General features: G+C 39.2%; 61 protein-coding genes and 4 pseudogenes (1 of these 65 running past the window's edge). 54 read left to right on the forward strand and 11 right to left on the reverse strand.

Annotated features, from left to right (window positions below; genetic code table 11):
• From P7J58_RS05040 to P7J58_RS05165, 26 genes and pseudogenes are all read left to right on the forward strand, one after another.
• Window positions 1-1,068: DNA primase (locus P7J58_RS05040; RefSeq protein ID WP_408555856.1), on the forward strand; the 1,068-nt coding region annotated here is incomplete at its 5' end.
• 53 nt (window positions 1,069-1,121) lie between these two features.
• Window positions 1,122-1,349: a DUF5965 family protein gene (locus P7J58_RS05045; RefSeq protein ID WP_011922441.1), complete on the forward strand. Its 228-nt coding sequence runs from the start codon at window positions 1,122-1,124 to the stop codon at window positions 1,347-1,349.
• Window positions 1,346-1,735, forward strand: coding sequence for a DUF5945 family protein (locus P7J58_RS05050; RefSeq protein WP_029176738.1), 390 nt, complete (start codon window positions 1,346-1,348; stop codon window positions 1,733-1,735). Before P7J58_RS05045 ends, P7J58_RS05050 begins: the two co-directional genes overlap by 4 nt.
• A 49-nt stretch (window positions 1,736-1,784) precedes the next feature.
• Window positions 1,785-2,075, forward strand: a complete 291-nt coding sequence (locus P7J58_RS05055; protein ID WP_029180369.1) for a hypothetical protein — start codon at window positions 1,785-1,787, stop codon at window positions 2,073-2,075.
• A gap of 69 nt (window positions 2,076-2,144) precedes the next feature.
• Window positions 2,145-2,621 carry a type II toxin-antitoxin system antitoxin PezA gene (pezA, locus tag P7J58_RS05060; RefSeq protein ID WP_024418311.1) on the forward strand — a complete coding sequence of 159 codons (477 nt, stop codon included), beginning with the start codon at window positions 2,145-2,147 and terminating at the stop codon, window positions 2,619-2,621.
• On the forward strand, window positions 2,621-3,391 hold the full coding sequence (gene pezT / locus P7J58_RS05065) for a type II toxin-antitoxin system toxin PezT (protein ID WP_408555855.1): 771 nt from the start codon (window positions 2,621-2,623) through the stop codon (window positions 3,389-3,391). The genes pezA and pezT overlap by 1 nt, the downstream gene beginning before the upstream one ends.
• Window positions 3,392-3,404: 13 nt before the next feature.
• Window positions 3,405-5,651: an AAA family ATPase gene (locus P7J58_RS05070; protein WP_105146467.1), complete on the forward strand. Its 2,247-nt coding sequence runs from the start codon at window positions 3,405-3,407 to the stop codon at window positions 5,649-5,651.
• A gap of 3 nt (window positions 5,652-5,654) precedes the next feature.
• Window positions 5,655-7,670, forward strand: coding sequence for a UvrD-helicase domain-containing protein (locus tag P7J58_RS05075; protein ID WP_408555854.1), 2,016 nt, complete (start codon window positions 5,655-5,657; stop codon window positions 7,668-7,670).
• Window positions 7,671-8,001: 331 nt separating this feature from the next.
• On the forward strand, window positions 8,002-8,364 hold the full coding sequence (locus tag P7J58_RS05080; protein ID WP_408555853.1) for an SAG1252 family conjugative relaxosome accessory protein: 363 nt from the start codon (window positions 8,002-8,004) through the stop codon (window positions 8,362-8,364).
• Between the two features lie 6 nt (window positions 8,365-8,370).
• Window positions 8,371-8,735: pseudogene (locus tag P7J58_RS05085) on the forward strand (MobC family plasmid mobilization relaxosome protein).
• The gene (locus P7J58_RS05090) at window positions 8,722-10,587 is read left to right on the forward strand and encodes an SAG1250 family conjugative relaxase (protein ID WP_408555852.1); all 1,866 of its coding nucleotides are present in this window, start codon (window positions 8,722-8,724) and stop codon (window positions 10,585-10,587) included. The pseudogene P7J58_RS05085 and the gene P7J58_RS05090 overlap by 14 nt, the downstream one beginning before the upstream one ends.
• Window positions 10,588-10,697: 110 nt before the next feature.
• Window positions 10,698-11,801, forward strand: a complete 1,104-nt coding sequence (locus P7J58_RS05095; RefSeq protein ID WP_105146708.1) for an alpha/beta hydrolase — start codon at window positions 10,698-10,700, stop codon at window positions 11,799-11,801.
• Between the two features lie 67 nt (window positions 11,802-11,868).
• A complete protein-coding gene (locus P7J58_RS05100) occupies window positions 11,869-12,024 on the forward strand; it encodes a TMEM175 family protein (RefSeq protein ID WP_321538201.1) in 156 nt (51 codons plus the stop codon).
• Between the two features lie 170 nt (window positions 12,025-12,194).
• Window positions 12,195-12,437 (forward strand): hypothetical protein, encoded by a 243-nt coding sequence (locus P7J58_RS05105; protein ID WP_321538200.1) that lies wholly within the window; start codon window positions 12,195-12,197, stop codon window positions 12,435-12,437.
• A gap of 109 nt (window positions 12,438-12,546) precedes the next feature.
• Window positions 12,547-13,410 (forward strand): aldo/keto reductase, encoded by an 864-nt coding sequence (locus P7J58_RS05110; RefSeq protein ID WP_193438581.1) that lies wholly within the window; start codon window positions 12,547-12,549, stop codon window positions 13,408-13,410.
• A 2-nt stretch (window positions 13,411-13,412) separates the two neighbouring features.
• Window positions 13,413-13,612, forward strand: a pseudogene (locus P7J58_RS05115) (aldo/keto reductase); the annotation flags it as partial.
• A 168-nt stretch (window positions 13,613-13,780) separates the two neighbouring features.
• Window positions 13,781-14,110: a carboxymuconolactone decarboxylase family protein gene (locus P7J58_RS05120; protein WP_105146706.1), complete on the forward strand. Its 330-nt coding sequence runs from the start codon at window positions 13,781-13,783 to the stop codon at window positions 14,108-14,110.
• Between the two features lie 3 nt (window positions 14,111-14,113).
• Window positions 14,114-14,542: a cupin domain-containing protein gene (locus P7J58_RS05125; protein WP_105146705.1), complete on the forward strand. Its 429-nt coding sequence runs from the start codon at window positions 14,114-14,116 to the stop codon at window positions 14,540-14,542.
• A 166-nt stretch (window positions 14,543-14,708) separates the two neighbouring features.
• A complete protein-coding gene (locus P7J58_RS05130) occupies window positions 14,709-15,464 on the forward strand; it encodes an SDR family NAD(P)-dependent oxidoreductase (RefSeq protein WP_105146704.1) in 756 nt (251 codons plus the stop codon).
• Window positions 15,465-15,481: 17 nt separating this feature from the next.
• On the forward strand, window positions 15,482-16,477 hold the full coding sequence (locus P7J58_RS05135) for an alpha/beta hydrolase (protein ID WP_161944779.1): 996 nt from the start codon (window positions 15,482-15,484) through the stop codon (window positions 16,475-16,477).
• Window positions 16,478-16,603: 126 nt separating this feature from the next.
• Entirely contained in the window at window positions 16,604-17,464 is an 861-nt protein-coding gene (locus P7J58_RS05140) for an aldo/keto reductase (protein WP_105146702.1), read from the forward strand.
• A gap of 22 nt (window positions 17,465-17,486) precedes the next feature.
• Window positions 17,487-18,125, forward strand: a complete 639-nt coding sequence (locus tag P7J58_RS05145) for an NAD(P)H-binding protein (protein ID WP_105146701.1) — start codon at window positions 17,487-17,489, stop codon at window positions 18,123-18,125.
• A gap of 34 nt (window positions 18,126-18,159) precedes the next feature.
• Window positions 18,160-18,309 (forward strand): hypothetical protein, encoded by a 150-nt coding sequence (locus P7J58_RS05150; protein ID WP_321538198.1) that lies wholly within the window; start codon window positions 18,160-18,162, stop codon window positions 18,307-18,309.
• 200 nt (window positions 18,310-18,509) lie between these two features.
• Complete coding sequence (locus tag P7J58_RS05155; RefSeq protein WP_321538197.1) at window positions 18,510-19,019, forward strand: alpha/beta hydrolase; 510 nt, start codon at window positions 18,510-18,512, stop codon at window positions 19,017-19,019.
• A gap of 133 nt (window positions 19,020-19,152) precedes the next feature.
• Window positions 19,153-19,566, forward strand: a complete 414-nt coding sequence (locus P7J58_RS05160) for a flavodoxin family protein (RefSeq protein WP_105146700.1) — start codon at window positions 19,153-19,155, stop codon at window positions 19,564-19,566.
• A gap of 125 nt (window positions 19,567-19,691) precedes the next feature.
• The gene (locus P7J58_RS05165) at window positions 19,692-20,255 is read left to right on the forward strand and encodes a TMEM175 family protein (protein WP_105146699.1); all 564 of its coding nucleotides are present in this window, start codon (window positions 19,692-19,694) and stop codon (window positions 20,253-20,255) included.
• A gap of 56 nt (window positions 20,256-20,311) precedes the next feature.
• On the opposite strand, the gene P7J58_RS05170 is transcribed toward P7J58_RS05165, so the two are convergent.
• Window positions 20,312-21,139, reverse strand: coding sequence for a LysR family transcriptional regulator (locus P7J58_RS05170; RefSeq protein ID WP_105146698.1), 828 nt, complete (start codon window positions 21,137-21,139; stop codon window positions 20,312-20,314).
• 108 nt (window positions 21,140-21,247) lie between these two features.
• On the opposite strand from P7J58_RS05170, the gene P7J58_RS05175 reads away from it, so the two are divergent.
• From P7J58_RS05175 to P7J58_RS05230, 12 genes are all read left to right on the forward strand, one after another.
• Window positions 21,248-22,108: an aldo/keto reductase gene (locus tag P7J58_RS05175; protein WP_105146697.1), complete on the forward strand. Its 861-nt coding sequence runs from the start codon at window positions 21,248-21,250 to the stop codon at window positions 22,106-22,108.
• 10 nt (window positions 22,109-22,118) lie between these two features.
• Entirely contained in the window at window positions 22,119-23,000 is an 882-nt protein-coding gene (locus P7J58_RS05180) for an alpha/beta hydrolase (protein ID WP_408555851.1), read from the forward strand.
• A 16-nt stretch (window positions 23,001-23,016) separates the two neighbouring features.
• Window positions 23,017-23,655 carry an NAD(P)H-binding protein gene (locus P7J58_RS05185; RefSeq protein ID WP_105146695.1) on the forward strand — a complete coding sequence of 213 codons (639 nt, stop codon included), beginning with the start codon at window positions 23,017-23,019 and terminating at the stop codon, window positions 23,653-23,655.
• Window positions 23,656-23,669: 14 nt separating this feature from the next.
• The gene (locus P7J58_RS05190; RefSeq protein ID WP_408555850.1) at window positions 23,670-24,983 is read left to right on the forward strand and encodes an MFS transporter; all 1,314 of its coding nucleotides are present in this window, start codon (window positions 23,670-23,672) and stop codon (window positions 24,981-24,983) included.
• 9 nt (window positions 24,984-24,992) lie between these two features.
• On the forward strand, window positions 24,993-25,739 hold the full coding sequence (locus P7J58_RS05195; RefSeq protein ID WP_105146693.1) for a flavodoxin family protein: 747 nt from the start codon (window positions 24,993-24,995) through the stop codon (window positions 25,737-25,739).
• Between the two features lie 15 nt (window positions 25,740-25,754).
• Complete coding sequence (locus P7J58_RS05200; RefSeq protein ID WP_105146692.1) at window positions 25,755-26,456, forward strand: flavodoxin; 702 nt, start codon at window positions 25,755-25,757, stop codon at window positions 26,454-26,456.
• Window positions 26,456-27,751 carry an FAD-binding oxidoreductase gene (locus P7J58_RS05205; RefSeq protein ID WP_105146691.1) on the forward strand — a complete coding sequence of 432 codons (1,296 nt, stop codon included), beginning with the start codon at window positions 26,456-26,458 and terminating at the stop codon, window positions 27,749-27,751. Before P7J58_RS05200 ends, P7J58_RS05205 begins: the two co-directional genes overlap by 1 nt.
• 17 nt (window positions 27,752-27,768) lie before the next feature.
• Window positions 27,769-28,728 (forward strand): alpha/beta hydrolase, encoded by a 960-nt coding sequence (locus P7J58_RS05210; protein WP_105146690.1) that lies wholly within the window; start codon window positions 27,769-27,771, stop codon window positions 28,726-28,728.
• 17 nt (window positions 28,729-28,745) lie between these two features.
• Window positions 28,746-29,594, forward strand: coding sequence for an alpha/beta hydrolase (locus P7J58_RS05215; RefSeq protein ID WP_105146689.1), 849 nt, complete (start codon window positions 28,746-28,748; stop codon window positions 29,592-29,594).
• Window positions 29,595-29,728: 134 nt separating this feature from the next.
• The gene (locus P7J58_RS05220) at window positions 29,729-29,929 is read left to right on the forward strand and encodes a helix-turn-helix domain-containing protein (RefSeq protein ID WP_105146688.1); all 201 of its coding nucleotides are present in this window, start codon (window positions 29,729-29,731) and stop codon (window positions 29,927-29,929) included.
• 292 nt (window positions 29,930-30,221) lie between these two features.
• Window positions 30,222-30,488, forward strand: coding sequence for a DUF3173 family protein (locus P7J58_RS05225; RefSeq protein ID WP_408555849.1), 267 nt, complete (start codon window positions 30,222-30,224; stop codon window positions 30,486-30,488).
• Window positions 30,472-31,671 carry a tyrosine-type recombinase/integrase gene (locus tag P7J58_RS05230; protein WP_105146711.1) on the forward strand — a complete coding sequence of 400 codons (1,200 nt, stop codon included), beginning with the start codon at window positions 30,472-30,474 and terminating at the stop codon, window positions 31,669-31,671. Before P7J58_RS05225 ends, P7J58_RS05230 begins: the two co-directional genes overlap by 17 nt.
• 213 nt (window positions 31,672-31,884) lie before the next feature.
• Here the strand turns inward: P7J58_RS05230 and tnpA are convergent.
• Window positions 31,885-32,419 (reverse strand): annotated as a pseudogene (tnpA, locus tag P7J58_RS05235) (IS200/IS605 family transposase).
• A 307-nt stretch (window positions 32,420-32,726) separates the two neighbouring features.
• Here tnpA and P7J58_RS05240 point away from each other — a divergent pair.
• The 14 genes from P7J58_RS05240 to P7J58_RS05305 all read left to right on the forward strand — a co-directional run bounded on the left by P7J58_RS05240 (window position 32,727) and on the right by P7J58_RS05305 (window position 45,356).
• Complete coding sequence (locus P7J58_RS05240; RefSeq protein WP_029179891.1) at window positions 32,727-33,476, forward strand: HAD family hydrolase; 750 nt, start codon at window positions 32,727-32,729, stop codon at window positions 33,474-33,476.
• Between the two features lie 195 nt (window positions 33,477-33,671).
• A complete protein-coding gene (gene trmFO, locus P7J58_RS05245) occupies window positions 33,672-35,006 on the forward strand; it encodes a methylenetetrahydrofolate--tRNA-(uracil(54)-C(5))-methyltransferase (FADH(2)-oxidizing) TrmFO (RefSeq protein WP_408555848.1) in 1,335 nt (444 codons plus the stop codon).
• A gap of 182 nt (window positions 35,007-35,188) precedes the next feature.
• Window positions 35,189-36,013: an alpha/beta hydrolase gene (locus tag P7J58_RS05250; RefSeq protein ID WP_408555847.1), complete on the forward strand. Its 825-nt coding sequence runs from the start codon at window positions 35,189-35,191 to the stop codon at window positions 36,011-36,013.
• A 27-nt stretch (window positions 36,014-36,040) separates the two neighbouring features.
• Window positions 36,041-36,787, forward strand: coding sequence for an esterase family protein (locus P7J58_RS05255; RefSeq protein WP_408555846.1), 747 nt, complete (start codon window positions 36,041-36,043; stop codon window positions 36,785-36,787).
• 17 nt (window positions 36,788-36,804) lie between these two features.
• Window positions 36,805-37,971 (forward strand): acetyl-CoA carboxylase biotin carboxylase subunit family protein, encoded by a 1,167-nt coding sequence (locus P7J58_RS05260; RefSeq protein WP_408555845.1) that lies wholly within the window; start codon window positions 36,805-36,807, stop codon window positions 37,969-37,971.
• A gap of 134 nt (window positions 37,972-38,105) precedes the next feature.
• On the forward strand, window positions 38,106-38,246 hold the full coding sequence (locus tag P7J58_RS05265) for a hypothetical protein (RefSeq protein WP_044759724.1): 141 nt from the start codon (window positions 38,106-38,108) through the stop codon (window positions 38,244-38,246).
• Between the two features lie 12 nt (window positions 38,247-38,258).
• Window positions 38,259-38,648: a NisI/SpaI family lantibiotic immunity lipoprotein gene (locus P7J58_RS05270; RefSeq protein ID WP_408555844.1), complete on the forward strand. Its 390-nt coding sequence runs from the start codon at window positions 38,259-38,261 to the stop codon at window positions 38,646-38,648.
• Between the two features lie 8 nt (window positions 38,649-38,656).
• Window positions 38,657-39,409, forward strand: coding sequence for an ABC transporter ATP-binding protein (locus P7J58_RS05275; RefSeq protein WP_029173099.1), 753 nt, complete (start codon window positions 38,657-38,659; stop codon window positions 39,407-39,409).
• A complete protein-coding gene (locus P7J58_RS05280; protein WP_408555843.1) occupies window positions 39,410-41,380 on the forward strand; it encodes an ABC transporter permease in 1,971 nt (656 codons plus the stop codon). It abuts the gene before it with no gap.
• A 234-nt stretch (window positions 41,381-41,614) separates the two neighbouring features.
• Entirely contained in the window at window positions 41,615-41,866 is a 252-nt protein-coding gene (gene relB, locus P7J58_RS05285) for a type II toxin-antitoxin system RelB family antitoxin (protein WP_044673968.1), read from the forward strand.
• Window positions 41,850-42,116: a type II toxin-antitoxin system RelE family toxin gene (locus P7J58_RS05290; RefSeq protein WP_408555842.1), complete on the forward strand. Its 267-nt coding sequence runs from the start codon at window positions 41,850-41,852 to the stop codon at window positions 42,114-42,116. The genes relB and P7J58_RS05290 overlap by 17 nt, the downstream gene beginning before the upstream one ends.
• 41 nt (window positions 42,117-42,157) lie before the next feature.
• Complete coding sequence (locus tag P7J58_RS05295) at window positions 42,158-42,823, forward strand: response regulator transcription factor (RefSeq protein WP_408555841.1); 666 nt, start codon at window positions 42,158-42,160, stop codon at window positions 42,821-42,823.
• Window positions 42,820-43,761, forward strand: coding sequence for a sensor histidine kinase (locus P7J58_RS05300; protein WP_408555840.1), 942 nt, complete (start codon window positions 42,820-42,822; stop codon window positions 43,759-43,761). The genes P7J58_RS05295 and P7J58_RS05300 overlap by 4 nt, the downstream gene beginning before the upstream one ends.
• 86 nt (window positions 43,762-43,847) lie before the next feature.
• Entirely contained in the window at window positions 43,848-45,356 is a 1,509-nt protein-coding gene (locus P7J58_RS05305; protein WP_408555839.1) for a phosphomannomutase/phosphoglucomutase, read from the forward strand.
• Window positions 45,357-45,418: 62 nt separating this feature from the next.
• Here P7J58_RS05305 and xerS read toward each other — a convergent pair whose 3' ends face one another.
• The 7 genes from xerS to P7J58_RS05340 all read right to left on the reverse strand — a co-directional run bounded on the left by xerS (window position 45,419) and on the right by P7J58_RS05340 (window position 51,570).
• Window positions 45,419-46,489 (reverse strand): tyrosine recombinase XerS, encoded by a 1,071-nt coding sequence (gene xerS, locus P7J58_RS05310; protein WP_408555838.1) that lies wholly within the window; start codon window positions 46,487-46,489, stop codon window positions 45,419-45,421.
• Between the two features lie 167 nt (window positions 46,490-46,656).
• Window positions 46,657-47,178 (reverse strand): AAA family ATPase, encoded by a 522-nt coding sequence (locus tag P7J58_RS05315; protein WP_408551769.1) that lies wholly within the window; start codon window positions 47,176-47,178, stop codon window positions 46,657-46,659.
• Window positions 47,179-47,241: 63 nt separating this feature from the next.
• Complete coding sequence (locus P7J58_RS05320; protein ID WP_408555837.1) at window positions 47,242-47,982, reverse strand: DUF3307 domain-containing protein; 741 nt, start codon at window positions 47,980-47,982, stop codon at window positions 47,242-47,244.
• Between the two features lie 3 nt (window positions 47,983-47,985).
• Window positions 47,986-48,654, reverse strand: a complete 669-nt coding sequence (locus P7J58_RS05325; protein ID WP_332440581.1) for a SatD family protein — start codon at window positions 48,652-48,654, stop codon at window positions 47,986-47,988.
• A 194-nt stretch (window positions 48,655-48,848) separates the two neighbouring features.
• Entirely contained in the window at window positions 48,849-50,423 is a 1,575-nt protein-coding gene (gene ffh / locus P7J58_RS05330; protein WP_408555836.1) for a signal recognition particle protein, read from the reverse strand.
• Between the two features lie 12 nt (window positions 50,424-50,435).
• Complete coding sequence (locus P7J58_RS05335; protein ID WP_002935001.1) at window positions 50,436-50,768, reverse strand: putative DNA-binding protein; 333 nt, start codon at window positions 50,766-50,768, stop codon at window positions 50,436-50,438.
• Window positions 50,769-50,871: 103 nt separating this feature from the next.
• Window positions 50,872-51,570, reverse strand: coding sequence for a GntR family transcriptional regulator (locus tag P7J58_RS05340; protein WP_002943214.1), 699 nt, complete (start codon window positions 51,568-51,570; stop codon window positions 50,872-50,874).
• A gap of 275 nt (window positions 51,571-51,845) precedes the next feature.
• Between P7J58_RS05340 and guaA the strand changes: the two genes are divergently transcribed.
• Window positions 51,846-53,396 carry a glutamine-hydrolyzing GMP synthase gene (guaA, locus tag P7J58_RS05345; protein ID WP_408555835.1) on the forward strand — a complete coding sequence of 517 codons (1,551 nt, stop codon included), beginning with the start codon at window positions 51,846-51,848 and terminating at the stop codon, window positions 53,394-53,396.
• 201 nt (window positions 53,397-53,597) lie between these two features.
• Here guaA and mcrC read toward each other — a convergent pair whose 3' ends face one another.
• Window positions 53,598-54,647, reverse strand: coding sequence for a 5-methylcytosine-specific restriction endonuclease system specificity protein McrC (gene mcrC, locus P7J58_RS05350; RefSeq protein WP_408555834.1), 1,050 nt, complete (start codon window positions 54,645-54,647; stop codon window positions 53,598-53,600).
• Entirely contained in the window at window positions 54,644-56,329 is a 1,686-nt protein-coding gene (locus P7J58_RS05355) for an AAA family ATPase (RefSeq protein ID WP_408555833.1), read from the reverse strand. The genes mcrC and P7J58_RS05355 overlap by 4 nt, the downstream gene beginning before the upstream one ends.
• A gap of 195 nt (window positions 56,330-56,524) precedes the next feature.
• Here P7J58_RS05355 and P7J58_RS05360 point away from each other — a divergent pair.
• Window positions 56,525-57,008: pseudogene (locus P7J58_RS05360) on the forward strand (hypothetical protein); it runs 304 nt beyond the window's last position.

The following is a 57,008-nucleotide window of genomic DNA, read 5'->3' on the forward strand; positions in this document are numbered from 1 at the left end:
ATTAAAGCAGTAAAACAAAAGGCCATTTTAGATGTGGCTGAAAGTCTGGGTTATTCCTTCAGACGTTTATCAGGACAAATTTTTGAACATCCAGACCATGATTCCTTTCGGATTTTTGCCGATACCAATACTTTCAAATGGTTTTCAAGAGATATACAGGGGGATGTGATTGACTTTGTTCAATTAGTGGCAGGTGTTTCTTTCAAAGAGGCTGTATCTTATCTTGAAACTGGAGATTTTGAACAAGCTAAGTTGATAGAAGAAACTTATCAACCGTTTCACTATCATTTGCGTGAAGAACCCTTTCAGCAAGCACGTATTTACTTAAAAGACATCCGTGGCCTAAGTGATCAGACTATTAATACCTTTGGCAGACAAGGATTGCTTGCTCAAGCTACTTATCAATCGGAGTCGGTTTTAGTGTTTAAAAGTTATGCCCATAATGGTGTCTTACAGGCCGCAAGTCTTCAAGGTCTCGTCAAAAATGAAGAAAGACACAAACGTGGTTATTTGAAGAAAATCATGAAAGGCTCTCATGGCTATGTCGGTATTAGTTTCGATATTGGTAATCCCAAGCGACTCATTTTTTGTGAATCAGTTATCGATATGATGAGTTATTATCAGCTTCATCACAAGCAGCTATCAGATGTTCGCCTGATTTCAATGGAAGGCTTAAAACTTTCAGTGATTGCTTACCAAGTCTTGCGTCTAGCAGCAGAGGAACAGGGAAAATTGGCATTTCTAAATACAGTAAAACCAAGCAGACTTAGCCATTATCTTCAGGCAATACAAGAGACGACAAACTTTTTCCAAACCCATTCAAACGCATTAACATTGGCTGTTGATTACGATGAGGCAGGAAGAGAATTTTGTAAAAAATTGTTAGACAAAGGACTTCCAATCGTTCAAGATTTACCACCATTACAGGGACTTGAAGCAAAGTCAGATTGGAATGATATTGTGAAGCAACAGAAGGAAATATCCTTAAGCAATCTTATTCAGTCAGCCCAGATACAAGCCATTAAGAATCATCCTCCACCAAAACGAGAGCGTGCTATGGAATTGTGATAACAAAATCAAGTCCGCTATCATAATCTAGAATGTGACAAGGAGGACGCCCTATGAGTGTGATTGAACGTCTAGCTGAAAAAGTAGCTAGGCAAGAAGAAAAGGTCTCACGTGAGACTGAGAAATTAGAAAACTATCGTGACCAACTACAAACTGCAATGTATAGCACCTTTATCAAACGGCAACAATCAAGTCAGTTGTCATTTCATGAAGCACTAGAGCAAGCCTTTGGTAAAGAATCTACACCGCCCCCAGATTACAGAAATGAGGATACAGAATGAGTAAAACATGGAATTTTGATCAGCCATTAGATGATGTGAAAACAACATCATCCCATGAAGAACGAGCTAAAATCGCAGCACTCTTCCATAAACAGGAAGAAAAACCAATTGAAGAAGTAGACTATGTGGCTGCTTTTGAACAGCAACAAAAGGAGTCAGAATCTAAAGATGTACAAACGCTCGCATCAACCGTTAAACAAAGTCAGCCGAAGAAGGTAAATATTACAAGTGACTATAAACAACACTTGGCTGATACCATTGCACAAAATAACAAGGATATTTCCGCCTGTCAGAAGCAAATTGAAGAACTTCATCAATTGATTGATGAAAAGAAAATCCAAAATAAAAAGTTGCAGGCTATTTCAGTAGCCATTGATGATTTATAAGTCAGGTAGTCCTATGCGGGCTACCTTTTTACAATTGAAGGAGAAGATAATGAAATTTTTTCAAAAGAAAAAACAGAACCAGGATCAATTTAAACGACTGATTCATCGACTATCTGAGATGTCAGATACTGAACTAACCAAAGTAGAACAACTCCTAGATGTGGTTTTTGATACAAATTTTAAGCCTGATAGGAACGTTGAATTATCTCAAAGCGTTATAAACGATGAGGAACAAAGTCTTGATAAGTCGATCCAAGAAGCGAAAAATAAACTGAATACTGAGCAGTTGGAGAAGCGAATAGAGCAGTTTAAGCAATCGAAGAAACCTAAAAACGGATAGCGCACCAAATATGGTGCACTATCCGTTTTTTATGGTATAATGAAAGCAAATATGAGGAGGTCTTTATCTATGATTGGAGACAATATTAAATCACTACGTCGGACACACGAATTAACACAGCCAGAATTTGCGAAAATGATTGGTATTTCACGCAATAGCTTAAGTCGTTATGAGAATGGAACTAGTAAAGTTTCAACAGAACTTATCGACCGTATTTGTCAGAAATTTAACGTTTCTTATGTCGATATTGTAGGAGAGGACAAGATGCTAACACCTGTTGAAGATTACCAACTGACTTTAAAAATAGAAGTGATAAAAGAACGTGGAGCAGCCATTTTATCACAGCTTTATAGATACCAAGATAGTCAAGACATCGCCTTTGATGATGAATCGAATCCGTGGATTCTCATGAGTGATGACTTGGCCGAATTGATTAACACGAAAATTTACCTTGTCGATACTTTCGATGAAATAGAGCGTTACAATGGCTATTTAGACGGTATCGAGCGGATGTTAGACATGGTGCATCATCGGGTGGTGGCTTAATGAGATTGGAAGAATTTAGTGAAACTGAGTTTCAGATGGCTTTACAGCGAACCATTCGGGCTTTAACCCGAGGAAAGACGATTCCAGATCAACCGAAAGCTATCTTACTTGGTGGACAAAGCGGAGCAGGTAAGACGACTATTCATCGTATCAAGCAAAAGGAATTTCAAGGCAATATCATTATCATCGATGGTGACAGCTACCGTTCTCAGCATCCCAATTACTTAGCCCTGCAAGAAAAGTATGGCAAGGACAGCGTGGACTATACCAAGGGATTTGCAGGAAAAATGGTAGAGCATCTGGTTGACGAACTCAGCACGCAGGGTCATCACTTGCTGATTGAGGGAACCTTGCGAACTACTCAAGTTCCTCGTCAAACTGCTCAATTATTAGCATCAAAAGGCTACCAAGTTTCCTTAGCTATTATTGGTACCAAACCAGAACTGTCCTATCTCAGCACCTTGATTCGTTACGAGGAGCTTTATGCCATATGTCCCAATCAGGCTAGAGCAACACCAAAGGAACACCATGATGGGATTGTAGAGAACTTGGTGGATAACCTAAGGGAGTTAGAAAGCGATAAGATCTTTGACCGCATTCAGATTTATCAAAGAGACAGGACTTGCATTTATGATTCTGAAACTGATGATGGTTCAGCAGCAGAAGTTCTTCAAAACTGCCTTTTCGGAGATTGGAGTAAAGTAGAGGAAGAAATGATGAAGGTTGGACGGGAACGGTTGAGAGAGTTTTCAGTAATGAAAGAAAATTAGGAGGAGATATGGTATGTATTTAAAAAGTTTGTCGATAAAAAATTATAGAAAATATGGCGAAGAAGTTCAGACTATTAACTTTGCTCATAGTAAATGGCCAGAAATGTTAGGTGTTGATGATGAATCGAAAAAGATAAATATAACAGAAGAGTATATATCAAAAAGTTCATCGTTAATTGTAGGAAAAAATAATTCTGGTAAAAGTACAATTGTCAAATTATTAAATACACTGCAAAATACCAAGTCAGGTAGTAGAAATATTTTCAAGCATACAGATTTTAACTTAAAAATGTTATCAGATTGGTACCAAGAGAATATTGAAAGTAAATCTGAAGAGGAAATAAAAAGTATTGATAAGTTTCCTAGTATGGAGTTTCTGTTGGTATTAGGAATTGATGATGAAAATGATATAATTTCAAGTTTCGAAGATATACTAATTTTAGGTGGAATAGATTCAGATGAAGTTCAAGAAAATGCGGAGGTGGCAGAAGTCTCAATTAATATTAAGTATGAAGTAGCAGATGTGGTGGCTTTTTTAGAAGAGCTAGTTAAAATTAAGACTAGCTATTTTGATGATAGAGAACAGCGTGATGGACAATACTTAGTATATAAAAAAGAGATTCGGTATCGAAAATTTTTAGGTTTGTTTAGCAGTAATTACTTTATATTAAATTGTTATCCGCTGGGAAGAGAGGAGCCTGCTAAAGAATTTTCTCTATCTTCATTACTAAAGGTAGAGACAATAGAAGCAAATACAGTTAAAAATGACAAGACGCTTTCACAAGCTTATAATAAAATAGTTTCAACTTATATAAAAAATAATGATATTGCAGCAATTGATAGTTTAGTTGGTGATATTAATTATCGAGTAAAGGATATGGTTGATGCCAATATAAAGGATATTCTTCAAAGTGCAGTATCTAGTATTGAGTCAACTAAGAATTTACAGATGAATTTACATCCAGATGTAACTTTAGAAAAGATTTTTGCAAACAGCATTATTTATGAGTACCAAGAGGGAAATAATAATATACCTGAAAGCCAGTTTGGTATGGGATATACTAATTTGATGGTTATTATCGCAAAGATTGTTGACTATATTGAGTTATATAGCGAGAAGGATATTAATGGTTCAGTAAACATTCTCTGTATTGAAGAACCAGAGTCATTTATGCATCCTCAGATGCAAGAATTATTTATAAAGAATATTTCAAAAGCAATTGCTACCTTACTAGGTAAAAAACAACAACTAGATACATTTCAAATTCTCATCACAACTCACTCAACACATATTTTAAACAGTAAGATTCAATCAGGAAATACGCTTAATAATATTAGTTATCTAGGTCAAACAGGTGTAAATAATTTTATAAAAAACATAAGTGATGACGCAATAGTATCCGGTATAGATATTGATAAGAAAGCTTATGAATATATAAAAAAATATTTAAGGCTAGAGGTTTCAGATATTTTTTTTGCTGATGCAGTTATTTTGGTTGAGGGAGTTTCTGAAGAAACTTATCTTAGATATGAAATTGATAGACATCCAATATTGAAAAATCATCACATTAAGGTTTATAGAATTGATGGTGCATATGCCCACCAGTTTATTAGTTTGCTAGAATTGTTGAATACTAAAACAATTATTTTTACGGATTTGGATTTAAAAAGAACTGAGGATGAAATGAAGGTCGATATAAAGGATAATGATGTTCCTGATATTATTCCATCTAATATTTCTGATTTAGTAGGAAAATATGCTATTGGAGAAAGTTCTTTGACTACAAATAGTACTCTTCAATATTTTATAAAAAAAGAACTATCCGATGAGAAAGCTAAATACAGTAGGATAAATAGCAAGTTAATTGAAATGCTTACTGATAAAGAAGAATTGATTGTTGAGTATAAAAATGTTTCCGCACATTCTCAAGGTAAAATCAATGGATACTATGCTACCAGCTTTGAAGAAGCAATTATTTTAACTAATGCTGTAAACAACAATGATGAGAATCTAAATAAAAAATCTTTAATTAAACTTTTACAGTATGTACATCCTAGAATGAAATATTTTGGAGATATTGACGAAACATCGGAAATCGCTGACAAATCTTATATGTATCAAGTTAAATTATCTGATGGAAAATCAAAATTTTCTACAGGAGTAGTATTCTTATCTATAACTGATGATACCTTTAATCTCAAACTTCCTAAATATATTGAATCAGGTTTAGAATCGCTTTGTGATTATTTCAAGGAGTAAACGATGACACATACGATTAGTCCAGAAAATAGAGAACTAGAGTTAGGCATTCAGCAAAAAATTAATGAATGTTTAGATAATTTTGAGAGCTTTTGTTTCAATGCTGGTGCTGGAGCTGGAAAAACCTATGCACTTCAAAAATCAATTGAGCATATTTTGAAGACGAAGGGAGAAAATTTAAAGTTAAGTAATCAAAAAATCTTATGTATCACTTATACTAATGCTGCAAAAGATGAGATTCTTAATCGACTTGGCAAAAATTCCTCGGCAGTAGTTTCTACAATTCATGAATTTCTTTGGGGATTTATTTCTATCCAGCAAGGGTTATTGACTGTAGAGCATAATAACAAGATCAAAGAGGAACTTAATAAAATTGAACAAAAGATAAATGCGAACCCACTTTCTGGAAGTGTAGATCTGGAGGTTTTCCATAAGGAAATTAGTGATGAAGAATTTTTGAAAATATTCTACAGTACACCAACAACCCCTGCAAGTAATTTTAAAGATGAGATTATAGGATATAATAAATACTTTAGTGTTTATCTAGGCAATGTAAAAAATTTTACTAGTTTGGTTAAGGATGTTGAAAAGAAGTGCAAACTTGAAGAAACGTTGAAAGAAATTGAGAATAAGAAATCTAGAAAAATCGTCTATAACCCAATTCGAAATCAAGATAAACTTGAAAATTATGTCATTAGTCATGATACGTTGTTACTTTACTGCAAAAATATTATTACAAGTCATAATTTATTAAAGAGATTATTTTCAGATAGATATCCTTATATCTTAGTTGATGAGTATCAAGATACAGATGAAAAAGTTGTTGCTATTATTGATAGTATCAGGGAATATTCAAATTCTAAGAAAAACTTAGTAGTAGGATTTTTTGGTGATTCCTTACAAAATATTTACGGTTCAGGAGTAGGTGTTCTGCCAAATAAAGAAGAATATAAGAGTATTGAGAAAATCTTTAATCGCCGTTCTTCTAAGCAAATAGTAGAGTTAATTGAAAAAATTAGGAATGACAATTTTGGTCAACAATCTATATATAGTGATTTTGATAATGGATCTTATAATTTTTACATAGCTGGTAAAGATTTTAATTTAGATACTTTTTTACAGGAAAATAGCCTGATTAATAATACATCCTGTCTTCTAATGAAAAATGATGATATTTCAAAAGCTCGAGGATTTGATGAACTACTATCAGTTTTGAAGAAGTTTCCACGATTTAGTGGTGCTAACTACGAAAACGTGACAAATGAATTTTTACAGAAGAATTTACAGCAGATGGGATGGTTTTTAAGAGAGATTTTAACTTTTATAGACTTAATTCAAAAGTCAAGGGATAATAATTCAACGGTCAGGGAGATTGTCCAGTTTGTGACTCCATCTAAATTAATGATAACATTTGCAGAGATGAAACAGTTTATTAGTAGCTCGAGAGAGATTAACCTATCAACATTGACAATTGATAAATGTATTACTGAAATTGCTAATATTCAGGGACGAATCTCAGGTGAAGATATTCTAAGAAAAATATTCTCGATAGGTGATACTGCCGAGAACATTTTATTGAATATAAAGAATCGTGCCTATGATTATTTTTACTATTCTCAAGATTCGGAGGAGTACGAAAGAGAAGTAACAGTTATTGATGAATTTTTTAATCTAGATGTTTCTCGTTTTATCAAATGGTATAGTTATATTTTTGATAATCTAAATAATGAGGCAATCTGTTACTACACATTACACGGTTCCAAAGGTCTAGAATTTGATAATGTAGTTGTTGTGTTACAAGATAATTTTGCTAGGAAGAGAAATTATTGTAAATATTTTTTTGAAAACTATAATACTTTAACTGATTCTGATTCACAATTTCAAGAAGTTCGCAATCTTCTCTATGTTGCTTGTTCCAGAGCAAAAATAAATCTTCATGTGGTATATATTGCTGATATACAAGAAGACATAGTAGATAATATCAAAAACATTTTTGATGATATAAAATATTTACCATAATCAAAATATATATGAGAGCGCCTGCTCTCTTTTTTCTTACCCTCATTTTTCATGATGTGATATCTTTTCCAAATCATCTCTATTATCCTAAAATCATACCTAAGAAAATCAAGTCTCGATTTTCTAATGGGGGTTTGGGGGCGAAGCCACCAAGTTATCTTATCGTTGGCTGTCAAAACTGAAAGGTTTTCGCCAGCTGGCGATATGATTTTTGGGATATTGTGGACACAATATCTGAGCTCGCAAAGACCTAAAAGGAAGGTTTTATGTAGTACCGTGTCTAATACGAGTGCGGGGATATACCGATATTAAAGAATGAGGAGGATACAGGATGGGAAATTTAGCTAGAGAGATACGTAAGGAAGTCAATTTCTCAATAGAAGAGTATCAACAGATACAAAATTTGATGGAACTGGAGGGATATGAACAATTTTCCCCTTTTGCTAGAGGTAAATTATTGAAAATAGACAACCAATCATCTCAGCAGCTTGAAGAATGGATAAAATATTTACAGCACCAAAAAGTAGGACAGATTTACCGGGATGTACATGAAATACTTGTTCTGGCAAAGTTGTCTCAATCAGTTACTATGGAACATCTTGAAATCATCCTGACTTGTATCAAAGACTTGATGAAGGAAATTGAGATAAGTATGCCATTAAGCCATTCATTCAAAGACAAGTACATGGGGTAAGTTATTATGGAAAATCGTTATCGAACCAATTTGAAAAAGGTGTATTTGAGTGATCAAGAATTAATTATCCTCAACAAAAATCTTGCTCAGAGTCAGTGTCCAAACTTTTCGCATTATGCCAGAAAACCTTACTCAATCCTGGTATGAATTTTATCACAATCGATACAAGAGGTTTTCAAGACCTGATTTTTGAAATTCGTAGGATTGGAAATAATATAAACCAGATTGCACGTTCGGTAAATCAAAGCCACCTACTTAGTCTTCAACAAGTCAAAGAATTGCAGCTCGGTATAGCAGAGTTAGAAAAACAGTTACAACAAGATTTTGATATAAAGTGTCAACGATTGAGAGAATTTTATGGTCATCACTAAGCACTATGCTGTTCATGGGAAAAAATACCGACGTCAATTGATTAAGTATATTCTTGATCCTAAGAAAACCAGTAATTTATCGTTGATTTCAGATTTTGGGATGAGTAATTATCTTGATTTTCCTGACTATATAGAGCTTGTAAAGATGTATCAAACTAATTTCCTTTCAAATGACCAACTATACGATTCACGGTTTGATAGACAAGAGAAAAAGCAACAGAAAATACATGCTCATCATATCATTCAGTCTTTCTCACCTGAAGATAAATTAAGCCCAGAGGAAATCAATCGTATTGGCTATGAAACGATAAAAGAGTTGACAGGGGGGCAATATAAATTCATTGTTGCCACTCATGTTGATCAGGACCATTGTCATAATCATATTATTATCAACTCAATCAATAGCCAATCTCAAAAAAAGTTGAAGTGGGACTACGCTCTTGAAAGAAATTTACAAATGATTTCGGATAGAATTTCTAAAGTAGCTGGTGCAAAAATTATTTCCCTTAAACGCTATTCTCATAGGGATTACGAGGTCTATCGCAGTTCTAATCACAAATACGAATTGAAGCAGAGATTATTTTTTCTAATGGAAAACTCAATTGACTTCAATGATTTTATGCAAAAAGCTGAGCAACTAAATGTCAAAATAGATTTCTCAAGGAAACATAGCCGTTTTTTTATGACAGATAGAAATATGAAGCAAGTCATCCGAGGAGATAAGCTGAATAAGAGAGAACCCTATTCAAAAGAATTTTTTCAACATTATTTTACCAAGAAAAAGATTGAACAGATTTTAGAATTTTTGTTGCCAAGATCCAAGTCATATGATGATCTAGATGAGAAAGCTCGGTTACTGGGATTAGAATTGAAGAGCAAAATAAAAACGATAGATTTTGTTCTTTCTGATGGAAAAAACTGCATTTCCATACCAAATAAGTCATTAAGAAAGAAAAATCTTTATGACACTACGTATTTTGAGACCTACTTCAAGGAACATGATGTGGTGGAAGTGCTTCAAAATAGTGACGTAAAAACGGAATTTGAAAGATTTGAGATGCAACAGTATTCAGGCGTGTTTACTGTAGAAGAAATAACCGAAGCTTATGAAACGTATAAAACTAAGAGAGATGCTGTACACGAGTTTGAAGTTGAGATTACGGAGGAGCAAATTGAAAAAATTGTGCCAGATGGTCTATTTGTTAAAGTTTGGATGGGTATTGGACAAGAAGGACTAATCTTCATTCCAAATCATCAACTAAATATCTTAGAACAAGAAAATAAGAAACAGTATCTGGTGTTTATTCGAGAAACATCTTCTTATTTCATTTATCATAAAGAAGACTCAGAAAAGAATCGATATATGAAAGGAAGGGACTTGATTCGCCAACTAACGTTTGACAATAAGTCTTTACCTTATAAGAGACGAACAAGTCTGTCTAACCTTCAACAAAAAATAGAAGAAATCAATTTATTGATGACCTTGCACACTCAAAATAAATCCTTTGTTGAATTAAAAGATGAATTGGTTGGAGAAATCGCACAGCTAGACATTGATTTAACAAACTTACAAGAAAAAAATGCTACCCCAAACAAGCTGGCCGAAGTCGTTGTTAACTTACAAAGTGAGAATCAAGATACCAAGCAATTAGCTAAGTATGAGCGCTCAAAGCTAAACTTATCGCAGGAGCTAACGATTGAGCAGGTAGAATCTGAGATTGAAGTTATTCAAAATCAGTTAAATAGTAAAATCAATGAATATGAAAATGCTGTGAGGAGGCTTGAAAGTATTTTTAACATTCTCAGGTACAGAATAAATATAGTTGACGGAGAAGAGTTAAATCTATTCTAGTATTCTCATTCTGAATACTATTATCAAAAATCACTATTTTACCCACGAGTTTTTATCGTTTATACTAAATCATGTCCAAAGGACAAGAAAAAAGATTTAGAGGTATAGAAATGAACTCAAGAAAAATAAAATTGTTTACAACAACAGCGATTGCAACCATTTTACTAGCTGCTTGCTCAGCAAATTCGACCAGCAATTCGACTGCAAGCTCAGCGAATACTGATAGTACTGTACTTCGCATTGCGGATCAAGGAATTTTCTCAGCTGGTGGGACTGTGACAACTTCTGAAGGAACTTTTGACCCAGCTAATCAATGGGAGGAAACCGGTGCCGGTCAGACTTCTCACGTTGACCATGCCAATGTTCTCTATCAAGTTCCAGAGGATGAAACAGAGGCACCAATGATTTTCCTACACGGGTATGGTCAATCACGTATGGGTTGGCAAACAACTCCAGACGGTCGTGATGGTTGGTCAGATTATTTCTTAAAAGAAGGACATAGTGTTTATCTCGTTGACCAACCACGTCGTGGTGAAGCAGGTCAAACCTCTGTTGCAGGAAATATCTCCACAAAAACGCTTGATCAACGTTGGTATACCCAATTCCGTATTGGTCGTTGGGAAAATGGTCAATCTGAAGTGTACGATAATTCACAATTCCCAAATGATGAGGAATCTTTGAATCAATTCTTCCGCCAAATGACACCAGATACAGGTATGCAGTCAGACATGGGAGCGGATTATGATAATGAAGTGGTTTCACGTGCTTTGGCAGAAACCATTGATGAAGTCTATGAAAGAACAGGTAAAAAAGCAATTGTAGTAACTCACTCACAAGGTGGGGCAGCAGGATGGACAGCTGCTCGTTATACAGATAATATTGGTGCTATTGTAGCCATTGAACCAGGTGGAGCACCAAGTACAGATAGCGATGAGTTCAAAGCTATTGTCGAGAAAAATATCCCAGTAACCTTCTATTATGGTGACTACATTGATAATGGTGATGCGGACATTCAAGCAACAGGTATGTGGCAAGCAATGCGTCAAACCGCCTATGACTTTGCGGATGCTATTGAGAAAGAAGGTGGCAATGCAAGTGTCGTTGACTTACCAAAAGAAGGTATTGAAGGAAATACTCACTTCATGTTCCAAGATAAGAATAGCGATGAGATTGCAGCTCATATTGAAGATTGGTTGAAAGAAAACGTAGAGTAATCTATGATCGGTGAAGTGATAGGTGCTATTGCTTCACTTTTTTATAGAAAGGGGAGAAGATAAAGAAATGAATAAAGAAAGAATATCCGCATTTGTAGATGCTGTATTGGCTATCATTATGACAATTTTAGTTTTGGAGTTGAAACGACCAGAATCACTAACGGTAGAGGGATTTTGGGCATTGCGAAATAATTTCTTTTCCTACACTATTTCATTTTTCTAGTTAGGCAATATGCTGATCATCATTCATAATGAATGGCTCTATGTTCAAAAAATTTCTAGTAAAACTGTCTGGTGGGTGATGATTCTTCTCTTTGACTCCTCGTTATTTCCCTATGTGACGGCTATTGTTTCAACTAATTTTACGATTCGTTAGCACAAGTTGTCTATGGCTTGGTTGTCTTATTCATTACCGTTTCAAACAGAGGGCTTTATCGTTCGCTTTATCAAGATGATCCAAACAATCTTCTCTTAAAACAACGAATTGAAGACATGAAGAAATGGATATTCTTTGATACGGTTGGGAAAGTCGTCGGTCTTGTCTTGTCAGCTACTATTTTTCTGCCAGCCATGCTTCTTTCCGTTCTTTTGACTCTGGTAGTTCTTGTGATTCCAAGGCAATTGACGGAGGATTAGGTTTAGTATAGATAGCAGTATTTAAAAAATGAATACTGCTATTTTTCTTTGCTATTGTACAGCTAAGCAAAATAGGACTATAATAAGGTTAGAAAGTGAGATGAATCCTATGAAACATGTTAGTTTGAACAATGGAGTGAAGATGCCAATTCTTGGCTTTGGTGTTTTCCAAATTCCTGCCAGTGCAACCAAGCAGGCCGTACTTGATGCCATTAAGGTTGGTTATCGTCATTTTGATACGGCTCAGTCTTATGCCAATGAAAAAGAAGTTGGTGAAGCTATCGCAGAATCAGGTTTGCCAAGGGAAGAATTTTTCATTACTAGCAAAGTCTGGCTAGAGCATTACGGTTATGAGAAAACGAGAAAAGCTGTTCTACATTCATTGGAGGTCATGGGCTTAGATTATCTAGACTTGATGCTCCTTCATCAGCCCTTTTCAGATTACTATGGTTCTTATCGTGCCTTGGAGGACTTGTATAAAGAAGGGAAACTGCGTGCCATTGGTGTCAGCAATTTCTATCCCGATCGTCTGAGTGATCTGGTGGCTTTTAATGAAATCACACCACAGGTCAATCAAGTTGAAACCCATCCGTTTAATCAACAGATTTTCGCACAAGAGAATATGATCAAAAATAATGTTCAGATGGAGTCATGGGCTACTTTTGCAGAAGGTAGAAATGGTATCTTTTCTCATCCGACACTAGTGGCGATTGCGGAAAAATATGGTAAGTCCACAGCTCAAATTATGGTTCGTTGGCAGGTGGAGCGTGGTATCATCTGCTTGACAAAATCAGTAAAACCAGAGCGTATGGCTGAGAATATTGATGTTTTTGATTTTAGCTTATCAGATGAAGATATGGCAGCCATTGCAGAACTTGATACAAAAGAAAGTCTGTTTTTCAATCACCAAGATGCTTCAACAGTTGACATGTTCTTGCGTTTGATTGAACAGAGAAAAAATGGAGGAAACTAAAGATGAAAACAATTGTATTAAATGATGGCCACATTATCCCACTGTTGGATTTGGTGTCTTTCAAGTTCCAAATGATGGTCCGACTTACCAGGCGGTTGCTGAGGCTTTAAAGGCTGGCTACCGTCATATTGACACGGCAGCAGCATACATGAATGAGTCAGATGTGGGCAAGGCTGTGCGATATAGTGGCATTGCTACGGACACTTGATACAGGAAAAGGTAGTCATGACCCCGAAACACCTGGCTTGGGTAAACGTCTTATGGCAGCCTACAAAATCAATGATTAAACAATAAGGAAGAAAAGGGAAGGAAGATGCTATTTTTCATCCTTTTCACTTTGTATGATTTCCGATATGAAAGGAATAGAATAATGACTATTAAACAGACTGCTGGGCGTGATATTCTAGGGGACTTTGCGCCAGAATTTGCTCATTTTAATGATGATATTCTGTTTGGAGAAAACTGGAACAACCCAGCTATTGATTTAAAGACACGTAGTATGATTACAGTTGTGGCCTTGATGGCTCAGGGAATTACAGACAGTTCACTAGAGCATCATCTTCAAAATTCCAAAAATAATGGTGTCACAAAAGAAGAGATTGTGGCTGTTATCACCCACGTCGCATTTTATGCGGGCTGGTCAAAGGCTTGGGCAGTCTTTCGTCTGGCAAAAGACATTTGGACAGAAGAGGAGAAATAAAAAATGTCAGATAAAGTAAGGTTTGATGAAGAAAACATCTTTGGACAAGGGCAGGAAAATGTGTCCTTTGCACAGTATTTTGATGGAAAGTCTTTTCTCAATCTGCTTGTTGATGACCAGTCGCCACTCTTTCTGGCCAATGTCACCTTTGAGCCTGCTTGTCGTAATCATTGGCATATTCATCGAGCAGACAAAGGCGGTGGGCAAATCTTGATTTGTACTGCCGGCCAAGGATGGTATCAAGAAGAAGGAAAAGCAGCAGTCAGTCTTAAGCCTGGAAAGGTGATTGTTGTTCCAGCCAATGTCAAACATTGGCATGGTGCTAAAAGTGACTCATGGTTTTCACATATTGCCTTAGAAGTTCCGGGGGACAATACCAAAACAGAGTGGTTGGAGCCAGTGTCAGAAGAGGATTACTTAGCACTAAGTTAATAACTTTATATTCTCAGAGTCAGTTAGACAAGGGTCAACTGACTTTTTTGATGCCTTAATTTGAAATTTGACTATTCATTTTTGAATAATAGTATAGATTTTTGATATTTTTCAAACCGCTATTTTAGGGCTATACTACTATTATCAAAAGAAAGTGAGAACGAATATGACTCAATTATTTACAAATAAAGTTGCCTTAGTAACAGGTGGCGGATCAGGAATCGGTCGTGCCATTGCAGAAAGTTATGCTAAAGAAGGAGCCAAGGTTATCATTGTTGGCCGTCGTGAAGCAGTCTTGAAAGAAGTTTCTGAAGCCAATGAAGCAATTAGTTATGTTGTAGCAGATATTACTAATTCAGCAGACGTGACTAAAATCGCAGAAACAATTCGATCAGACTTTAACGGTCAGTTGGATATTTTAGTTAATAATGCAGGTTGGGCACCTGTTACACCACTTAAAGAGTTGACAATGTCAGATTATGATCGTGCCTTTGCTCTTGATGTGCGGGCTTTATTGGATGTCACGATTCAAACATTACCGTTTATTCTTCAATCAAAAGGGAATATCATTAACCTATCAACGGTTGGCGCTCAGCACCGTGGTCCAAATATGTCTATGTATCTTGGTGCTAAGGCAGCTGTCGAAAACTTTACACGGGTCTGGGCCATGGAGTTGGCAAATGATGGTGTCCGCGTCAATGCTATTGCACCAGGTGCCATTAGCACAGATATTTGGAATTTAACCGATTTATCAGATGAAGAAGCCAAGGCACATGAGCAGGCTATTTCTCAATTGATCCCTATGCACCGATTTGGACGTCCCGAAGAAGTTGCAAGTCTGGCAGTCTTTCTAGGTTCTGAACAAGCCTCATTTGTGACAGGTGCTATTTACGGTGTTGATGGTGGACAGGGGGCAAGCTAAGAAATGTAGAAATGGATATGAAACATAAAAAACTAGTAGTTGTCCTTAGTCTATTATTCCTTATTATAGCGGTAGGTAGTTGGATTTATTTACAAGCGAGACAAGATATAGTGCAGACAACGACTAATAATTCAAGTAATCTAATGCAAGAAACGCAAGATGTTCCTCCGTCCTATTTGGAGGAAGTAGAAAATGGCGGAACAATTGAAGAGGTTACTTATAATAGCAAAGATTATGCAGATGCTAACCAAGATATTGAAAAAGTAGCCTATGTTTATCTTCCTCCAGGGTATGATGTGGACGATGAATCAGCTTCCTACAATATTTTGTATCTGATGCATGGCTGGAGGATGACTGCTGGAGATTTTTTCCAATATTCTAATTTAAAAAATATTCTAGACCATATGATTGAAAATGGGGATATCGAGCCTATGATTGTGGTAACACCGACCTTTGATGCGGAAAATGCCCCTCAAGATTTCAGTCGTTCGGAAGCAGAAATTCGGAACTTCTATCATGATTTTCGGAATGATTTAGCTCCTTATATCGAAGAACGTTATCATACCTATGCAAGGAGTGGCGATGTAGCTGATTTACAAGCTAGTCGTAATCATCGGGCTTTTGCAGGTTTTTCGGGAGGCTCTGTGACGACCTGGTCACAATTCCTGCACAATTTGGACTTAATAAAATACTTTGGTCCAATGAGTGGTGACAGCTGGGAAGTGGAGGTTTATGGTGGAAGAGACAATAGCCAGAATACGGTAGATTTGTTTGAACGAGCGGTGACAGATGTTAACTACAAACCAGATGATTATCAGATTTATGCAGCAACTGGAACAGAAGATTTTGCTCAGGATTTAATTGTGACACAGGTGGAAGAAATGTGGACACGCCAACCATTTAATCAAGGAAATCTGACACTTCATATTAGTACAGGTTCAAGTCATAACCTTCTTGCTGTCCAAGAATATCTGTACAATATGCTCCCAACGTTTTTTGACAAAACGAACTAAAAAAGATGACTCAGATGAATCGTCTATCAGTATTTGTAAAATGAATACTAGAATGAAAAATCAGTATTGTTCTATTTAAGAAACTAAGAATATAATAGATTCATAAATAAGAAAGAGGTAAAGAAGATGACACAAACAATTACACTAAACGACGGAAATAAAATCCCTGCTATTGGTTTTGGAGTATTCCAAATTCCAGCGGATGGTTCAACCTATACAGCAGTAAAAGAAGCCTTGGAAGTTGGCTACCGTCATATCGATACGGCTCAAGCCTATTTCAATGAGAAAGAAGTTGGGCAGGCTATCAAGGATTCAGGTATTCCACGTGAAGAAATCTTTGTAACCAGTAAACTCTGGATTCAGGATTTTGCCTATGAGACTGCTAAGTCAACGATTGATGCGACTCTAGAGAAAATGGGACTTGACTATCTTGACCTCTATCTACTTCATCAACCTTACGGAGAAGTGGAGCAGGCTTGGAAAGCTCTTGAAGAAGCCAAAGCTGCTGGTAAAATTAAATCCATCGGTGTTTCAAACTTCACACCAAACTTTTGGAAACAATTTATTCCAAATTTTGCAACTATTCCAGCTGTCAACCAAGTTGAGTTCAACCCATACTTCCAGCAAAAAGAATTGCGTGAATTACTTGCAGAAGACCAAGTGACCATTGAAGCTTGGGCACCACTCGGACAAGGAAACAAAGAACTCTTTGAAGAGCCAATTATTACAGAATTGGCAAGTAAATACGGTAAAGATGTGGGTCAAATTATCCTGCGTTTTGAAAATCAAGAAGGAATCGTTGTCTTGCCGAAATCAACCAAGAAGAGACGTATGGCATCTAACAAAGACATTTTTGACTTTGAGTTGACAGTTGAAGAAATGGCTGCCCTTCGTGCTCTTGATAAAGGAAAAGGTTCACATGATCCAGATGCGCCAGGTGTGGGCGAATACCTTTTGACTGCTTATGATATTCATGCAAATGACTAAGTGAAAAAGTGAGGTAGCCGGAATGAAAAAAGTATTGATCTTAGGGGCTGCTGGCCAAATTGGACGAATGGTTACAGATTACTTGCTAGAACAAACAGATTTTCAGTTGGTTCTATATGCAAGAAATGCTCATACTAGGCTTTCTGATTTAGCATCTGATCGAGTTCAGCTGATAGATGGTGAGTTTAGTGATAAGCACCAATTAGTGCAGTCACTAGATGGTATTGACGCTGTCTATCTCAACTATGTTTCTGGCCCAGATGTTTTACAGACGGCACTAGATGCTATTCAAGAATCTGGTGTAAAGCGTCTGATTGCTTTAAGTGTTCCTGATATTTATCAAGAGATTACTGGTCCTTTTCAAAAATGGTATCGGCAAAACACTGGTATCATGTGGACCTCACCTGTCCGAGATTTTGCTGATAGGATAGAAGCAAGTAGCTTGGATTATGTCATATTACGGATTACGTGGCTATACAACAAAGGATTAGTCCCATTAAAAGTGACAAGAAAAGGTGAACCTTTTACCTCTGTCCAAGTATCTAGACAGTCGGTAGCACAATTTGTGGTTGATTTGCTAACAGGTAAAGAAGATTACCATCGTGAAAGTTTGGGATTAGGTGAAGTAGGAACTGCCTTTACTAAGCCAAGCTTTTACTAAGCAACTACCCTATTAAAGAAAGAGAGAAATGATAATGCAAAAACAAAATGTTGTATTTACGAATAAAGAATTAAACCTTCGTCTTGCTGGTATCTTACGCTTGCCAGCAAAGTTCGATTTGAATAATAATTATCCAGCAGTAGTTGTAATGGGTCCAATACTTTCTGTAAAAGAACAAGCTTAAGCAGTTTATGCAGATGCTCTTACAGAAGCTGGTTATGTTACCTTGGTATTTGATGGTGCTTACTTTGGTGAAAGTCAAGGTTTCCCGCGCCAACAAGAGCTTACTCGGATATTTAAGGGGCGATTGACTTTCTCGAGAGCCTTCCTTATGTCGATAAGAACCGCATTGGCGGTTTAGGTATGTGTGGTTCAGGTTCTTATATGTCAGTAGCCGGTGTGAAAGATAGCCGTTTGAAAGCTATTACCGCCGTAGTACCAGCGATTTCTGATATCTCAACCTCACCAATGACAAATTTCTTCATGCCGGAAGAAGAAGTCAAAGTAGCTAAGGATGCTTATGAAAATGGTACAGGTGATTTGGTTACGCTTAATTTCCAACCTCGTGCCTTTGAAGAAGGTGAACAGTACTATTATTCAGCTCGTGGAAATCGTGCTCGTTGGAGCAACCAAGTTGTAGCTTGGAGTCAATTAGAGCTGATTAATTACAATGTGACCAATATCATGAAAGATATGACCAAACCGTACTTGGTTGTTACTGCTGAAAATGCCTGGAGCCAACCAGCATCTCGTGAAATCTTTGATGCTGCCAAGAGTGATGTAAAAGAATGGGTAGTTGTTCCTGAAGCAAGCCACTTTGACATGTATGACCTCCATCCATTTGTAGACGTAGCTTTCGATGCTATCTTGCCATTCTTTGAAAAAAATCTATAATGCAAATGGCTCTCAGGATGAACTTCTACTTGGATTTGTTGGAAAATCATTCTAAGAAAAAAGACATGATACTCTGCGATTGTTTACTTTATAGAACAGTGCAGAGTATTTTTTATAAGAGGAGAATAAGATTATGACAATTTTATTTATCAATGGCAGTCCAAATAAAAATGGGAAGACCGTCACTCTAGCACAAAAATTGCTTAAAAACCAAGAGTACGAAATCCTTCATTTGGTAGATTATAAATTATACGCCTACGGTCAGGATTTTTCTGATGATCAGTTTAATGAAGTCATCCAGAAAGTCTTTACTGCGGATACTCTGGTCATTGGCTCTCCAGTTTATTGGCACAGTATCAATGGCTTGATCCGCAACTTTTTGGATCGTCAATATGGTGTGGTGGAAGATGAGCTGGTTGGCAAGAAACTGTATTTTATTTTTCAAGGCTCTGCGCCAACACAAGAAGTGCTAGAAATGGGGGAATATACCATGCGTCGTTATGCTGGGCTTTATGGATTAGATTATCTAGGAATGGTGAATCAATAAGAAGATAGTCCTCTTTGTTTCAACATTAGCAATTTATGGTATAATAGACGGGTTATTTTATGACACAAAAATAATGAACTTCATGAAATGAGGAGTAAACAGAAAGGATTGTTATACAAATGTTAATGTCAAAAGAGCGATTAATTGCTTTTACAGATGCCGTCTTGGCGATTATCATGACGATTTTAGTCTTGGAATTGGAACGGCCAGATCAGATTAGTTGGCAAGCCCTGTGGGACTTGCGGACCAATTTTTTCGCCTACACCATTTCTTTCTTCTGGTTGGGAACCATGTGGGTTAATTTGCATCGTAGTTGGGATGTGGTTGATAAAATCAACACCAATTTGGTTTGGAGTTCGATTGTCTTACTCTTCTTTTCATCCTTTTTCCCCTACACCACAGACTTGGTTTCGGGTGATTTTAACAATTCAGTTGCTCAAACCTTCTATGGTGTCATTGTTCTTCTGGTAACAGTTTGTAACGTCTGGATGTATCACGAATTGCATAAACTAAATCCTGATGCTGTTGGAGCAAGCCGTTTTAACATTTTAGATAAGGCAGGTCTAATTGATATTGCACTAAAGCTAATAGGTCTGGTCTTGACCTTAACAGTATTCCCATCAGCAATGATGTGGGCCGTTCTTTTTACAGCAGTCGTTATTGTCTTACCAAGAGCGATTCGTCAGTAATATTCATAAGATAAAGAAAAGTATGGTTTTCAATCGAACCATACTTTTTTGTATTATCAAGTGAGTTGCAGTAGTACACTTTTATTCTTTTTCAAAGTTGAGATGTAAAAGGTTTTTGTGGCTTCCTTATCTACGATTGGGACCTGCACACGTTGGGTTGGATTATCAAAGACGGCCTGGGTGATATTGGTTGAAAAGTGTGGCAAAGCAGAAGCAGAGATTAGTTCGTCAAAGGCTTCCCAATCTGTCTGGGCAATAAATTTGGTTTGTGTTAGCTGATCCACAAGTGGTTGCCAAATCCCCAAATCGGACCACAAGAGTATGGTTAGGTTTGCCAAATCTTCAAATGCAATTTCCTCACGCATGGCATAGGGATGGGCAGGTGGAACGGAAAGATAAAGTTGTTCTTTGAAGAATCCAGTTGTCAGCACATCGTCATGCTCAATTGGAAAGTCTGTCACGATAAACTGGAATTTCTGACTAAGTAGGGCTTCTAGTAGGGAGTCATTATCGTGTAACTCGACATGGACTTCTTGTTCGAAGTCCTGCTCTGCCAACCGATTCCTCACTTCCCATTCTGCATCAGGAGCTGAGATGCCGCCAAATAAAGTCGTAGCTTGGAGAGAGAAACGTTGGATATCTTTCAAAAATTGCTGCTCATGGTTGAGCAAAGCTTCTGCTTGTTCAACAGTATATTTACCAGTTTCCGTTAAGGAAAGTTTGTTTTTGCTTCGTTGGAAAAGCTGGGCGCCTAAGTCGTCTTCTAACTGACGCATATTACGGGTCAAAGACGGCTGTGAAATCAACAAAACCTCAGCTGCGCGTGATAGTGTTCCTTCTTTAGCGACCGTAATCAATTGTTCTAGGTGCTGTAAATTGATCATATCTTCTCCTTTGTGACTATTCACTTTATAAATAGCAGTCTAACTAATTGCTATTGTACTATTTTTTAAAGCACTTGTAAAATAGAGACATCAAGTGGAGGTGGTTGTATGAATACGATCAGATTAAATAATGGGATTGAGATGCCACAGATTGGGATGGGCTTGTTTCAGCTGAAAGGTGATGAGACTCAAACCTACATCAAACAGGCGATTGAGGCTGGGTATCGCTTATTTGATACGGCTAGTATCTATGGTAATGAAGCAGATTTAGGGCAGACCATTAAGGATTCAGGAATTGCTCGAGAGAATTTTTTTATTTCCAGCAAGGTCTGGATTCATTCTGATGGCTATGAGGCAACGATGAAGGAGTTTGAAACAAGCCTAAGTCGCTTGGGAACAGATTACATTGACCTGTATTTGATTCATCAACCGATGGGGGATGTTTATGGATCTTGGCGTGCCTTAGAGGAGCTTTATACTCAAGGGAAAATTAAGGCTATTGGCGTATCGAATTTCTCTGAAGATCGCTTGCTTGATTTTATTTTAAATACAAAAATTGTTCCAGCAGTAAATCAAATCGAGCTTCATCCTTTCTTTCATCAATCATCCCTAAGGAAACTGATGAAGGATTACGGGATTCAGGTTCAGGCTTGGGGACCGCTTTGTGAAGGGATGAAAAATATCTTTCAGCATCCAGTATTAGAAAATATCGCGAAAAAACATCAGAAATCCATTGCTCAAATCGCTTTAAAGTGGAGTGTGCAGATGGGCAATAGCGTCATCCCCAAATCAACAAATCCCGTACATTTGGAAGAAAATGTAGCCCTTTGGGATTTTGAATTGGACCAAGAAGACTTTGACCAAATCAAACAGCTGGACATTGGTTACAGTGAGATTATTGATCATAAAAATTTAGCCGTTGTAAAAGGGTTGAACTTGTGTTTAGGGAGTAAGAATACTCCTGTCTAAAGGAGGAAATATGGTATTTACAAAAGATACAAAAATTAGAGAAATTACCCAACATCCTAGTTTTAGAGGATTTGGACACTTATTATTCCCGCTTAAGCTGGCCTTTCATCCTGAGGAGACTGTCCAAGATGTGACTGATTCAAATCATTTTATCTGGTACTCAAACTTGAAAACTGAGACCAGTTTAGAGGTTTTGAATAACTTACTCGAGTATGCTCAAAAAAATGAGCAAATCTTTTTCCACATTTATGATGAGGACGAGATGGTGAAGGATCCAAGTAAGAGAGAGACAGGGCTATTCTTCTTCAAAGGAAATGAGAATGAGAAATTTGCTCTTGTCAATGCTGGTGGAGGCTTTCATTACGTTGCGGCTTTGCACGACAGTTTACCGCAAGCCTTGGCCTTAAGCCAAAGAGGGTACAACGCCTTTGCTCTGATCTATCGACCCAAGAAGGCCTATGAAGATTTGGCACGAGCCTTAGATTATCTTTACAACCATTCTAGTGAGTTGAAGATTTCTCCTGACCAGTATTCACTTTGGGGTGGTTCTGCAGGAGCTAGAATGGCTATTCGTTTAGGGAATAAAAAAGAATTACAGCGCCTGACAAGGACTTCCGTAGGTCCAGCCAGCATGATTGTTAGTCAATATACGGGTTATTCATCTGTTTCTAGAGATGATGCACCGACCTATGCAAATTGTGGAACTAACGACTGGATTGCAAACTGGCAGGTGATGGAAAATCGACTGAAGAACTTGAAAAAGCTTGGGATTGACAGCCAGTTTCACGTCTATAAAGGGTTGAGGCATGGTTTTGGTATTGGAAAAGAGACAGTAGCTGAAGGATGGATAGATGACGCCATTTCCTTCTGGGAAAAACAAATCAACAAATAGAAATTGGAGAAAAACAATGAGATTAGTAATTATTGGTGCAGCAGGACAAATTCCGGGATTTCTTATCCCACGTGTATTAGAAGAAACCGATTTTAAATTGACACTAGCGGGACGAAAGGTCAGTCAACGTTTGTCTTATCAGGATGACCGCATTCGCTATGTGGATGGGGATATGTCCCGTCTTGATAATGTCCGACAGGCTTTAGAGGATGCAGATGTTGTCTTTGTCAATGAAGCATCGCCAGCCTTGTTAGAGCCAACCATTGCCGTCATGAAGGAAATGGGGATCAGACGACTCATTGTAGCAGGGGTTCTCGGTGTGTATGATGAGGTCGTCGGAGACTTTGGTCGATGGAATGAAGCCATGATTGGTGCTTATTCACCAACAAATAATCGGGTCATCGGTGCTAAGTTAGTGGATGAGTCAGGTTTGGATTATACCTACCTTCGTATGACTTGGCTCTATAATCAGGAAGGCAATCGTGCCTATAAATTGATTCCGCAGGGGGAACCTTATAAAGGAGCGCAAGTCACGCGCCAAGCAGTTGCCCAATATGTTATGGAATTATTGCAAGATTCAAGTCGTGACCTAGGTGTGAGTGTTGGAATTGTAGAGCCAGGAAGTGAAGCTTTAGCGAAACCAGTTTTCTACTAAGAAAGTGTGAATCTATGAAAAAAGAATCATTTGGGATCATCTTACCCATTGCCCTATTAGCTTATTTTTTGATCTTAATGGATAATTCCATTATTTTTACCAGTTCTGTTCAGATTGGGGAGAGTTTGAACCTAACAGATACCAGTCTAGCTTGGGTATCGAATGCCTATACGCTTACCTTCGGTGGCTTTTTGCTCCTATCTGGTCGCTTGTCTGATTTGTTGGGCCGTAAGCGAATTTTTCAAATTGGTCTAGCAATATTTGGACTGAGTTCCTTGGTGATTGGCCTTGCCCAAAATGCATCTATGATGATTTTGGTACGTGCTATTCAAGGAATTGGAAGTTCTATTATCGCGCCAACAACCCTTGCCTTAATGATGGATACTTATTTGGGTGAGATGCGAACAAAAGCTATTTCCTACTATGGTGCGACGGCCGGAATTGGATCAAGTGTTGGTCTCTTGATTGGTGGTGGCCTAACCAGTTTTGTATCCTGGCGAGCAGGCTTTCTAATCAATGTCCCTTTGACCTTGCTATTGATGTATCTGACTCATCGTCATGTAGTTGCTAAGGCTGGACACCAAGAGAAAATTGATTACTTGGGGAGTTTATTGTCAGTTGCAGGTTTAGCGAGTCTGATCTATGGTTTGGACGGTGAGATTTACCCCCTTGCCTTTGTTATCGCTGGTTTTCTTATTTTGCTTGCCTTTTATTTCTATGAAAAAGGGCAAACGCATCCCCTTATGCCGCTAGCTCTGTTTAAAAACAAGGTCCGTTTTGGTGCCTATCTTGTCAGAGCTCTATTCATGATGGCTATGTTGCCCTATTGGTTCCTATTGCCACAGGTATTACAGGCTGAGTACGGTTTTTCAGCCTTGGAATCTGGCTTTGCTTTTCTTCCCTTAACCATCACAACCTTCCTGTCTGCTCTTCAACTACCCAAACTGACCAAGCGTTTTGGGAACAATCGAATTTTATTTGTCGGCGAGATTGCCTTATCACTCGGTCTTTTATGGGCTAGCCTATCACCATTAGAGTTGGGTTATGTGCAAGCTGTTGCCTTGCCAATGCTGGTGATTGGTATTGGTCAGGCAATGGTCGTTGCACCTGTGACGGCAGCAGGTATCTATCAAGCTCCTGATGACTTGGCAGGTTCGGCTAGTGGCTTGACAAATGCCATGCATCAAATTGGTGGACCAATTGGCTTATCTGTTATTATGGCTATGACATCGAATTTCTATGTCAGTCTTGGTTGGATGGCAGGTTTTAGCCTAGCTGCTTTAATCCTTGTCTATTTCTTGATTTATCAAGTTGGAAAAAATCCATAGGAGGTGTCTATGAGGAAAAGCTTTATTTTATTGGTAAGTGTCCTAGTCTTAGCTGCTTGCTCCGTTCAAAATAACAATACTACAAGTAGTAGTTTATCAACCTCATCTTCATCTGTTCTTCCAAGCGGGATAATGGACCAAAGTCAGATTATGGCACCGCAAGTTGGTCTCTCAGATGAAGAGTGGAATAATAGCCGTGGGACAGTCTCAGATGGAAAAGATACCAATTCTGAGCAAGAGCCGACTCGAATTTTGTCTGAAGACGCCGATAGTCTGATTGTCTATTTTTCACGGTCAGGCTCTACTGAGTTACTGGCTAGCAAGATTCAGGCACTTTCAGGTGCAGATGTGGTTGAATTGGTTGCCAAAGAAACGTATAGTTCTGATTATGGTGAAACGGTACAACGGGCCAATCAGGAACGAAATATCGAAAACACTCCTGAATTGGACGTAGAGATGCCAAATTTATCTCAATATCAATCCATCTATATTGGATATCCCATTTGGGGCATGACCATGGCAGAGCCCGTTGCAACCTTTATCGAGACCTATGCTAAAGAACTTGATGGAAAAACGATTATTCCATTTTCAACAAATGGCGGCTATGGATTAGGTTCAAGCATCGATTATATCGAAACTGTCTTGGCTGAAAACCAGGTTACCGCTCGTATCGAGCCTGCTTTTGCAGTCGAAGGAAATAAGGTCGATCAGGCTGATTCAGACTTGATGACGTGGTATGATAACTTAAACAAATAGAAAGAGGAAACTGTTATGAAAAGACGACAGATGATTTTTGGAATTGGTGTGGTAGCAATACTTGTCGCCCTATTTACATGGAACTTCTCAAGAGGACGACAATCAATATCGACAAGTCGGAGTCAATCAACGACAAGTTCTCAAACTACAACAGCATCAACCAGCCTACAAACCGATAGCGATTTATCAGGTGATAATGATGTTCTGGTTGTTTATTTCTCAAGAACGGAAGGTGTTTGGGATGGACCGCTGGAAATCGGTCACACCAAGGTCATTGCGGATTACATTACCAATGCAACTAATGCAGATCAGTACGAAATTATCCCAGCAGTTGCTTATCCTGAGGAGTATGAGGCAACAGCTGATCAGGTGCGTGAAGAACAAGAAGCAGATGCACGACCAGCTATTGCCAATGAGCTTCCAGACATTTCAGGTTACGAAACCATTTTTATTGGAGCTCCTGTTTGGTGGAGTGAGTATCCAATGATTGTACGGACCTTCTTGGATGCTGAAGCAGAAGAACTAGCAGATAAGACGCTTGTTCCGTTTACAACTCATCTTGGTTCTGGTTTGGGCAATACCCAACGTCAATTGGAGAGCCAGTTCCCAAATGCAACCGTTCTAGACGGTTTTACCGTTCGCGGAGAAGATAATACTGTGCAGAATGCAGAAGGTGATATTACCGCTTGGTTGAATGAAATTGGAGTCACAAAATAATGCTAAAACAACAACCAAAAGCACTCTATTTGACTTGGATGGCAATATTGGTCGCCCTACCTCTGCCACTGATCATTTTGCTCAATACTAGTTTGCTTGACACAAATTTAAATCTCTTTTTATATGATTTAGGCTTGATCGCTTATGTCTGGTGGCTGGCCATTGTTTATCTGTCAACTCGACCGCAGTGGTTGGATCGCTTGATTGGACTTCCAGCTATGTACTTTGTTCATGGGATGCTGGGTGTCTTAGCTCTTCTAGCAATCTTTTTTCACCAACAATTTTTATTTTCCATGCATACAGAAATTCGTCTGACAGGCGAATGGGCTTGGTATTTAGCTGTTTTTGGAATTGCCTATGCCAGCTTTTTCATGTCAGGTTGGTTGGTTGATCGGATGCCTGTGGCGAAACGCTTGAAAAATCGTTTGCAAATCTTTTTCAGACACGAGCTTTCCGTTTGGATTCACCGCTTGCATTTTGTCATGATTGGCTTAGTCTGGCTACATGTTCACTTCATCAATCGTATTGCCATTTTGACGCCATTTATGATCCTGTTTGATCTTTACACGGTTTACTTTTTGGCTTGCTATGTTTGGCAAAAGTATATTGTGGATTTTGGTAGTCTAGTCCAAGGTGAACTCATTGCAAGCACCAGCTTGTCACCAACGGTACAAGAATTACAAATCAAAGTTCCCAAAGACCACCATTATCAAGCAGGGGATTTTTACTTTATGCGCTTTAAAGATAGAAGAATCAGCAGAGAGAAACACCCTTTTTCCGTTGCCTCTGCTCCTAGTCAAGACGGCAATATCTTAACATTTATCATTCAAGGACTAGGAGATTTTACGAAGAAAGTGCCGAATTTACCACTAGGTACACGAGTTGAACTGGAAGGCCCCTTTGGTCGATTCAGTCCCATTATCGAAGAAGGCTCTATGAAACGGCCTATTATTCTTTACGGACTAGGCTCAGGTATTGCCCCTTTAAAAAGTATAGCCGACGAATACAGTGGTAAACGCTCGGTCCATATCATTTGGAGCGGGAAAAATGAGCAAGAGATGTATTATCAAGAATACTTCGAAACCTTAGCCCAAGACAATCAGTTGACCAGTTATCACGGAAAAGCTCATCGCTTTACCAAGGAAGAATTAGGAGAAATTCTATCTGCCAAGGAAATGAGACAGGGATTATTCTTTATTGTTGGTGGTGCACAAACACTCTTAAAAGTTGAAAAAAAGCTCATTACCTTAGGTATTTCTAAAAATAGAATTCATGATGAGCGCTTAACTATGTAGGATGTAAAGGAGGAACGATGAAAAGAACTCTTATTTTTTCATTAACAGGCTTGCTATTAGTCGTTCTAGGGACGATTCTTTATCTAAACTTTGAAAGCAATGAAGCCAACAATTCAACAGAGTTGATAAGCCAAAATGTGTCAAGTTCTTCTCGCACTAACTCGCTTTCTAAGGAAAAGGGAAGTAGGATTGACGGTATGACCTATACAACGAATTATGATGGTAAAGAGTATAACAAGGAAACACTTGTCTATGTGCCTGATTCGTATGAGACAGGCAAACCAATGAATATCCTGTATCTGATGCATGGATCAGGCATGTCTGCTGAGCAAGTAGCGGCAGACGTCAAACCACTGCTAGATAACTGGATTACAAATGGCGATATTGAGCCGCTACTGGTTGTATTTCCGACTTATTATCCAGATCGAAGTTTTGTTGTGTCGAATTATTCAGCCGATTATCCTTTAAATCACCACTTTGCAGAGACGGAAGTTTTAGAGGTTATGAAGACGGTTGAAAGTCAATACACGACCTTTGCTGAGACAGCCGATGAAACTGGTTTTACAACAAGTCGTTCTCATAGAGCTTTCGGTGGCTATTCTATGGGCGGTATCACGACATGGGATGTGCTGGTTGAACAGAGTGATAAAATTTTCTACTACATGCCGATGGCTGGCGATAGCTGGATTGGACAAGTTACTGGTAGAAACAGCGAGGACGCTATTGCTGAAACCTTGGTCAGTGGTCTGCAAGAAAATAACTACGGGCAGAATGATTTCCAAATAATAGCGATGGTAGGTGGAAGTGATGGGACAAAATACAGCATGATTCCACAGATCGAAGCCCTCCGTAGCAATCATAGCGATCTGATAACTGACGATAACCTCATTTATTGGGAAAATAGCGGTGGCGGACACAACCAAGAATCATTTGAATTAGAGATTCAACATGGGGTGACTTACCTTTTTCAAGAATAATAGAAAGTGAGGAACAAATGACATTTCCAGATTTGAAAACCATTCCTAAACACTATTTCAAACCTAGCGATAGACCAGGTACCTTAGAAATCCTTAATTATCCTACTTTTGAATCTTTTTCCTACACGACAAATGCCCAAATTCCAATTGAAAAAGAAGCCGTCATTTATCTTCCTTATGGCTATTCAGACCAGCAAAAATATCCAGTGGTTTATCTTAGTCATGGTGGTTGGTCCAATGAACGCACAACTATGGGAAGCCCTCATTCTCCCAATGCCTTCAAACACATTGTGGATCACGCGATTGCAAATGGAGAAATTGCCCCAGTTATCATTGTTAATCTCACATACAACAATACCAGTCCAAAAGATTCTAGCGATTTTGGTTTAGCCATTCAGCTAACAAGTCGCTATTATCGAGAACTGACCAATGATTTGATACCCGCTGTTGAGAGTAAGTACAGTACCTACGCAGCATCAACCAGCCCAGCAGATTTGATAGCCTCGCGTCAATTTCGTGCCTTCAGCGGTTTTTCAATGGGGTCTGTCAATACCTGGCGAACCTTTGAAAATGCCTTAGATTACTTTTATTATTTCAATCCTATGAGTGGAAATGTTGGAACACCAGCTAAAGCATTCGCAAATATAGTTAAAGAGAAACAAAAAGACTTCTTCATTTATGCTGCTAGTGGCACAGATGATTTTGCCTACACCGCCTTTAAAGAGCAAGTCTTCTCTCTTGCTAGGCAAGCCCCATCAGTATTCAGGTTGGAAGAAAATGTCATTTTCCGTGAAAGACTGGGAGGTAGGCATGATTATCAAGCGGTTTGTGATTATACCTACAATGTATTAGTTAATATATTTTAGGAAAGATAGAAATTAGTATTTGAAGCTATAAAATTAGATTAGAATGTAATCGTTATATCTATTGATATTGTCACATTATGACAATATATAAAAATCCTAAAGAAAGTACACTATACTTTTCATAGGAGTAGGTAATGTATAGACGATTGAGAAATTTAAGAGAGGATCATGATTATACTCAAAGATATGTTGCAGAAATTCTTTCGTTCTCTCATACAAACTATGCAAAAATAGAGCGTGGTGAAGTAACATTGACAGCAGAAATACTTATTGAGCTCTCAAATTTATACAACGTCAGTACAGATTATTTGCTAGGGCTTACAGACTTTCCTTAGCGAATAAGACTTAATATAAAATAGTCTCTCCTGATTTGTTCATTGACAATTGAATAATTCTAGGTGGGACTTTATTTATTTGTTGAGCAATAGAATGTAATGCGCCATGATATGAGCGAAAATCATTTATTCAAAAATAGGATGGTGACCTATCTGCCATGACACAAATAATGATAATGATACTTCTGACCGTTCAGGCTGCCACCGTAAAAGGACAGCGGGTGAAATTCCCATGATTGATTTAACCAGTCATACCTACTGAGGAAATAATTTTTTTGACAGGAGTGGAGGTATGAAAACAGTAACATATAAAAACTTGATGAATATTGCTTTTCCTGAACATACGGCAAGAAACATCATTAGAGAAGCAAAAAGAATAGCAGTAAAAAAGTTTGAAGAAGCTCGCAAAGTTGACCATAATGCGGTACAATTAAGTAAATCGCCCTTTGACAATAGAAGACTTGGTATTGCTCCTAAAGATATAGTAGAAGAGTTAATCGGAATTCCACTCTCTGAAGACAATTTAGAAAGTGAGAATCCAAATAGCAACAAAAAGTAGTAAAAAATACAAAGGTGTTTATTGTGATAATAAGGGAAAGATATTTTATCAGATTGATCTTGGAATCGACCCAGTAACTGGCAAAAGGGTACAAAAGAAAGCTAGAAAAAATCAATATGGTAAAACCTTTGAAACAATGAAAGAAGCATATGACGAATTAGTTCGTATAAAATATGAATTTGCCAACAAAGTCAGTTTAGAAAATTACAATATGACTTTTGAAAACTATATGAACAAAATTTATTTAAGAGCGTATAAGCAAAAAGTTCAGTCTGTGACATATAAGACGGCTCTTCCTCATCATAAACTTTTTATTCAATATTTTGGTTTAAAGCCATTAAAAGCAATAACTCCTAGAGATTGCGAAGCTTTTAGATTGCATATCATAGAGAACTATTCTGAAAACTATGCGAAAAATTTATGGTCAAGGTTTAAAGCTTGTATGGGTTATGCAGAAAGACTTGGCTATATTTCAAATATGCCTTGTAAAGCATTAGATAATCCTAGAGGTAAGCATCCAGAAACTCCATTTTGGACCTATACGGAGTTTCAGACATTTATCAAATCATTTGACTTACATGATTATGAAGAATTGCAACGATTTACTGCCATCTGGTTATATTATATGACAGGTGTACGAGTGAGCGAAGGTTTATCTTTATGTTGGGAGGATATTGATTTTGATAAAAAATTTCTAAAGGTACATACAACCTTAGAGAAAGATGAAAATGGGAATTGGTATCGTAAAGACCAAACAAAAACTCTAGCAGGTGAACGACTTATTGAATTGGATGATATTACTATTGAAGTACTTCAAGTTTGGCGAAAAAATCAGTTTGCAAATCAAGATATAGATTTTATCATTTCAAGATTTGGAGATCCTTTTTGTAAATCAACCATTTGTCGCATTATCAAACGGAAAGCTCAGCAGGTAGGAGTTCCAGTAATTACAGGAAAAGGTCTCAGACATAGCCATGCATCCTATCTAATCAATGTCTTGAAAAAAGATATTTTATATGTAGCCAGACGTATGGGACATGCCGATAAATCAACAACTTTGAATACATACAGTCACTGGTTTAATGCTTTAGATAAAACAGTTTCTGAAGAAATCACACAAAATATTAAAAGTGTAGGATTGGATTCAATTTTATGCCAAAATTCCTGCCAAACTTCAAATTAAGAACTCAAACCCCTTGATACTGCACATTTAACAGGTTGTGCAATTGTTACTCTTAAATAATAGAGTTTCCAATCATGACCACCCGTCAAACGGGTGGTTTGAACAAGGGCTATAAGCCCACATCACCAGCCAGCGCCTAAAGACGCTGGCTTTCACTTTGTTCAAGCCTCACTGCTTTTGACTCGTCACTAGCCTCTTAAAGAGGCATTCGTACTACTTGCCATTATCCCTAAAGGGATCTTCATACTCTTTTACACTTAACTTATCAAGTGCTATATCATGTTTAACTCGCTTTCTAGATTTTAAGCTCGTGAAGAAATCATCCACTGGATAATTTCTTTATTCTTGTATATATTTCTTAATTGTGGCTTCATTAAGTCCAACTTACACTCTTCAACAATTCCCCAAATTGTTGAAGCTCTCTGCCCAAAAATGACGATTGCCAAATTTATAGAGAGATTGGCGTGTTTATCAAACATCATAAGAGCACTCTTTCCTTTTAAATAGCCCATAAAACTTGATACACTTAGCCTTGGAGGAATACTGACTAACATGTGAACATGGTCTGGCATCAGATGACCTTCGATAATTTCAACACCTTTATAACTACACAATCGTCGGAATATTTCTCCCCAACTACTTCGATATTGATTATAGATGATTTTTCGTCTATACTTAGGGGTGAAGACAATGTGGTAGAACACAGCCACTTTGTATGTGATAAACTATGTGCCTTTTGCGCCCTCAACTCTTAAATTTTTAGGTTTCGGCAAAAATCATCCACTGGATAATTTTTCTCCTCCTTTCGCTTTACAATAGGCTTGAACACCTTTATTGTATCGCGTTTGGAGTTTTTTTGGTATAACCTTCGTCGCGCACCCGCATAGCGGGTGGTTTATTTGTCACGCACCTTACGGAGCGTGACGGACTAAAAGTCACATAATCAAAATAAAAACCTATCACCTGATGTGGTAGGTTTTTTCGTTCTATTGTTGCAAACGTTTTCGTTGTGGAGTATAATATAAAAAATGCTGTCTAAAGATTAGGAGAAAGACATGAAAAGTTACAAAAACTATATCTTCGATTTTTATGGTACATTGGTTGATATTCGTACAGATGAGAATAAACTAGAGGTCTGGAATCAGCTAACACAGATTTACAATGCTTTTGGTTGTTCCTATCGACCGCGCCAGTTGAAAAATGCCTATCATCGTTTTGTAGAAGAGGCAGAGAGATCTCTCGCGGAAACAGTGAGTTATCAGTATGTCGAAATTGATTTAGAAACAATCTTCATTCGCCTATTAACGGATGCACCAAATGAAAACCAAAGTACCAATAAGCCGACTGATTTAGAGACTTTTGGGCAAGTAGTAGCCACGATTTTCCGCGTGCTTTCACGTGAAAAGTTAGAGGCTTATGAAAATACCCTAACTAGTCTACAGACATTAAAGGACAGAGAAGCGCGATTATTTATTCTCTCTAATGCTCAACGAATTTTTACTCAGGCAGAAATTGAACAGACAGGTTGTGCTGATTTGATGGAAAAAATTTATATCTCTTCTGACTTTAAGATGAAGAAGCCTGAACCAGCATTTCTTCAACTGGTTTTAGAGGAAAATAATCTTGATGTTGAAGAAACGGTTATGGTTGGTAATGATTTGACATCCGATATAGCTATTGCTCATGAATTGGGAATGGATTCCATTTTGCTGAATACTTTCCCGTATAGTCAGGAAGAAATCGACTCTTATAGGAGACTTTGTTGGAATTTTGAGGTTGTTGGAGATATAGCGGAGCTATTGTAAATAAGCGATAGAACAGTAAAGGATATACATAAAATATATTATGTAAAAAGGTGAAACTACTTTCATTTCAATGAAGGTAGTTTTGTCTTTTCTAGCCATTTTCTGGTATACTAGATAGGTATAAAATTTAGAAAGGTTCTGTTTTGGGGTATTCCCAAACAGTAGTCAGATATTCTGGCTAGAGGTATTAGTTTCATGTCTCAAACCCATATTAACGTTATCGGAGCTGGCTTGGCTGGCTCAGAAGCAGCTTATCAGATTGCCAAGCGTGGCATTCCTGTCAAACTCTACGAGATGCGTGGTGTCAAACCAACACCCCAGCACAAGACCGACAAGTTCGCAGAGTTGGTCTGTTCCAACTCTTTCCGTGGCGATAGTTTAACCAACGCTGTCGGTCTTCTCAAGGAAGAAATGCGTCGCTTGGATTCCATCATCATGCGTGCCGGAGAGGCTCACCGTGTGCCTGCTGGGGGTGCCATGGCCATGGACCGTGAGAATTTCTCTCAAGCAGTTACTGATGAGATTCACAGCCACCCACTGATTGAGGTCATTCGTGGCGAGATTACAGAGATTCCTGACGATGCTATCACAGTTATCGCGACGGGGCCTTTGACATCTGACGCCTTGGCGGAGAAGATTCACGCGCTTAATGGTGGTGACGGTTTTTACTTCTACGATGCGGCAGCACCGATTGTGGACAGCTCGACCATTAACATGGACTTAGTTTATCTTAAGTCCCGTTACGACAAGGGAGAGGCTGCCTATCTCAATGCTCCGATGAACAAGGAGCAGTTTACCGCTTTCTATGAAGCCTTGATTTCAGCAGAAGAGGCGCCGCTCAATTCCTTTGAAAAAGAAAAATACTTTGAAGGCTGTATGCCCATTGAAGTCATGGCCAAACGTGGCATTAAAACCATGTTGTATGGTCCGATGAAACCAGTCGGTCTGGAATACCCAGAAGACTACAAGGGGCCTCGTGACGGTGAATACAAGACACCCTATGCTGTTGTTCAACTCCGTCAGGACAACGCAGCAGGTAGCCTTTACAATATTGTTGGCTTCCAGACTCATCTCAAGTGGGGCGAGCAGAAGCGGGTCTTCCAAATGATTCCAGGACTCGAAAATGCTGAATTTGTCCGCTACGGCGTTATGCACCGCAATTCCTATATGGATTCGCCAAACTTATTGGAACAGACCTTTGCCACCAAGAAAAATCCAAATCTTTTCTTTGCAGGTCAAATGACAGGAGTAGAAGGCTATGTTGAGTCTGCCGCTTCTGGTTTAGTGGCCGGTATCAATGCTGTTCGCCGCTTCCGTGGCGAAGACCCAGTTATCTTCCCACAGACCACAGCCATCGGAGCTCTGCCATTCTACATCACCCATACTGAAAGCAAGCACTTCCAGCCTATGAATGTCAACTTTGGCATCATTAAGGAGCTGGATGGGCCACGTATCCGCGATAAGAAGGAGCGTTATGAAGCAATAGCAGAGCGTTCCCTTAGGGACTTGGAAGAGTTTTTGGCTTACTAAGATAATCAGCTATTTCCAGACACCTTCGGGTGTCTTTTTCTTATGTTAAAATCAAAAAACACTCAAACAAAAAACTAGTTTGTTCGGAAAGTCCGAAAAATGACCTGAAATAACTAAATTTTCTGAATATTTCAGAAAATCTGTGGTATAATAGTAAAAACATTGTTTAGAAAGAGATGTATATGAACAAGTCCTATTTTTATTTGGATATGAAAACTCATGAATTAGACGTTCCGTTCACCGGTCGAAAGCGTCGTGTCCGTGTCTTATTGCCAAAAGGTTACGAAGAAAATACGGAAACGACCTATCCAGTTGTCTACTTCCATGATGGACAAAATGTTTTGTACAGTAAAGAAGCCTTTTCTGGACATTCTTGGAAAGTGATTCCTACTATTAAGCGAAATCCCGATATTGCCAAGATGATTATCGTAGCGATTGACAATGATGGTGCTGAACGGATGCATGAATATGCCGCATGGAAGTTTAGCGAAATGGGGATTCCAGGCATTCAGTTTGGTGGCAAGGGAACCTTATATGCCGAATTTGTCATGGATGTGGTGAAGCCCTTTATCGATAAAGAATACCGTACTAAGTCTGATAAGGCCCACACAGCTATGATTGGTTCATCTTTAGGTGGTAATATCACACAATTTATGGGATTGGCTTATCAAGACCAGATTGGCTGTCTGGGTGTCTTTTCATCTGCCAACTGGCTTCATCAAGAAGCATTTGACCGCTATATTGAACGTCAAAACTTAGACAAGGACCAACGGGTCTACATCTATGTTGGAACTGAAGAAGCGGATGATACAGATAAAACCTTGATGGCAGGTAATATCAAGCAGGCTTATATCAATTCTTCATTGACTTACTACCGTCAATTGCTCGCTGGCGGAGTGGATTTGGACAATATCGCCTTGGAAGTCGTTTCAGGTGCGGTCCATAATGAAGAGGCTTGGGCAGCTTATTTGCCAGATTGCTTACGCTTTTTAAGCGAAAAGTGGTAATGTAAAGAATTAGTTAGGAGAATGAATATGCATGTAGAATTTTTAAGTCACTGGTCTGGAAATCTAGGCCGAGAAATGAATCTAAATCGTTATGGTCACGCTGGGATTCCTGTTGTTGTCTTTGCCTCATCAGGCGGTTCTTACAATGAGTATGCAGATTTTGGGATGATTGAAGCTTGTCGTGGCTCTATCGAGGCAGGTCATGTTCAATTTTTCACCTTAACGAGTTACGATAGTGAAAGCTGGTTGGCAGACTGGAAATCCATTCATGATAAGGCAGAGGCTCACCGCGCCTACGAACGCTATGTGATTGAAGAAGCGATTCCATTTATCAAACATAAAACTGGTTGGTTCGATGGTATGATGACAACTGGTTGCTCAATGGGGGCCTACCATGCCTTAAACTTCTTCCTGCAACATCCAGATGTTTTCACAAAAGTCATCGCCCTTTCAGGTGTCTATGATGCTCGTTTCTTCAACAACAATCAAGACTATGGCAATGACGATGCTGTTTATCAAAACTCACCATCTGACTACATCTGGAACCAAAACGACGGCTGGTTTATTGACAAATATCGTCAAGCAGATATTATCGTCTGCACAGGTTTGGGTGATTGGGAGCAAGACGGTCTGGACTCATTCTACAACCTAAAACGTGCCTTTGAAGAGAAGAATATCCCAGCTTGGTTTGATACTTGGGGAACAGATGTGGCCCACGACTGGGTATGGTGGAGAAAACAAATGCCATTCTTCCTCCATTCTATCGGGCATTAAGCTAGAAAGGACTACCTATGAATTATCTCGTTATTTCACCTTTTTATCCAGAAAATTTTCAACCATTCACCATTGAATTGGCTAAAAAAGAAGGCGTTACGGTTCTAGGTATCGGACAAGAACCGTATGATCAATTACCTGAAGAACTTCGTAATGCTCTTACAGAATATTTCCGTGTCAATGATTTGGAAAATATTGATGAGGTCAAGCGTGCAGCTGCTTTCTTGATTTACAAGCACGGCCCTATTGACCGTGTAGAATCCCACAATGAGCATTGGCTTGAAAATGATGCCGAACTTCGTGAACAATTTAATATTTTTGGAGCAAAGCCAAGTCATCTTAAAAAGACAAAATTCAAGTCTGAAATGAAGAAATATTTCTCTAAAGCAGGGGTTCCTGTGGTTCCAGGTATGGTTGTCAAAACAGAGAAAGATATTGAAAAGGCCGTGAAAACAATTGGTTTCCCAATGATTGCCAAGCCTGACAACGGTGTTGGGGCGTCAGGTACCTTTAAACTCACAAAGAAAGCTGACCTAGAAACCTTTAAAGAAGCATGGGATGGTCAAACTGCTTATTTCTTTGAGAAATTTGTCAATTCAAGCATTATTACAACCTATGATGGATTGGTGGACAGCAAGGGAAATGTTGTTTTCGAAACAGGTTTGACCTATGTTCATACTCCTCTGGAACTGATGTTGTCTAGAAAGGACAATGCTTACTTCATCGAGAAAGAACTGGACCCAAAACTAGTAAAATATGGTCGAGCGATTATCAAAGCCTTCGGTATGAAAGAGCGTTTCTTCCACATTGAATTTTTCAAGAACGGAAAAGATTACATCGCGATTGAATACAACAACCGTATGGCAGGTGGCTTCACTGTAGAAGCTTACAACTATGCTCATTCGATTGACCTTTTCCGTGATTACGCAAACATTGTAACGGGTAGTGATGTTGAAGAGAGACGATTCGATTCACAATACTGCTTGGTAGCAACTCGCCGAGATACAACAGACTATGTTTACTCAGCAGATGACATTCATCAGAAATTCGCTGGTAAGATTAAAACCGTCAAACGCATGCCAGACGCCTTTGCGGAACTGCAAGGAAACGATGCCTACCTTCTAGTGACTGAAAGCAAGGAAGAGTTGGATGAAATGATTGCCTACATTGGTCTAACAAAATAAAACTAACTGTAAGACGCCAGAAATGGTGTCTTTTTTTCTTACAAACCTGTAAGTTTATATGTCAGAACTGTAAGGGAACGAGGTAAAACAATATTCTATAATAGACTCATAAGAAAACGAAAGAAGGAAATCATATGTCATTCAAATTTTTACAAGCAAAGAGAATAGAAGAAAAAGTATTCTCAGAAAAAGAAAAGGCTGAACTCTTGGAACAGGCAGAATTCTTAGAGGAATTATCCCATAATTTGCAAAGTATGCGATTTATGGCATACTAGAGGGAGGAAACTATGAAAAAGAAAGCATTTGGCTTGCTGGCTTTGGGTAGTATAATGCTAACCGCTTGCTCTTCCTCTTCAGCAGGTCTTAGCTTTGATGAGGGCTATCAAACTTTCCATTACAAGGGAAAAGACTATGCCGTTAGCAAACAGGAAGTTGCCGAAGATAGTATTCAAGGAACAGAAATTCAGTTTATGGAATGGCCTGTTGTCAAAGAAGAAGGGGCAGTGAAAAAGACAGTATCCTTGAATAATCTCTATATAACCACTAGCAAGGAATGGGCCATCGGTGTCCAGAATGGTTATTACAAGGTAGATTTAGAAGATAATATTGCTGAGTCAGATCGAATAGACTACCAAGCATTACTTGATGCAGTTAATTTTGCCAAAGAAAACAATTAGGAGTTTATATGTTATTAGAAATCAATCATTTAGAAAAAGTTTACCGCACGCGCTTTTCAAAAGAGGAAACTCGTGCTTTGCAAGATGTGGATTTTAAGGTAGAAGAGGGCGAGTTTATCGCCATCATGGGTGAAAGTGGTTCAGGTAAGACGACTTTGCTCAACATTCTAGCAACCCTGGACAAGCCGACGAGAGGCTCTGTTATCTTAAACAATCAAGACATCACCAAAATCAAGGAAAGCAAGCTGGCAGATTTCCGTTTGCGTAACCTAGGTTTTGTTTTCCAAGATTTTAACCTCTTAGATACCCTATCTATCCAAGACAATATCTTTTTACCACTGGTTTTGGCACGCGCTAGTCATCAAGAAATGGAGAAAGGTTTGAAAGCTCTGGCGCCAAAACTACGCATTCAAGATTTGCTGAAAAAACGTCCCTTTGAACTTTCTGGTGGACAAAAGCAGCGCGTGGCCATTGCTCGTAGTTTGATTACCCAGCCACAGATTGTCCTAGCGGACGAACCGACAGCTGCCCTTGACTATCGCAATTCGGAAGACTTGTTGAATTTGTTTGAGGAAATTAACCGTGACGGTCAAACCATTCTCATGGTAACTCACTCAGCCAATGCAGCCAGCCATGCCAAACGGGTTCTCTTTATCAAAGATGGTCGCATTTTCCATCAACTGTACAAGGCAGACAAGAGCAATCAAGATTTTGCTAAGGAAATTTCGCTCAATATGTCTGCACTTTTAGGGGGTGAGTAGATGTTTTACCTCAAACTTGCTGGGCAAAATATCCGAAAATCCATGGGTGTTTTTGCTCCATTTGTTTTAGCCAGTCTTGTGCTATTTACTCTGATTTGTTCCATGTTCTTACTCATGCTAAGTCCAGTTATGAAGACCATGGGCTATGGTGCTGTTTCTATCGGTCTTGGCGTGATTGTTCTGACCATTTTCTCGGTCATTATGGAGATTTATAGTTTTAATTTCCTGATGAAACAACGGGCGAGGGAATTTGGTCTCTATAATATGCTGGGAATGAACAAGAAAAAAGTAGCCTTGATAGCCAGCCTCGAATTGATGATGATTTTCTTGCTAGTTGTGGTTCTTGGTTCTGTCTTAGCTGGTGTGTTTGCAAATGTTCTCTACTTGATTTTTGTCAATATAACACATTATAGTGATTTGCATTTTGGAATAGAGCCTCTGGCATTTGCCATGACCGCCTTTCTCTTTGCTGGTTTCTTTTTCCTCTTGGAATTGCTGGCTATTCGGACCATTGGCAAGACCAGTCCGCTGATTTTGTTCCGAGCTAGTGAAAAGGGTGAGAAGGAGCCACGTGGGAATCTTCTCTTGGCAGCACTTGCTGTCCTTAGCCTAGGCGTTGGATACTACCTGTCACTTTCTTCTCAATCTGCAGGAGTTGGCGTCATCTATCGTTTCTTTATCGCTGTACTCTTTGTCATTGCGGGGACCTACTTGTTCTACATCAGCTTTATGACTTGGTATTTGAAGGCTCGGCGGAAAAACAAAGGCTATTTTTACACGCCAGAGCATTTCATCACCACATCGCAGATGATTTTTCGGATGAAGCAACACGCAACGGGTTTGGCCAATATCACACTACTTGCGGTCATGGCCTTTGTGACCATTGCGACAACGACATCCCTCTATACAGGTATGGCCAATATGACCAGTGGACTTTATCCAAAGGAAACATCTATTACCTATCCTGTTGCGGATAGGAGTCAGGGTGAAAGTGCCTATCAGCAATCGGTGCTCAGCCATTTTCCAGAAAAAGCGGAAGATAGTCTGTCCTACCTGACCTACCAAGCTGGTCTGGTCTATGATGGTGGGAGTGAGATTGTCGTTAGTCCAGAAACTATTGCCAATCCAGACTATAGCAAGATGGCTTTTACCTATTTCATCACCCAAGATGATTTCAGGAAGCTGGGCAATGACCTGCCAGAGCTGGCTGCCAATCAAGTTGCTTTTATGCGGCCTAGTGGAAAAGTACCACTTAAAATTGTCAAATTGGGGGATAAAACTTTTGAAAACGTAGTTAGTCTAGATAAGGCAATCTTCCCGGATATTACCAATACGATAGCCGCAGCTATTATGGTGGTTAAAGATGATACAGTTTTAAACGTTATTCGTGAGTACTGCGAATCATATAAATCTCAAGGCTATCCAACCAGTCTGGACTACCGTGTCTTTACCGATTTGACCAATGAAGAAGTGCTCTCTCTTGGAGAGCAGTCTGGGGATATCTATCATATTCTGGATGAAAATGGAGAATACCTCGGAAATGTCATGCAACGCACGGATTTCAACAATATGCTCATGGGCTTCACAGGTGGTTTCCTCTTTACAGGCTTCTTGTTGGGTATTAGTTTCTTGCTAGGTGCCGCCTTGATTATCTACTACAAGCAGTATTCGGAAGGGCATGAGGACAAGAAATCCTACAAGATTTTACAGGAAGTGGGTATGAGCCAGCAGGCTGTTAAGAAAACCATCAACTCTCAAACGCTTTTGGTCTTCTTTATGCCTCTGGCTATGGCGACCCTGCACTTTGTCGTCGCACTTGTTATGCTTAAACAAATGCTGATGATGTTCGGAGTGGTTTCTTCCAGCATGATTTACACGGTTAGTGGTATTACATTGTTGGCAGTTGCTCTAATCTACTTTGTCATTTACAAGTGGACCAGTCGCACCTATTACCGCATTATTGAACGGTAGCAATCGGATGGGCTAAAGCCCAGCACCACTTCTCAGAGTTCGTGCTAACATCTCAGCGCAGTGGTTGATTGGCAGATTTGTTCGTGTTTTACACTCCAAATCTGACCTAATCAACTGTGCGGGGGTGGGACGACGAACTTTTTTAATTTTTCAAGTTCTGTCCCACTCCCTTGCTTTTTCAGGGAAATGGTGTTACAATGGTAATACCAAAGGAATACTCGAAGAGGTGAGAAAATGGCAGCTATTACATTGAAAGTTTCTGAGCAGGACAAGCTATTTATGCAGGCTATGGCAAAGTTTGAAGGTGTGAGTTTGTCGGAACTCATTCGAACTAAAACCCTTGAGGCTCTTGAAGACGAGTACGATGCGCGTGTGGCAGACATAGCCTGGGCAGAATACCAAGAAGACTTGGCAAACGGCATTGAGCCGATTAGCTGGGAGGAAATGTTGGAAGAGTTGGGGTTGACGGATGAAGATCAGTTATAAACTCGTACCAACCAGTCGATTTATCAAACAGTTGAAAAAGTTGGACAAATTTACTCAAAAGCAGATTACCAACTACCTGTCCAGTCATGTAACTGACAACCCCAGACAGTACGGCAAAGCCTTGACGGCCAATCGTTCTGGCCAATGGCGGTATCGTATCGGAAATTACAGGGTCATCGTCAGTATTGAAGATGATAAATTGATTGTAACTGCCCTTGAACTCGGGCATCGAAAAGAAGTATATAAATAGAAAGCCAAGACCTGTGTCCTGGCTTTTGCAGAATGAAGAAGATGAAAAAAGAGAAGATTTATATTGTTGAAGATGATGAGATGATTGTCCAACTCTTGAAGCAGCATTTGGGAAAATCTTATCAGGTAGAAAGTGTGCAGAATTTCCGAGCTGTCAGTCAGGAAGTTGCAGAAATCAAACCAGACTTGGTGCTGATGGACATTAGCCTACCCTATTACAACGGTTTTTACTGGACGACAGAAATCCGTAAAACCATGACCATGCCCATTATCTTTATCTCTTCTAGCGATGATGAGATGAATGCAGTCATGGCCATGAATATGGGTGGCGATGATTTTGTTTCCAAACCCTTTTCGCTGGGAATTTTAGATGCCAAAATCGGCGCCTTCCTGCGTCGGGTCAATCAATTCAGCAAATCAACTGACTTGTCTATCGATCAGTTCCAGCTTAGTCTGGATGGGCGTTTTTCAAGCGAATCGCAACAGGTTCAGCTTTCACCTACAGAAACCAAGATTTTGTCCACCTTACTAGAAAGACAAGGACAGATTGTCAGCAAGGAAGAACTCTTGGAAAAACTCTGGGAAAATGAAGAATTTATTGACCAGAATACCCTCAATGTCAACATGACTCGTCTGCGTAAGAAGGTGAGTGAAGTGGGATTTGACCGTATTCATACTGTTCGTGGCGTGGGGTACCTGGTCAAATGATAGCAAAATTTATCCGAGAATACCGTAGTTTTTATTTCGCTTATCTGGTCTTGTCTGGTAGTTTTATCTTGCTCTTTTTACTTTACAAACTGCCCTCCGAATTCCTGCAAAACGCTCTGCTATTGTCCCTAACCCTCTTAATCCTACTGACAGTGGGCCTTTTCTGGAAGTTTCGCAACCGCATGAGAGCCTTGGAGGACTATGTCCATGAAGAAGCTCTGCCCCTGCTGAATAAGCCTGTGGACCTTGCCTATCTCAACTTGATTGAAGCGGAGAAGGAGGCGACGCGGGAGCAGCTCTTGGATTATAAGTCACGGGAAGAGGACCTGCAAGCCATGGTCAAAATGTGGTCCCACCAGATGAAAGTTCCCTTGGCTGCCCTGTCTTTGATGAGCCAGACTGATAATCTCAACCAGCAGGATGTCGATCATCAGCTCTTACGCTTGGACAATTATATGGCAAATCTCCTCAATTACCTCAAACTGACTAACCATGTCAGTGATTTTCGATTTGAACAGGTGGAAGTAAGAGAAGTAGTGGTCGATTTGGTCAAAAAATACCGCAATCAGTTCTTGCAAAAAGACATTTCAGTGACCATCGATGGAAATTGGCTACTGAAAACCGACAGAAAGTGGCTCAGTTTTGCCCTATCACAGATCATCGACAACGCCCTCAAGTACAATAAGACTGGAGGTAAGGTAGCCATTGAACTGAATAAGGGAATTTCCATTTCCGATACGGGAATTGGGATTCTAGCCGAAGACATTCCACGCCTATTTGATGAGGGATTTACAGGTTTTAATGGCCGTGAACACCAAAAAGCTACAGGTTTTGGCTTGTATCTGACCAAGCGGGTCTTGAATCAGTTGGAACTAGCTATTTCTGTGGAAAGTCAACTGGAAGTTGGTACAACCGTTCGTATTACAAAAGTACAGTGAAAACTGTGCTTTTTCATTTTGAAAGCGTTTTGAAATTGTGCTATACTAGAATAACTGATAAACTAAATGACGATAAGGAGGAAGCTATGTCACATCATCACGTACTACAAAACGGATCGGATATTCGCGGGATTGCCATTGCAACGGACGAATACGCCGTCAACCTCACGCCACAAGCCACCAAGGAAATTGTCCGTGGCCTGATTCATTGGTTGACCCAGAATCCAGAACTGGATCAGGCCTATCAAGAAGGGCAGCTAACCATCGGTATCGGTCGAGACAGCCGCCTCAGCGGTCCAGATTTGGTCACAGCCTTTACAGAAGAAGCCGTTCGTCTGGGAGTTCAGCTGATTGACTTCGGCATGGCCACCACGCCAGCCCTCTTCATGAGCACCCAGTATCCTCAGTTCAAGTGCCACGCTGGTGTCATGATCACTGCCAGCCACCTGCCTTACTACTTTAATGGCTTGAAGATTTTTTCGGAAAATGGCGGAGCAGAGCACGAGGATATTGACTTCATCCTCTCACATAGTGAAGACTTGCCAGCTTCCACCCTTGGAAGTGTGACCACCGCAGACCTGATGACGCCTTACTCCCAAGACCTCGTAGGTAAAATTCGCTCAGCCTGTGACGGACAAGAAAAACCACTTGCCAATCTCAACATTATCGTTGATGCAGGAAACGGAGCGGGCGGGTTTTTTGCTGAGAAAGTTTTGGCAGAATTGGGAGCAGATACCACAGGCTCGCAATTCCTAGACCCAGACGGAAACTTTCCAAACCATGTTCCAAACCCAGACAACAAGGAAGCTATGGAAAGCATTCGCCAGGCCGTCTTGAAGCAAGGGGCAGATCTAGGCATTATCTTTGATACCGACGTTGACCGTGCTGCCCTGGTCACCAAGTCAGGAGAAATTCTCAATCGTAACAACCTGATTGCCGTTCTCAGCCAGATTGTTCTAGCTGAACATCCAGGAACCAGCATTGTGACCAATTCCCCAACAACTGAACACCTTAAGGTATTTATAGAAAGCCTGGGAGGCAAACAAATCCGCTATATTTCAGGCTACCGTAATGTCATCAACCGTGCTATTTTAGCCAATCAAGAGGGAGTTGATTGCCAGTTGGCTATCGAAACCTCAGGACACGCTGCCTTTAAGGAAAATTACTTCCTCGATGACGGGACCTATGTGGCGGCTAAGATTCTCATGCTCTTACCAAAACTGCAAGCGGAAGGCAAGTCCTTGGACGACTTGATTGCCCAACTCAAGCAACCACTTGAAACCCAAGAAGTACGGTTCAAGCTGGAAGCCACAGACTATCGAGCACTTGGTGAACAGGTCATTGCTGCTCTCAGAAACACCAGCCTCGAAGGCTTTGCTTTCAACCCAGAAAACGAAGAAGGAGTGCGGTTTGACCTGACTCAGCCTTATGGGGACGGCTGGCTCTTGCTCCGCATGAGCCTCCACGAGCCACTCTTGGTCTTGCAGGTGGAAAATGACCAGACTGGACACCTACCTGCCGTTTTACGAACTCTCTCAGCCTTTTTGGACCAGTACCCAGCTGTCAATCAGGAAAAATTGAAAGAATTGCTATAATTGAAAACACGAGTAAGTTTGAGCTTACTCGTGTTGTTTTACATAATTAATTTTACGTAAAATTACAATTTATCCAGAGCATTTTTCTGCTCATCGTTGACGATATGGGTGTAGAGGTCAGTGACCTGGGTATTGGCGTGGCCCAGTTGGTGACTGACCAGAACTTGCGACTTGGTGGCGTCGTAGAGCCGTGTTGCCAAGGTATGACGGAGTTTGTGGGGTGTCACACGTATCTTGAAGTCCGCAGAGTACTTGGCTACCATTTTTTCAATAGAAGAAGCGTCGATACGATTGGGCAGACCACGGTATTCGGACAGGAAGAAGGCCGTATCCGTTTTTTCAGCCTTGTAGCGTTGCTGACGGATGCTCATGTAAGTTTCCAGATAGGGCTTTGCAAATCCTGCCACATTGACCGAGTCCCGCTTGCCCCCTTTACGTGTCACCTCAATCATCATCAGCTTGAGATTGACATCACGGAGATCTAGATTGACTGCCTCAGACAGACGGACGCCAGATGCCAAGAGAAGAGCCAGAATCGCCAAATCCCGCTCCTTGTTTTTCTGGAAGGAGGAGAGGGCACGGTTGGAGAGTTTGACATGGTATTCTTTGTCCACATAGTCCAAAAATTCCATGGTTTCATCGCCCAAAAAGAGCTTCTGCTTGATATTCTTCGCCCGCGCTGCCAAGGTTTCTTTCTTCTTCTTGGTGGACACCTTCTTCATGACATTGCGGTAGAAGTAGGGCTCGCCCTGCTCATTTTCCACTTCTTCGGTTAAATACTTGAAGAGACTAGAAAGTGCCGACAGGGTACGGTTAATGGTGGTCTGCGACACACCATTCTGCGTGGTATTGGCATTCAGCAAGGGACGCTCCCGCAGATAAAGAATAAAGGCCTCCATATCTTTTTTGGTCAAATGTTCCAGAATATCCAACGGAATGTCAGCAATCCGTTCCACAGATACCAAATCCGAATCCTGTAACCATTCAAAAAAACGACGGTATTCTTTCAAGTATTCATATAAGGTTGTGAAACTGTAAGGCACAGACAACTTTGACTGATAATATTCCAAGACATACCAAGGCATGATTTCTTTTAGCTGTTCAATTTTTTCTAGTAATAACTCACGACGCATGTATTTCTCCTGATTTTTAGCTATATGAGTAGTATAGCATAATCTTATATAAGTTTCAAGAAAATTACAGTTTTTCGGAAAGATGTGTGTAGGGATATTTTTAATATAACCAAAGATAGAGAGATAACTGGAAATTTTTTTCACACCCAAAATCCCAAAAATCTACATTATTCCTCGGTAAACTCACTGAGCATTAGAATCTCCTTTGCAATCTCTTCTGGCTTCAAACAGTCTGTGTTTAACCTTTGCCCCGGAATATGACTTTCAAAAGCTTTTAAACAAACATCAAGATGTCTCTTGGCCCAGATGTTGTCTTCATTGACTCGATTATCTAAACGTTCCAAAATGGTTGTTTTGTCAGCTAGCAAAATATAATGTTCCAAAGGAATCTTATCCTGTATCAATTGCTGAATAATCTCCTGATAATAGTCTTTCTTATAGATTGTCATGGGAATAATAATAATCTTATCAGTTTTAGTCGCTAAATCAAATACTATTTTATAAGTACTCTGTCGCCAAACGGAATAATCTTGAAAATCTTCAGGACATACAGTCTGAGGTAATTGATGTTGTAAGAAATCACCTAGTAACTCGGGATCATAGAGATAAGAGTTTTCTATTCGTTTGTGTAATATATTTGCTAAAGTAGTCTTTCCGACACCGAATGGGCCATTTAACCAAATAATCATATAGTATTCCTTTCAATTTTTCAAAAAAGTTTACACAAAATAATTTATGCAAACTTTTTTCTTTTATAAAATCAATAAAACGTACAATACTAGGACGCTAATGATACTAAATAGCGAACCAATTAAATAGTATTCAGCAAAGGCTTGGCTTTTGGATATTTTATCATAGCGTGCGATGGACTTTGCTGTAAATACCAGTCCGATAGCTGTGTATTGCCCCAGAAGCAGAAAAATTCCCATTATGAGGCGCTCCAATTGACCAATTAAGGCTCCTGCACCTGTCACGGTCTGCTCTTCTTCTCCTTCCGCTACCTGATATTTGCTAAAGTAGAGTTTGAAAAGAATATTGACGGGCTTGCTGATTAGGAGTATAAAAAGGATTTGCAGGAGGAGATAATTTGGTTCAATCCAGAGTGAGTGTGAAGCGACATTAACACCGATAGTGTGATAAAGAATGATGATAGAGATGATATGTAGCAATTGATCAGCTAGGAATGCTCCAGCTTCCCAGGAGTCCTTTATCCAATGGTGTTTGTTGAGAAAATATTTGACATAGTCAATCGCAAGATGGCTCAGCCAAACTTGAAAAAATAAATCTCCGTTTTGAATGGGGGTAAGGAAGGCTAGAATAAGAAGAGGGATAGCAACAATGAAAAGGTGCATGAAAAGAGCTTTCAAATGCAGTTTTTTAGCATCCGCCAGTGCTTGACTTTGGAAGGTGAAATCACTTAAAAAGTGGGCAATAAGCAAGGCGGTTAAAACTGGATGTTGAATAAGATAGCTAGAAATAACTGAAAATGACATGCTTTATCCTTCTTTCTGACTGAGCTGCAGGATTAAATCCATAGCTGTTTTTCGATTTCGGAAATAAAGTTTTATTCCACTCGATTTCAAACGTTTGGTAAAGGCGCTTTGACTCAGTTTCATTTTCTCAGCAATTGGCTTTTGTGTGAATTCTTCTTGATAGATTTTTTTGGAGATTAAGGTCTCAAACAGATCCGTTTGCGAACGATTCCAGGCAGCTTTGATGAAATCGCTAGAAGTTAGCAAGGGGTTAATCACACGATCGATTTGCTTGTATTCAGATGAAAATGCAATTTTGCTGGTGCCATAGTCATGGTTGTCATGAATGAAGTCAATAGCCTTGCGTGCTTCCCAATAAGCTGGACCATCTGCTCCGATACTTAGCTTGGGATCAATAGCTGTTAGAATCTCACCCAAACCAATTCCAAATCTAATCTCCACCTCATCACGAAAGGCTAGTTGGATTTGGTCAATTATTAAAAAAATATAAGGATTAGGCTTGCATAAGGCTTGAAATTCATCTCCCTTTGTAATGGTAAATGGCGATGCGAAGTCCTGAGCGAAGGAATGATTGATTCTATTCAGCTGTTGTTTTAGCCGCTCTTGAATACTAGAGCGGTTGGAAGTTTGTTTTGAATTGACAATATCTCCTATTATTGCGATATAATTCATAACTTGTCCTCTGATTTCTATTATATTTCCATTATAACGGACATTATAAACATTGTCCATTAAAAAGGACATTTTTGAACCTTTCCGTTATAATGGAAAGTGTTGGGGGTTCAAAAATCATTTTTTATGCCTTGCTACTTCTATTTTATATTGCTGTATCTTACTTCTTCGAATAAAAAGTAAAAAAGAAGAGATTATTTTCTCTTCTTTTTGGCTTTCTTGATTTTATTGGCTTGGCGTTTCATGGCTTGTTTCATAGCAAACTCACCGATTCTACCTTTCAAACCGCCTCCAAATATTTGGGACATGTCTGGCATACCATCTCCTCCCATCAGTTGGCTCATATCAGTCATGCCTGCACCGCCCATCATATCTTCCAGAGCAGACATATCCATACCGTTCATATTTGGCATGTTTTTAGGGAGATTATTTGGGTTGATTCCCATTTGTTTCATCATTTTATTCATGTCGCCTGACATGACACCCTGCATCATGGTTTTCGCTTGGTTGAAATCCTTGATAAATTTATTGACTTCGACAAAGCTATTTCCAGAACCGTTAGCAATACGACGACGACGGCTCGGAGTCAACAAATCAGGATTTTCACGTTCGGCTGGTGTCATAGAAGATACGATAGCTCGTTTTCGTGCAATTTCACGCTCGTCAACTTTCAAGTTGGCAAGGGCTGGGTTACCAGCCATACCTGGAATCATCTTCAGCAGGTCTTCCATTGGTCCCATGTTTTGAACCTGGTCCAGCTGATCGATGAAATCGTTGAAATCAAAGGTATTCTCACGCATTTTTTCAGCGAGTTCTAGTGATTTCTTCTCGTCGTACTCTTTGCTTGCCTTCTCAATCAAGGTCAGCATGTCGCCCATGCCCAAAATACGCGAGGACATACGGTCTGGGTGGAAGGTTTCAATATCTGTGATTTTTTCACCAGTACCGGTGAATTTGATTGGCTGACCAGTAATGTGACGGACAGACAAGGCTGCACCACCACGTGTATCGCCGTCAATCTTGGTCAAAATCACACCAGTAATAGCTAGTTGATCATTGAACTCACGCGCAACGTTGGCAGCTTCCTGACCAATCATAGCATCGACGACCAAGAGGATTTCATTTGGCTGAGCAAACTCTTTGATTTCTCTCAATTCGGCCATAAGGGCTTGGTCAATCTGCAAACGACCGGCCGTATCAATCAGAACGTAGTCATTATGATTAGCTTTGGCTTGTTCTAAACCTTGGCGTACAATCTCCAGTGCAGGGACTTGATTGCCCAACTCGAATACAGGTACATCAATTTGCTGACCAAGGGTTTTCAACTGGTCAATGGCAGCTGGACGGTAAATATCGGCAGCAATCAAGAGAGGACGAGCATTCTCTTCCTGCTTGAGTTTGTTGGCCAGTTTACCTGTGAAGGTCGTTTTACCAGCCCCCTGCAATCCAGCCATCATAATGATAGTTGGAATTTTTGGTGATTTGATAATTTCTGAAGTTTCAGAACCTAATACAGCCGTCAATTCTTCATCAACGATTTTGATGATTTGTTGAGCAGGGTTCAGAGTGTCAATAACTTCATGACCGATAGCACGTTCACGCATCTTCTTGATAAAGTCTTTTACAACTGGCAAGGCAACGTCAGCTTCTAGTAAGGCCAGACGGATTTCCTTGGTTGCTTCCTGAATATCACTCTCAGAAATTTTTCCCTTACGACGTAGGTTTTTAAAGACACTTTGCAAGCGTTCTGTTAAGCTTTCAAAAGCCATATACTTCTCCTCTTATTCTCTATTATCAATACTGGTTAGAATAGCGATTTTTTCCTTCAAATAAGCATCTTCTGGATACTTGTTCAGTATTTCATCGAAAATCTGGCTACGTACTACATAGTCAGAATACATATGTAGTTTCATCTCGTAGTCTTCCAGTAATTTTTCTGTTCGTTTAATGTTATCATAGACCGCCTGACGGCTAACTTGAAATTCCTCAGCAATCTCAGCCAAACTATAATCATCTGCATAATATAGCTCAATGTAGTTCATTTGCTTGTCTGTCAGCAAGGCTGCATAGAATTCAAATAAGGCATTCATTCGGTTGGTTTTTTCAATTTCCATAAACTTTATTATATCAAAAATTCCATATTTTATAAATAAGAAAATCCGTCATCACTAGAAAGATTACGGATTTTAAAAATATTTTTACATAATTATTTTTATGTTAATTATTTTCTAAATAGAATTCGAAACGTTCCCCAACATACTGACTATTTACAAATTCAAATGCTTGACCATCCTCGAGATAAGATACTTGTTTTAGTGCGAGAATAGCCTGGTTTTTAGAAATTTGTAAATATTGAGCCACTTTTTCATTGGCTAAACGCGCAAAAATGGTTTGTTTGCTCGTTCCAATTCGATAACCATTGTCCATAAGTGTTTTAAAGAAATGGTTGGTAACATCTTCTTTGGGGACATTTTTTATCAAGCGTTCAGGAATGCTGGCAACCTCATACACGACGGGAACATTATCTGCATAGCGGACCCGCTCCATTCGAATAACATACTCGCCACGGGATAAACCTAACTGTTCAACTTCTTTTTCATTAGGTTTGGTTCGTGTATAGGACAATAATTTGCTGCTTGGCGTCTTTCCTTGGAGTTGTACTAATTCAGTAAAGGAAGTCGTGCCTCGCATCTTTTCTTGAACCCGTGTACTGGCGACATAAGTACCGGAACCAATCTTGCGTTGTAGAATACCTTCTTCCACTAAAAGTGTGATTCCTTGACGGAGCGTCATACGAGAAACACCAAATTCATCTGCTAAATCGCGTTCACTTGGTAAACGTTGACCAATTTTCCAGATTCCGTTATCGATTTGTTCCTTAATTTTATCGTGAATTGTGATATATGCTGCTTTCATTTATCTAGCCTTTCTCTTCTTTCTAGTTTACCAAAAATAAAGGCGTTTGGCTAATTCAGGCCACACTCTATTGGTAAAATTCTCCTAGGCAAACAATGAAGTCAGATTACCTAAAATAAAGTGAGTAAAAACAATAAAAATACGAACACTAACATTTTTATTATCACTCATAGTTTGCAAAACAGATATTTAACAAATAAAATTTGGAAAATGTTCGCTTTTATGTTAAACTAACTACTAGTATTTGAATTTTTTTCAAAACGAAAGGGAAAAACATGACAAAACAAGATGTCCAAAAAATTATTGTATTGGATTATGGTAGCCAATACAATCAGCTCATTTCACGTCGTATTCGTGAATTTGGTGTCTTTTCAGAATTGAAAAATCACAAAATTACTGCTGAAGAAGTTCGTGCCATCAATCCGATCGGTATCGTTCTTTCAGGTGGTCCAAACTCTGTTTATGCTGAAAATGCCTTTGATATTGATCCAGAAATCTTTGAATTAGGTATTCCAATCTTGGGTATTTGCTACGGCATGCAGTTGATCACTCATAAGTTGGGTGGTAAAGTTGTTCCTGCTGGTGAGGCTGGTAACCGTGAGTATGGTCAATCAACACTTCAGTTGAAAGCTGATTCAGCTCTGTTTGCTGGAACGCCTGAAGAGCAATTGGTTCTCATGAGTCACGGGGATGCTGTAACAGAGATTCCTGCTGACTTCCACTTGGTTGGTCTTTCTGCTGACTGTCCTTTTGCTGCTATTGAAAACACAGAACGCCGTATCTACGGTATTCAGTTCCACCCAGAAGTTCGTCATTCGGTTTATGGAAATGATATTTTGAAAAACTTCGCATTTGGTATCTGTGGTGCTAAGGGCGACTGGACAATGGATAACTTCATTGAAACAGAAATCGAAAAAATCCGTCAAACAGTCGGTGACAAGAAAGTCTTGCTTGGTTTGTCAGGCGGTGTAGATTCATCAGTTGTTGGTGTCCTTCTCCAACGCGCTATTGGTGACCAATTGACCTGTATCTTCGTTGACCACGGACTTCTTCGTAAGAATGAAGGCGATCAGGTTATGGAGATGTTGGGTGGCAAGTTCGGCCTCAATATTATTCGCGTTGACGCTGCCAAACGTTTCCTAGACCTTCTAGCAGGCGTATCTGACCCTGAGAAAAAACGTAAAATCATCGGTAATGAATTTGTTTACGTCTTCGACGACGAAGCAAGCAAGCTGACTGATGTGGAATTCTTGGCTCAAGGAACGCTCTATACAGATATCATCGAGTCTGGAACAGATACTGCTGAAACCATCAAGTCCCACCACAACGTTGGAGGGCTGCCAGAAGATATGCAGTTCAAGTTGATTGAACCGCTCAATACTCTCTTTAAAGATGAAGTTCGTACCCTCGGTACTGCTCTTGGTATGCCGGATGAAGTCGTGTGGCGCCAACCATTCCCAGGTCCAGGTCTTGCCATTCGTGTCATGGGTGAAATCACAGAGGAAAAACTTCAAACCGTTCGTGAATCTGACGCTATCTTGCGTGAGGAAATTGCCAAAGCGGGCCTTGACCGCGATGTGTGGCAATATTTCACGGTTAATACTGGCGTTCGCTCCGTAGGTGTCATGGGAGATGGTCGTACCTACGACTACACCATCGCCATCCGCGCTATCACCTCTGTCGATGGAATGACTGCTGACTTTGCAAAGCTACCTTGGGACGTTCTTCAAAAAATCTCCGTCCGAATCGTAAACGAAGTCGACCACGTCAACCGCATCGTCTATGATATTACAAGTAAACCACCAGCAACAGTTGAGTGGGAGTGATAGAGCCTGGGGAGAGGCTCTATCAGCCAGTCTATCAAGACTAATTTACCCGACGCCAAAAAAACAAGAAAGCGTCGCTGATCTGGGAAATCAATTTACCCGACACTCCAAAATAGGAAAGAGTCTTATAAAAAAACAATCAAAGGGTAGTTTAGTGCTACTACTTTGATTGTTTTTTTGTTTTCTAGCTTAAAACTCTAACTAGTACCGTTTTGGAGGGGATAGAAAATGCGATGTAATGATGTCATCCAGTTGTTCAGCAATGCTTGCAAACTGCAGGTTTAAGTCCAAATTTTTGACACTAATCTGGTTTCCATGCATTTGGTAGACCTGATTAGGTTGAATATCTATATCTGTTTTAGCGTATAGAAGCATTCCTGCTACTGTATCGTTTGCATCTGACAGGCGATAAGCCTGATTTTTCACATAGGTAAAAATTTGGTATAGATTATTTGAATGGAGTGTGCGCTTATCAAAGCGAATCTGTGTGTTACTAGAATAATATTTAGCATCAATAATCAATATAGTATCTTTATATTTGAGGTAAATATCACTCTGCATGATGGGGAGCATTTCTCCAAAACCATCATCTAGTGCCCAAGGTATCTGAGAGGCGGTAACCTGTATTTGGGGATAATGCTTTTTATAATATCCAAGAATGAACTTCTCATATAGCAAGGATTCCCTCCGCTCATCAAGAAAATTCATCAATTTCTTATTCCCCTCCCTCTCTGTATGAATTAATCCATTCACTATCAAATAGCAGATTGACATTAGTAATTGATACGACTGATTGTTTCGATTATATTGTAAATTCCAATTGATTGAGTGTATATTAATTTTTGAGACTTCTCCAAAGAAAACTAAGAGTTTTCTCAATTTCTTTTTCCTGTCCCTGCTTATATCAGCTTTTAGCAGTATCTCAATGTTTGCTTTGATAATGCGATTCATTCTACTGTCAAGAGAAAAATCATCGTATTGGCAAACAAGTTGCTTTCTACGCCAATTCGGAGGTGTTAAAGATTCAGAGATATTTATTTTACCTTTAAGTGTCGAGAGTGACTCGGTTTGAGAACGATACTCTCGACCAAGTCCTCTTTTCACCTGTATCGAGAGGCTGATTATCATTATTTCCGCCAGTAGATCTGCAGCATTTTTAAATTCTTCAGTAGCAATCCGTTTATATTCCTGCTTATGAAGAATTTTGAATGCGTAGGATAGCATATAGTAGATATTTTGGACAGGTATCACTGGATGGCACTCCTTAACTTACTACTCCAATCATGAATTTTTGTCGGTTCATCAAACCAATATTCTTTCAAGAGGGGAATCAGTTCATATTCAACAATGGCTTCTAGCAAACCTTGGTCCAGTACTTCTGCCGATAAACCGCAGAAGTAACTATGCCCAATACAGAAGCTATCTCCCAGTACTTCCTCTGTTGAAATGGCCTGATTTAGCTTTTCTACACAGGAAATGAGTCTATCGAATTTTTCGTTTTTCAGATTTGTTTGATAATCTTTGAATCCCGCAGTTGAAAAACCTGGCTTGATGTCAAAGAAGGCAAAGCGTCGTCTCAGTGCATAATCAAGTAGGGCTAAACTCCTATCTGCGGTATTCATCATGCCGATGATATATAGATTTTCTGGAATTGAGAATTGCTCATCCGAGTAGAGGAGCTGTAAAGACTTGCCTCGTTTGTCATTTTCTATCAGCATAAACAATTCACCAAAAATTTTGCTCAAATTTCCCCTGTTTATTTCATCAATAATAAAGAAATAAACATGATTCTTGTCAGACTCTGCTTTTTTGCAGAAAGTATAGAATGCCCCTCTTCTCAGCTCAAAGCCACTTGTCGAAGGTCTAAAGCCCATGATGAAGTCCTCGTAGGAATAGCTTTGGTGAAACTGAATTGTCATGACCCTTTCTAAATCTGGTTTACCCATTAATGAAAATGCTAGGCGTTCTGCAACAAACGTCTTTCCAACTCCTGGCGCTCCTTGTAAGATGATATTCTTTTTCATTTGGAGTATGGAGGTTAATTGATCATACTCTTCTTCTGTCATATAGACTTCTGATAGGAAGTGATTTTTAGTATAGCTATCTTCTACTACCTCTTCTCTACCTATCTCGTTTCCAGTATCAGCTTCATCAGCCAGTGGAGAAATTGTTTCAGCACTTCTTTCTTTCTCTTCTTGATTGTATTTCCAAGCCATGGATGATAATTCTTTAAAATTTTTCAGTTTGCTCTCTGCACTCTTTAAATATTGAAGTATAGAATCTGAAATATCAAAATACTCATCAGCAGAAATTTTTGACTTCATCTTTGGCAATTTTTGGACAATGTCAGCAGGAATCTCCCCAGACTCATACACATACGTTTCATTTTGACTATCTAAGTTCAAGAAAAAGTCAGGAGCAATCCAATACAAGGCCATCGTAATCTTGCTGTTGCCATTTCCTTTCTTGTTTATAGCCAAATCAAAATAGTGTGAAAATTTTTCTTTCTTCTCAGCCGTAGGCTCCTTGCTATAGGTCAAAGCAGCAATGAAAAGTTCCCATAAGTCATCAATATCTTTCTCATCACGATCTCCGATAAAGTAATAGAAAGTCGCATTCTGATTCATCAGTACTGGTATGCTTTCAAAAGAGGATGGGATTTCCGTTTGGAGGTTGAATAATTCTGCTATAGCTGTCAGAATTTTAATGCGATTCTCCTCTTTTATTTGCTTATTGAAGAGTCCAAATATCGTAAAAGGATCAATATCTATCAGTTGATTGTCCTTTTCTAACGTGGGCATATGTATCTTGGTTTTGGTATAGATAGCTTTTACTTTCTCAACCAGCTCTGCTCTATTATCTTTATAGTCTACTAATTTCCAAGCAAATTCCTTATAAAAGTTTACCCAATTGAATTGATTTTGTTCATCCATAGTATCCTCCAACGGTGTTGTATCTACACCTATTAAATTATGAGTTCGAATTTACCTATATTTTATCATTAAACATTCCTGTCGTAAACTTAGAATTTATATACTTGTGTAACCGTTTAATGTGGTACCATAAAATAGTTGCTTTTTATATTTTTATATGATAATATATGGATGAAAACGTTTTAGAAAGGTGTGATGGCTGTGCTGAAATACTCGAAAGTGCTGTTACTTGTCTTGCTTATTGTCACTGGTCTATCTTGTATCGGAATCTACTGGCTCGGAAAAGAGCAAAATAGACTATTAAATGAGCAGTTTCATGCTTTGAACATACGCATTATTAGTGATCTGGGAACAAAAATTGATGCCATTGGTGGTCCGCAAAATCCGCGTATCATTGGATTCTTACAGCAAGATGACACTACTGCTATCAGCCAGCGGATTGGTACAGCTTCTGAGGAGGAACTGAAAATAGCTAAACCTGACAATCTATTCCAGAAAGAGTGGATTGTTCTCTATCCTCAAACGCGCAGCAGTCCCTTTGAAAATACTTCTGCCTATGCAGTAATGAAAACTAGTATCAAGGCTGATTGGCTCCATGTGACTACTTCGTCAGAGACGGAATTAGATATTTTTTATGAGAAGGCAGATGAAAGCTTGCTGACCTTGGAAGACTTGGTGC

The sequence above is a fragment of the Streptococcus suis genome (assembly GCF_046032535.1).
Classification (GTDB): domain Bacteria; phylum Bacillota; class Bacilli; order Lactobacillales; family Streptococcaceae; genus Streptococcus; species Streptococcus suis_AK.

What these genes read in the sequence shown, in the direction of transcription:
- pezA (WP_024418311.1), top strand. Translation starts at nt 2,145, where the DNA reads ATGATTGGAGACAATATTAAATCACTACGTCGGACACACGAATTAACA.
- P7J58_RS05195 (WP_105146693.1), top strand. Translation starts at nt 24,993, where the DNA reads ATGAGGAAAAGCTTTATTTTATTGGTAAGTGTCCTAGTCTTAGCTGCT.
- P7J58_RS05205 (WP_105146691.1), top strand. Translation starts at nt 26,456, where the DNA reads ATGCTAAAACAACAACCAAAAGCACTCTATTTGACTTGGATGGCAATA.
- P7J58_RS05335 (WP_002935001.1), bottom strand. Translation starts at nt 50,768, where the DNA reads ATGGAAATTGAAAAAACCAACCGAATGAATGCCTTATTTGAATTCTAT.
- P7J58_RS05225 (WP_408555849.1), top strand. Translation starts at nt 30,222, where the DNA reads ATGAAAACAGTAACATATAAAAACTTGATGAATATTGCTTTTCCTGAA.
- P7J58_RS05070 (WP_105146467.1), top strand. Translation starts at nt 3,405, where the DNA reads ATGTATTTAAAAAGTTTGTCGATAAAAAATTATAGAAAATATGGCGAA.
- P7J58_RS05210 (WP_105146690.1), top strand. Translation starts at nt 27,769, where the DNA reads ATGAAAAGAACTCTTATTTTTTCATTAACAGGCTTGCTATTAGTCGTT.
- P7J58_RS05120 (WP_105146706.1), top strand. Translation starts at nt 13,781, where the DNA reads ATGACTATTAAACAGACTGCTGGGCGTGATATTCTAGGGGACTTTGCG.
- relB (WP_044673968.1), top strand. Translation starts at nt 41,615, where the DNA reads ATGGCAGCTATTACATTGAAAGTTTCTGAGCAGGACAAGCTATTTATG.
- P7J58_RS05140 (WP_105146702.1), top strand. Translation starts at nt 16,604, where the DNA reads ATGACACAAACAATTACACTAAACGACGGAAATAAAATCCCTGCTATT.
- xerS (WP_408555838.1), bottom strand. Translation starts at nt 46,489, where the DNA reads ATGCGTCGTGAGTTATTACTAGAAAAAATTGAACAGCTAAAAGAAATC.
- P7J58_RS05270 (WP_408555844.1), top strand. Translation starts at nt 38,259, where the DNA reads ATGAAAAAGAAAGCATTTGGCTTGCTGGCTTTGGGTAGTATAATGCTA.
- P7J58_RS05220 (WP_105146688.1), top strand. Translation starts at nt 29,729, where the DNA reads ATGTATAGACGATTGAGAAATTTAAGAGAGGATCATGATTATACTCAA.
- P7J58_RS05045 (WP_011922441.1), top strand. Translation starts at nt 1,122, where the DNA reads ATGAGTGTGATTGAACGTCTAGCTGAAAAAGTAGCTAGGCAAGAAGAA.
- P7J58_RS05180 (WP_408555851.1), top strand. Translation starts at nt 22,119, where the DNA reads ATGGTATTTACAAAAGATACAAAAATTAGAGAAATTACCCAACATCCT.
- P7J58_RS05255 (WP_408555846.1), top strand. Translation starts at nt 36,041, where the DNA reads ATGCATGTAGAATTTTTAAGTCACTGGTCTGGAAATCTAGGCCGAGAA.
- P7J58_RS05325 (WP_332440581.1), bottom strand. Translation starts at nt 48,654, where the DNA reads ATGAATTATATCGCAATAATAGGAGATATTGTCAATTCAAAACAAACT.
- P7J58_RS05340 (WP_002943214.1), bottom strand. Translation starts at nt 51,570, where the DNA reads ATGAAAGCAGCATATATCACAATTCACGATAAAATTAAGGAACAAATC.
- pezT (WP_408555855.1), top strand. Translation starts at nt 2,621, where the DNA reads ATGAGATTGGAAGAATTTAGTGAAACTGAGTTTCAGATGGCTTTACAG.
- P7J58_RS05095 (WP_105146708.1), top strand. Translation starts at nt 10,698, where the DNA reads ATGAACTCAAGAAAAATAAAATTGTTTACAACAACAGCGATTGCAACC.
- P7J58_RS05055 (WP_029180369.1), top strand. Translation starts at nt 1,785, where the DNA reads ATGAAATTTTTTCAAAAGAAAAAACAGAACCAGGATCAATTTAAACGA.
- ffh (WP_408555836.1), bottom strand. Translation starts at nt 50,423, where the DNA reads ATGGCTTTTGAAAGCTTAACAGAACGCTTGCAAAGTGTCTTTAAAAAC.
- P7J58_RS05160 (WP_105146700.1), top strand. Translation starts at nt 19,153, where the DNA reads ATGACAATTTTATTTATCAATGGCAGTCCAAATAAAAATGGGAAGACC.
- P7J58_RS05315 (WP_408551769.1), bottom strand. Translation starts at nt 47,178, where the DNA reads ATGATTATTTGGTTAAATGGCCCATTCGGTGTCGGAAAGACTACTTTA.
- P7J58_RS05050 (WP_029176738.1), top strand. Translation starts at nt 1,346, where the DNA reads ATGAGTAAAACATGGAATTTTGATCAGCCATTAGATGATGTGAAAACA.
- P7J58_RS05075 (WP_408555854.1), top strand. Translation starts at nt 5,655, where the DNA reads ATGACACATACGATTAGTCCAGAAAATAGAGAACTAGAGTTAGGCATT.
- P7J58_RS05265 (WP_044759724.1), top strand. Translation starts at nt 38,106, where the DNA reads ATGTCATTCAAATTTTTACAAGCAAAGAGAATAGAAGAAAAAGTATTC.
- trmFO (WP_408555848.1), top strand. Translation starts at nt 33,672, where the DNA reads ATGTCTCAAACCCATATTAACGTTATCGGAGCTGGCTTGGCTGGCTCA.
- P7J58_RS05295 (WP_408555841.1), top strand. Translation starts at nt 42,158, where the DNA reads ATGAAAAAAGAGAAGATTTATATTGTTGAAGATGATGAGATGATTGTC.
- P7J58_RS05125 (WP_105146705.1), top strand. Translation starts at nt 14,114, where the DNA reads ATGTCAGATAAAGTAAGGTTTGATGAAGAAAACATCTTTGGACAAGGG.
- P7J58_RS05190 (WP_408555850.1), top strand. Translation starts at nt 23,670, where the DNA reads ATGAAAAAAGAATCATTTGGGATCATCTTACCCATTGCCCTATTAGCT.
- P7J58_RS05100 (WP_321538201.1), top strand. Translation starts at nt 11,869, where the DNA reads ATGAATAAAGAAAGAATATCCGCATTTGTAGATGCTGTATTGGCTATC.
- P7J58_RS05320 (WP_408555837.1), bottom strand. Translation starts at nt 47,982, where the DNA reads ATGTCATTTTCAGTTATTTCTAGCTATCTTATTCAACATCCAGTTTTA.
- P7J58_RS05280 (WP_408555843.1), top strand. Translation starts at nt 39,410, where the DNA reads ATGTTTTACCTCAAACTTGCTGGGCAAAATATCCGAAAATCCATGGGT.
- P7J58_RS05090 (WP_408555852.1), top strand. Translation starts at nt 8,722, where the DNA reads ATGGTCATCACTAAGCACTATGCTGTTCATGGGAAAAAATACCGACGT.
- P7J58_RS05305 (WP_408555839.1), top strand. Translation starts at nt 43,848, where the DNA reads ATGTCACATCATCACGTACTACAAAACGGATCGGATATTCGCGGGATT.
- P7J58_RS05155 (WP_321538197.1), top strand. Translation starts at nt 18,510, where the DNA reads ATGTCAGTAGCCGGTGTGAAAGATAGCCGTTTGAAAGCTATTACCGCC.
- P7J58_RS05110 (WP_193438581.1), top strand. Translation starts at nt 12,547, where the DNA reads ATGAAACATGTTAGTTTGAACAATGGAGTGAAGATGCCAATTCTTGGC.
- P7J58_RS05240 (WP_029179891.1), top strand. Translation starts at nt 32,727, where the DNA reads ATGAAAAGTTACAAAAACTATATCTTCGATTTTTATGGTACATTGGTT.
- P7J58_RS05200 (WP_105146692.1), top strand. Translation starts at nt 25,755, where the DNA reads ATGAAAAGACGACAGATGATTTTTGGAATTGGTGTGGTAGCAATACTT.
- P7J58_RS05215 (WP_105146689.1), top strand. Translation starts at nt 28,746, where the DNA reads ATGACATTTCCAGATTTGAAAACCATTCCTAAACACTATTTCAAACCT.
- P7J58_RS05135 (WP_161944779.1), top strand. Translation starts at nt 15,482, where the DNA reads ATGAAACATAAAAAACTAGTAGTTGTCCTTAGTCTATTATTCCTTATT.
- P7J58_RS05080 (WP_408555853.1), top strand. Translation starts at nt 8,002, where the DNA reads ATGGGAAATTTAGCTAGAGAGATACGTAAGGAAGTCAATTTCTCAATA.
- P7J58_RS05165 (WP_105146699.1), top strand. Translation starts at nt 19,692, where the DNA reads ATGTCAAAAGAGCGATTAATTGCTTTTACAGATGCCGTCTTGGCGATT.
- P7J58_RS05250 (WP_408555847.1), top strand. Translation starts at nt 35,189, where the DNA reads ATGAACAAGTCCTATTTTTATTTGGATATGAAAACTCATGAATTAGAC.
- P7J58_RS05355 (WP_408555833.1), bottom strand. Translation starts at nt 56,329, where the DNA reads ATGGATGAACAAAATCAATTCAATTGGGTAAACTTTTATAAGGAATTT.
- P7J58_RS05185 (WP_105146695.1), top strand. Translation starts at nt 23,017, where the DNA reads ATGAGATTAGTAATTATTGGTGCAGCAGGACAAATTCCGGGATTTCTT.
- P7J58_RS05275 (WP_029173099.1), top strand. Translation starts at nt 38,657, where the DNA reads ATGTTATTAGAAATCAATCATTTAGAAAAAGTTTACCGCACGCGCTTT.
- P7J58_RS05145 (WP_105146701.1), top strand. Translation starts at nt 17,487, where the DNA reads ATGAAAAAAGTATTGATCTTAGGGGCTGCTGGCCAAATTGGACGAATG.
- P7J58_RS05130 (WP_105146704.1), top strand. Translation starts at nt 14,709, where the DNA reads ATGACTCAATTATTTACAAATAAAGTTGCCTTAGTAACAGGTGGCGGA.
- P7J58_RS05290 (WP_408555842.1), top strand. Translation starts at nt 41,850, where the DNA reads ATGAAGATCAGTTATAAACTCGTACCAACCAGTCGATTTATCAAACAG.
- P7J58_RS05170 (WP_105146698.1), bottom strand. Translation starts at nt 21,139, where the DNA reads ATGATCAATTTACAGCACCTAGAACAATTGATTACGGTCGCTAAAGAA.
- P7J58_RS05150 (WP_321538198.1), top strand. Translation starts at nt 18,160, where the DNA reads ATGCAAAAACAAAATGTTGTATTTACGAATAAAGAATTAAACCTTCGT.
- P7J58_RS05260 (WP_408555845.1), top strand. Translation starts at nt 36,805, where the DNA reads ATGAATTATCTCGTTATTTCACCTTTTTATCCAGAAAATTTTCAACCA.
- P7J58_RS05175 (WP_105146697.1), top strand. Translation starts at nt 21,248, where the DNA reads ATGAATACGATCAGATTAAATAATGGGATTGAGATGCCACAGATTGGG.
- P7J58_RS05300 (WP_408555840.1), top strand. Translation starts at nt 42,820, where the DNA reads ATGATAGCAAAATTTATCCGAGAATACCGTAGTTTTTATTTCGCTTAT.
- guaA (WP_408555835.1), top strand. Translation starts at nt 51,846, where the DNA reads ATGACAAAACAAGATGTCCAAAAAATTATTGTATTGGATTATGGTAGC.